At 50.0% G+C, this 54,921-nt stretch carries 47 protein-coding genes, 1 tRNA gene and 2 rRNA genes; 36 read left to right on the top strand and 14 right to left on the bottom strand.

Annotated features, from left to right (window positions below; genetic code table 11):
- From L4C36_RS15890 to mepA, 8 genes are all read left to right on the top strand, one after another.
- Window positions 1-154 (top strand): 23S ribosomal RNA (locus L4C36_RS15890); the annotation flags it as partial.
- A 200-nt stretch (window positions 155-354) separates the two neighbouring features.
- Window positions 355-470, top strand: a 5S ribosomal RNA gene (gene rrf / locus L4C36_RS15885).
- Between the two features lie 34 nt (window positions 471-504).
- Window positions 505-581: transfer RNA gene (locus L4C36_RS15880), tRNA-Asp, on the top strand.
- 584 nt (window positions 582-1,165) lie between these two features.
- Window positions 1,166-1,525 (top strand): DUF2799 domain-containing protein, encoded by a 360-nt coding sequence (locus L4C36_RS15875; protein ID WP_428478781.1) that lies wholly within the window; start codon window positions 1,166-1,168, stop codon window positions 1,523-1,525.
- Between the two features lie 127 nt (window positions 1,526-1,652).
- Window positions 1,653-2,633, top strand: coding sequence for a sugar-binding transcriptional regulator (locus tag L4C36_RS15870; RefSeq protein WP_428478780.1), 981 nt, complete (start codon window positions 1,653-1,655; stop codon window positions 2,631-2,633).
- 133 nt (window positions 2,634-2,766) lie between these two features.
- Window positions 2,767-3,501, top strand: coding sequence for a winged helix-turn-helix domain-containing protein (locus L4C36_RS15865; protein WP_428478779.1), 735 nt, complete (start codon window positions 2,767-2,769; stop codon window positions 3,499-3,501).
- Between the two features lie 130 nt (window positions 3,502-3,631).
- Entirely contained in the window at window positions 3,632-5,560 is a 1,929-nt protein-coding gene (locus tag L4C36_RS15860) for a TonB-dependent receptor domain-containing protein (protein WP_428478778.1), read from the top strand.
- 131 nt (window positions 5,561-5,691) lie between these two features.
- On the top strand, window positions 5,692-6,510 hold the full coding sequence (gene mepA / locus L4C36_RS15855; RefSeq protein ID WP_428478784.1) for a penicillin-insensitive murein endopeptidase: 819 nt from the start codon (window positions 5,692-5,694) through the stop codon (window positions 6,508-6,510).
- Window positions 6,511-6,662: 152 nt separating this feature from the next.
- Here the strand turns inward: mepA and L4C36_RS15850 are convergent, their stop codons facing one another.
- From L4C36_RS15850 to rdgC, 3 genes are all read right to left on the bottom strand, one after another.
- A complete protein-coding gene (locus tag L4C36_RS15850) occupies window positions 6,663-6,917 on the bottom strand; it encodes a YfhL family 4Fe-4S dicluster ferredoxin (RefSeq protein WP_428478777.1) in 255 nt (84 codons plus the stop codon).
- A 5-nt stretch (window positions 6,918-6,922) separates the two neighbouring features.
- A complete protein-coding gene (gene trhP, locus L4C36_RS15845) occupies window positions 6,923-8,311 on the bottom strand; it encodes a prephenate-dependent tRNA uridine(34) hydroxylase TrhP (RefSeq protein WP_428478776.1) in 1,389 nt (462 codons plus the stop codon).
- Between the two features lie 289 nt (window positions 8,312-8,600).
- Window positions 8,601-9,512: a recombination-associated protein RdgC gene (gene rdgC, locus L4C36_RS15840; protein ID WP_428478783.1), complete on the bottom strand. Its 912-nt coding sequence runs from the start codon at window positions 9,510-9,512 to the stop codon at window positions 8,601-8,603.
- A gap of 173 nt (window positions 9,513-9,685) precedes the next feature.
- Here rdgC and L4C36_RS15835 point away from each other — a divergent pair, with 173 nt between their 5' ends.
- The 5 genes from L4C36_RS15835 (at window position 9,686) to L4C36_RS15815 (ending at window position 18,137) form a co-directional block, all read left to right on the top strand.
- Window positions 9,686-10,918: an exonuclease SbcCD subunit D gene (locus tag L4C36_RS15835; RefSeq protein WP_428478775.1), complete on the top strand. Its 1,233-nt coding sequence runs from the start codon at window positions 9,686-9,688 to the stop codon at window positions 10,916-10,918.
- Between the two features lie 14 nt (window positions 10,919-10,932).
- The gene (locus tag L4C36_RS15830) at window positions 10,933-14,730 is read left to right on the top strand and encodes an AAA family ATPase (protein ID WP_428478774.1); all 3,798 of its coding nucleotides are present in this window, start codon (window positions 10,933-10,935) and stop codon (window positions 14,728-14,730) included.
- Between the two features lie 208 nt (window positions 14,731-14,938).
- Entirely contained in the window at window positions 14,939-15,628 is a 690-nt protein-coding gene (gene phoB / locus L4C36_RS15825; protein ID WP_428478773.1) for a phosphate regulon transcriptional regulator PhoB, read from the top strand.
- A 60-nt stretch (window positions 15,629-15,688) separates the two neighbouring features.
- Window positions 15,689-16,993, top strand: coding sequence for a phosphate regulon sensor histidine kinase PhoR (gene phoR / locus L4C36_RS15820; RefSeq protein WP_428478772.1), 1,305 nt, complete (start codon window positions 15,689-15,691; stop codon window positions 16,991-16,993).
- A gap of 73 nt (window positions 16,994-17,066) precedes the next feature.
- Window positions 17,067-18,137 carry a PstS family phosphate ABC transporter substrate-binding protein gene (locus tag L4C36_RS15815; protein WP_428478771.1) on the top strand — a complete coding sequence of 357 codons (1,071 nt, stop codon included), beginning with the start codon at window positions 17,067-17,069 and terminating at the stop codon, window positions 18,135-18,137.
- Window positions 18,138-18,289: 152 nt separating this feature from the next.
- Here the strand turns inward: L4C36_RS15815 and ppx are convergent, their stop codons facing one another.
- From ppx to L4C36_RS15800, 3 genes are read right to left on the bottom strand one after another with little or no spacing between them, the layout of a single operon-like run.
- Window positions 18,290-19,801, bottom strand: a complete 1,512-nt coding sequence (ppx, locus tag L4C36_RS15810; protein ID WP_428478770.1) for an exopolyphosphatase — start codon at window positions 19,799-19,801, stop codon at window positions 18,290-18,292.
- Between the two features lie 9 nt (window positions 19,802-19,810).
- On the bottom strand, window positions 19,811-21,895 hold the full coding sequence (ppk1, locus tag L4C36_RS15805) for a polyphosphate kinase 1 (RefSeq protein WP_428478769.1): 2,085 nt from the start codon (window positions 21,893-21,895) through the stop codon (window positions 19,811-19,813).
- Window positions 21,896-21,922: 27 nt separating this feature from the next.
- Window positions 21,923-22,429 (bottom strand): glycine cleavage system transcriptional repressor, encoded by a 507-nt coding sequence (locus L4C36_RS15800; RefSeq protein ID WP_428478768.1) that lies wholly within the window; start codon window positions 22,427-22,429, stop codon window positions 21,923-21,925.
- Between the two features lie 274 nt (window positions 22,430-22,703).
- Here L4C36_RS15800 and L4C36_RS15795 point away from each other — a divergent pair, with 274 nt between their 5' ends.
- Genes L4C36_RS15795 through phoU form a run of 4 tightly spaced genes read left to right on the top strand, consistent with a single transcriptional unit; the run spans window position 22,704 to window position 28,191 of the window.
- Window positions 22,704-24,953, top strand: a complete 2,250-nt coding sequence (locus L4C36_RS15795) for an ABC transporter permease subunit (protein WP_428478767.1) — start codon at window positions 22,704-22,706, stop codon at window positions 24,951-24,953.
- A gap of 60 nt (window positions 24,954-25,013) precedes the next feature.
- Window positions 25,014-26,627: a phosphate ABC transporter permease PstA gene (gene pstA / locus L4C36_RS15790; protein ID WP_428478766.1), complete on the top strand. Its 1,614-nt coding sequence runs from the start codon at window positions 25,014-25,016 to the stop codon at window positions 26,625-26,627.
- Window positions 26,628-26,645: 18 nt separating this feature from the next.
- A complete protein-coding gene (pstB, locus tag L4C36_RS15785) occupies window positions 26,646-27,464 on the top strand; it encodes a phosphate ABC transporter ATP-binding protein PstB (protein WP_428478765.1) in 819 nt (272 codons plus the stop codon).
- A gap of 10 nt (window positions 27,465-27,474) precedes the next feature.
- Window positions 27,475-28,191, top strand: coding sequence for a phosphate signaling complex protein PhoU (phoU, locus tag L4C36_RS15780; RefSeq protein WP_428478764.1), 717 nt, complete (start codon window positions 27,475-27,477; stop codon window positions 28,189-28,191).
- 42 nt (window positions 28,192-28,233) lie between these two features.
- On the opposite strand, the gene L4C36_RS15775 is transcribed toward phoU, so the two are convergent.
- The 5 genes from L4C36_RS15775 to L4C36_RS15755 form a co-directional block, all read right to left on the bottom strand.
- A complete protein-coding gene (locus tag L4C36_RS15775; RefSeq protein WP_428478763.1) occupies window positions 28,234-29,160 on the bottom strand; it encodes a LysR family transcriptional regulator in 927 nt (308 codons plus the stop codon).
- A gap of 299 nt (window positions 29,161-29,459) precedes the next feature.
- Window positions 29,460-30,224: a YadA C-terminal domain-containing protein gene (locus L4C36_RS15770; RefSeq protein WP_428478762.1), complete on the bottom strand. Its 765-nt coding sequence runs from the start codon at window positions 30,222-30,224 to the stop codon at window positions 29,460-29,462.
- 325 nt (window positions 30,225-30,549) lie between these two features.
- A complete protein-coding gene (gene ppk2, locus L4C36_RS15765; RefSeq protein ID WP_428478761.1) occupies window positions 30,550-31,347 on the bottom strand; it encodes a polyphosphate kinase 2 in 798 nt (265 codons plus the stop codon).
- A gap of 158 nt (window positions 31,348-31,505) precedes the next feature.
- A complete protein-coding gene (locus tag L4C36_RS15760) occupies window positions 31,506-32,246 on the bottom strand; it encodes a copper homeostasis protein CutC (RefSeq protein ID WP_428478760.1) in 741 nt (246 codons plus the stop codon).
- Between the two features lie 231 nt (window positions 32,247-32,477).
- Window positions 32,478-33,086: a peroxiredoxin C gene (locus tag L4C36_RS15755; RefSeq protein ID WP_428478759.1), complete on the bottom strand. Its 609-nt coding sequence runs from the start codon at window positions 33,084-33,086 to the stop codon at window positions 32,478-32,480.
- Between the two features lie 131 nt (window positions 33,087-33,217).
- Between L4C36_RS15755 and L4C36_RS15750 the strand changes: the two genes are divergently transcribed.
- The 4 genes from L4C36_RS15750 to L4C36_RS15735 all read left to right on the top strand — a co-directional run bounded on the left by L4C36_RS15750 (window position 33,218) and on the right by L4C36_RS15735 (window position 38,641).
- On the top strand, window positions 33,218-34,117 hold the full coding sequence (locus L4C36_RS15750; protein WP_428478758.1) for a hydrogen peroxide-inducible genes activator: 900 nt from the start codon (window positions 33,218-33,220) through the stop codon (window positions 34,115-34,117).
- A gap of 625 nt (window positions 34,118-34,742) precedes the next feature.
- Window positions 34,743-36,350, top strand: coding sequence for a malate synthase A (gene aceB / locus L4C36_RS15745; RefSeq protein ID WP_428478757.1), 1,608 nt, complete (start codon window positions 34,743-34,745; stop codon window positions 36,348-36,350).
- A 209-nt stretch (window positions 36,351-36,559) separates the two neighbouring features.
- Window positions 36,560-37,864, top strand: a complete 1,305-nt coding sequence (gene aceA, locus L4C36_RS15740; RefSeq protein WP_428478756.1) for an isocitrate lyase — start codon at window positions 36,560-36,562, stop codon at window positions 37,862-37,864.
- 306 nt (window positions 37,865-38,170) lie between these two features.
- Window positions 38,171-38,641, top strand: a complete 471-nt coding sequence (locus L4C36_RS15735; RefSeq protein ID WP_428478755.1) for a hypothetical protein — start codon at window positions 38,171-38,173, stop codon at window positions 38,639-38,641.
- Here L4C36_RS15735 and L4C36_RS15730 read toward each other — a convergent pair.
- A complete protein-coding gene (locus L4C36_RS15730) occupies window positions 38,633-39,232 on the bottom strand; it encodes an acyl carrier protein phosphodiesterase (RefSeq protein WP_428478754.1) in 600 nt (199 codons plus the stop codon). The two genes, L4C36_RS15735 and L4C36_RS15730, sit on opposite strands and share 9 nt — an antisense overlap.
- 45 nt (window positions 39,233-39,277) lie before the next feature.
- Window positions 39,278-39,733: a CBS domain-containing protein gene (locus tag L4C36_RS15725; protein ID WP_428478753.1), complete on the bottom strand. Its 456-nt coding sequence runs from the start codon at window positions 39,731-39,733 to the stop codon at window positions 39,278-39,280.
- A gap of 212 nt (window positions 39,734-39,945) precedes the next feature.
- Here L4C36_RS15725 and L4C36_RS15720 point away from each other — a divergent pair, with 212 nt between their 5' ends.
- The 6 genes from L4C36_RS15720 to secF all read left to right on the top strand — a co-directional run bounded on the left by L4C36_RS15720 (window position 39,946) and on the right by secF (window position 46,782).
- The gene (locus tag L4C36_RS15720; RefSeq protein ID WP_428478752.1) at window positions 39,946-41,022 is read left to right on the top strand and encodes a trypsin-like serine protease; all 1,077 of its coding nucleotides are present in this window, start codon (window positions 39,946-39,948) and stop codon (window positions 41,020-41,022) included.
- A gap of 110 nt (window positions 41,023-41,132) precedes the next feature.
- Complete coding sequence (gene queA / locus L4C36_RS15715) at window positions 41,133-42,185, top strand: tRNA preQ1(34) S-adenosylmethionine ribosyltransferase-isomerase QueA (RefSeq protein ID WP_428478751.1); 1,053 nt, start codon at window positions 41,133-41,135, stop codon at window positions 42,183-42,185.
- 278 nt (window positions 42,186-42,463) lie between these two features.
- Entirely contained in the window at window positions 42,464-43,594 is a 1,131-nt protein-coding gene (gene tgt, locus L4C36_RS15710; protein WP_428478750.1) for a tRNA guanosine(34) transglycosylase Tgt, read from the top strand.
- 16 nt (window positions 43,595-43,610) lie between these two features.
- On the top strand, window positions 43,611-43,943 hold the full coding sequence (gene yajC, locus L4C36_RS15705) for a preprotein translocase subunit YajC (protein ID WP_428478749.1): 333 nt from the start codon (window positions 43,611-43,613) through the stop codon (window positions 43,941-43,943).
- A gap of 25 nt (window positions 43,944-43,968) precedes the next feature.
- Complete coding sequence (gene secD / locus L4C36_RS15700) at window positions 43,969-45,822, top strand: protein translocase subunit SecD (RefSeq protein ID WP_428478748.1); 1,854 nt, start codon at window positions 43,969-43,971, stop codon at window positions 45,820-45,822.
- 12 nt (window positions 45,823-45,834) lie between these two features.
- The gene (gene secF / locus L4C36_RS15695; RefSeq protein ID WP_428478747.1) at window positions 45,835-46,782 is read left to right on the top strand and encodes a protein translocase subunit SecF; all 948 of its coding nucleotides are present in this window, start codon (window positions 45,835-45,837) and stop codon (window positions 46,780-46,782) included.
- A 478-nt stretch (window positions 46,783-47,260) separates the two neighbouring features.
- Here the strand turns inward: secF and suhB are convergent, their stop codons facing one another.
- Window positions 47,261-48,061, bottom strand: a complete 801-nt coding sequence (gene suhB, locus L4C36_RS15690; protein ID WP_428478746.1) for an inositol-1-monophosphatase — start codon at window positions 48,059-48,061, stop codon at window positions 47,261-47,263.
- A 241-nt stretch (window positions 48,062-48,302) separates the two neighbouring features.
- Between suhB and trmJ the strand changes: the two genes are divergently transcribed.
- The 9 genes from trmJ to iscX all read left to right on the top strand — a co-directional run bounded on the left by trmJ (window position 48,303) and on the right by iscX (window position 54,788).
- Window positions 48,303-49,034, top strand: a complete 732-nt coding sequence (gene trmJ / locus L4C36_RS15685; RefSeq protein WP_428478782.1) for a tRNA (cytosine(32)/uridine(32)-2'-O)-methyltransferase TrmJ — start codon at window positions 48,303-48,305, stop codon at window positions 49,032-49,034.
- Window positions 49,035-49,147: 113 nt separating this feature from the next.
- Window positions 49,148-49,654, top strand: coding sequence for a Fe-S cluster assembly transcriptional regulator IscR (iscR, locus tag L4C36_RS15680; protein ID WP_428478745.1), 507 nt, complete (start codon window positions 49,148-49,150; stop codon window positions 49,652-49,654).
- A 31-nt stretch (window positions 49,655-49,685) separates the two neighbouring features.
- Window positions 49,686-50,900, top strand: coding sequence for an IscS subfamily cysteine desulfurase (locus L4C36_RS15675; protein ID WP_428478744.1), 1,215 nt, complete (start codon window positions 49,686-49,688; stop codon window positions 50,898-50,900).
- 33 nt (window positions 50,901-50,933) lie between these two features.
- A complete protein-coding gene (gene iscU, locus L4C36_RS15670) occupies window positions 50,934-51,323 on the top strand; it encodes a Fe-S cluster assembly scaffold IscU (protein ID WP_428478743.1) in 390 nt (129 codons plus the stop codon).
- A 17-nt stretch (window positions 51,324-51,340) separates the two neighbouring features.
- The gene (iscA, locus tag L4C36_RS15665; protein WP_428478742.1) at window positions 51,341-51,664 is read left to right on the top strand and encodes an iron-sulfur cluster assembly protein IscA; all 324 of its coding nucleotides are present in this window, start codon (window positions 51,341-51,343) and stop codon (window positions 51,662-51,664) included.
- Between the two features lie 90 nt (window positions 51,665-51,754).
- A complete protein-coding gene (gene hscB, locus L4C36_RS15660) occupies window positions 51,755-52,270 on the top strand; it encodes a co-chaperone HscB (protein WP_428478741.1) in 516 nt (171 codons plus the stop codon).
- Window positions 52,271-52,308: 38 nt separating this feature from the next.
- Entirely contained in the window at window positions 52,309-54,162 is a 1,854-nt protein-coding gene (gene hscA / locus L4C36_RS15655) for a Fe-S protein assembly chaperone HscA (RefSeq protein WP_428478740.1), read from the top strand.
- 2 nt (window positions 54,163-54,164) lie between these two features.
- Window positions 54,165-54,503, top strand: a complete 339-nt coding sequence (fdx, locus tag L4C36_RS15650; protein WP_428478739.1) for an ISC system 2Fe-2S type ferredoxin — start codon at window positions 54,165-54,167, stop codon at window positions 54,501-54,503.
- Between the two features lie 84 nt (window positions 54,504-54,587).
- Window positions 54,588-54,788: a Fe-S cluster assembly protein IscX gene (iscX, locus tag L4C36_RS15645; RefSeq protein WP_428478738.1), complete on the top strand. Its 201-nt coding sequence runs from the start codon at window positions 54,588-54,590 to the stop codon at window positions 54,786-54,788.
- Window positions 54,789-54,921 lie beyond the last annotated feature (133 nt).

The raw sequence follows: 54,921 nt of genomic DNA, 5'->3' as shown, positions 1-54,921 counted from the left end.
GCATCTAAGCGTGAAGCGAGCCTCAAGATGAGTCATCCCTAGACCTTTAAGGTCTCTAAAGGGTTGTTGAAGACTACGACGTTGATAGGCAGGGTGTGTAAGTGCTGCGAGGCATTGAGCTAACCTGTACTAATTGCCCGTGAGGCTTAACCATACAACACCCAAGGGGTTTTATCTCGCAAGAGACGACGGACTCCGCAAACACTTGAATCGTGTATGAGAACACAACTAGTTAACTTTTCCAGATTGTGAAGATATTCCGCCTACCAAAGGTAGCGCCGGAATAAAGTACGAGAGCAAATTAACACCGCTAGCGGGCTTTATAACCAGCGGAATGTTTTCAAACAGAATTTGCTTGGCGACCATAGCGTTATGGACCCACCTGATCCCATGCCGAACTCAGTAGTGAAACGTAACAGCGCCGATGGTAGTGTGGGGTCTCCCCATGTGAGAGTAGGACATCGCCAGGCTTCAAATTGCTTAAGTGCTGAATAGACACGCTGCGGAGCGGTAGTTCAGTTGGTTAGAATACCGGCCTGTCACGCCGGGGGTCGCGGGTTCGAGTCCCGTCCGCTCCGCCACTTATAAGAAAGCCCTGTCAGAAATGACGGGGCTTTTTTACATCCGTAGTTTGTTTGAATCCTGAGTAGAGCGGTAGTTCAGTTGGTTAGCCTCTTTACCTTGAGGGCAGCGGCCAGTCACGCCGGGGGACGCGTTGTTCTCAAGGTTGATAGAAAGTCCCGTCCGCTCCGCCACTTATAAGAAAGCCCTGTCAGAAATGACGGGGCTTTTTTACATCYGTAGTTTGTTTGAATCCTGAGTAGAGCGGTAGTTCAGTTGGTTAGCCTCTTTACCTTGAGGGCAGCGGCCAGTCCGCCGGGGGACGCGTTGTTCTCAAGGTTGATAGAAAGTCCCGTCCGCTCCGCCACTTATAAGAAAGCCCTGTCAGAAATGACGGGGCTTTTTACGTCTGTATGTTTTGTTAGATCTTCGGCATGTAAGATTCTCCAATATGATCATCTCCTAAAATCCCCCCATACTCCCGACTACATGATCGCGAGCAAAGAGAAAGGGATGACAGTGTCATATGCTTTTCTGCTGTGCCATTGTTCAGCGATGGCACGGAGAGTTTCTATACTGAAGGGACGTGTTGTAGGAGGTCTATATGAAAAAAATAGCGATTGTTGCTTGTGTATTGTTGGGGCTGCTAGGGTGCAGTAATTCTCAGGTATCACAGTATGCTGAGATAGGTGATTGGTCTGGTTTAGCGCAGTATGATGTGGAAGTGGGCCATCATGAGCGTAGTGAGACCGATTTGAGTCAGCTTGGCGCGATAGACAGTGCACAGCAAAAAGTGTATCGAGAAGCCTATGCGACGCATGTGGAAACCTATTGCGACCCGAAAAATGCCTTCCGCCTTGGGTTGCTCGGTAAACCGAAAAATTACGTTTGCATCGATGGCAGCCCAGAGGGCCGAACCTTTGAGAAGAATTGGGAGACGGGACGAGAAGGTAACAGCTTGTGAGTGTGTGATTTTTGGTGTTCTTCTTGTCAAAAAGAGCCCGCATATCACGGTGGTGAGGCTCGCACCAGTATAGCCTTCAAGGTAAGATAGTCCCTCGTGTTTATGCCATGTATTACTTGGGAAATGAATGAGCCTGCCTGTGAATGATATACCTCAAGTCGACAGTGATATGTTGACGGAAATTGCGATTGCCTATTATCAAGATGGTGCGACGCAAGAAGAAATTTCCCAAAAGTTTGGCATGTCGCGAGCGAAAGTCGGCCGTTTATTGCGTCGTGCGCGTGATGAAGGCGTCGTTGAAATTACCGTAAAGTATCATCCAGTCTTCAGTGAAAAACTGGAGCAGCAATTGATTGAGCGTTTTGGCTTGAAACGCGCGTTGATTGCCTTGGATCAGCCGGATGATGAAAGCCAACGCCAGCAAGTGGCCAGTTTGGTCTCAACCTATTTAGCGGCGACCCTGACTGATGACATGGTCGTGACGGTTGGGCAAGGGCGTAATATTGCCACGATTGCCAGCCATGTGGGTGTCGTGCCGCACCGTAAATGCCGCTTTGTGTGCGGGATTGGGGGCACTCACCGTTCGGGTAATGCCATCAACGCCGATCATATCTGCCGTTTGTTAGCGAAAAAATACGGTGGGATCAGTGAAACCTTGTATGCACCCGCCTATGTTGAAGACATCAAAGTAAAAGAAGCCATCATGAAAAATGGCACAGTAAAAGAGACCTTAGATCGCGCCCGTCGTGCTGATGTCGCGTTGGTCGGTGTCGGAGACATGAATGAAAACAGTCATATGGTGAAACTCGGTTGGTTCACACCGCAAGAGATCGTGGAAGCGAGGATCCGCAAAGGGGTTGTCGGCGATCTGGCGGGTTATGACTTCTTTGACAGTAAAGGTCTGCGTGCAGATACCATGATGAGTGATCGTGTGATTGGCTTGAGTATGGAAGAATTACGGCACATTCCTACAGTGGTGGTGACTGCCGCAGAAAACAGCAAAGCGTTGGCCTTGCTCGGCGTGCTGCGATCCGGTGTCGTTGATGTGCTGGCGACGAGTGTGAGTAATGCATTGACGATCCTCAATCTGGATCAGCAAATGAAATAGCATTTTTCTCTGCAGAAAGGGCCCATTAGGGCCTTTTTATTTATTGTGTGATCTGTTTTCCTCTCCCGCTTGTGTTGCTATTTGATTTCATTAGTATTGTCCTTAAATGGGAATGAATATCATTTGAGGGTGCGTGAAATTCGAACAATCTAATACAGCAATAAGCACAACGATTGCGTCTAAGCCGGTTAGCGAAAAAGTGATCGTCGTGACAGCCTCTCCCCCTTATCCGTCTGATCACGAGTACATTGCACAAGCGTTAAGTGTGCAAGGGTATGATGCATTGTGCATCGAAGAGACGGCTGCCATTCAGTCTATTCGCCAACGCAAAGGGCGGTGTGTATTCATTCCCGCCAGCATGAATCCGCCGCTCCGTCAGTCTCTGCTCTCTGTGACGCGACAAACTGCGTTACCGACGATTATCTTTACTCGGGAATATTGCCAAGCGACGTGTATGGCTAGCTTTCTTGAAGGGGCTGATGATTACATTTGTCTTCCCCAACAGTTAGAGACATTACCGTACCGTGTGAATGCCATTTTACGGCGTCCGCATTATCACCCCAATCCCGCTCATACTTTAATTGTTGACCAACTACGGCTCGATAAAACGGTTATGCGTGCCCAGTATAGCGAGCATGATCTGAAATTAACCCCAATAGAATTTAAGTTGTTGTGGCAATTAGCCCAGCATCGCCAGTGTATCGTCAGTAAGTCGGATTTGTGCGATAGCGTGTTAGAACGTACTTATCGTTCGTATGATCGCAGTATCGACATGCACCTGAGCCGTGTCCGCAAAAAACTCCATTGTGCTGGTATGGCTGCAGACCGTATTAAAACCCTTCACGGTCGAGGTTACCGTTTTACATAAATGTGCACCCAAAATTGCGAGGGAACGATGCGTGATGTGTAACGGTTGTAAAAGTGTTTTACATTGCGTTTTCTGATTATCAAAATATGCGCCTTATTGAAAATGATTGTTATTTCTATTTGGTGGGTTTATGGAACAGGGCGGTTCATTCAACAAAACACGCGTCTCGTTAGCCGTCGCATTCGCGATGGTCGCGTATTCAGCACAGGCGCAGGATGCCATGCACGAAACGATGGTTGTCACGGGGAGTCAGCAGCAATTACCGGAAGTGGTGATTGATTCAGAGCAACTCGACAAACGTCAAGCGACGGATCTGAGTGATATTTTCCGCACTGATCCTGAGGTCTCTATTGGTGGTGGATCCAGTGTATCGCAGAAGATTTATGTCCGTGGTATTGAAGATACATTGCTCAATGTCACTATCGATGGGGCGACGCAATCGGGCTACGTATATCACCACCAAGGCCGTTTATCGATTGAGCCGGAATTGATCCGCCAAGTGGAAATGTCTGCGGGTGCCGGTCGGGCCACAGAAGGCCCTGGGGCATTGGGTGGCGCGATCCGTTTTGTGACCAAAGATCCGCAAGATCTACTACAAGGCGATGAGCGTTTCGGGGCTTTGGTGAAAGCGGGTTATTACGATAATACGGAAGGGTACAAAACCAGCCTGAGCGGCTATGGTTACCTTTCTAATCAGTTCAGTGTGTTAGCCACGTTATCGTACAGCGATCAAGGTGATTTCACTGATGGTAATGGCGATGAGCAACCGTATACCGCCGCTGAAAACAAAGTGGGCTTCGTGAAGTTGGTGGGGGATCTGAGTGATGAGCAGAAGCTGACACTCAGTTACGATCGCCGGGAAGACGAAGCCTACCGCTACCATCGCCCGCAATGGGTCGAGAGCGTGAAAAATGCGCCGATTAATCAAGAAATGGTGCGTGAAACGATCACGGGTAATTATCAGTTTGATCCGTTGAACAATGATTGGTTGGCGCTGGACATTACGGCTTATCACACTAAAACCTCTCTGGAGCATCTCGATGGCCCATGGGGGGATTACTTGGGCGAAGCGAAAAGCTACGGTTTGGATGTGCGTAATGTCAGCGCGCTTGGCCCGCACCTGATCACTTACGGTATCGAATACCGTGACGATGAAGGGTATTTAGGCAGCCCTATTTATGGGGCTGACACGGATGAAGGGCGTGTGCTGGGTGTGTACATGCAAGGGGATCTGCAACTGACGGATGCCGTCTTATTGAGCATGGGTCTCCGCTATGATGACTACCAGTTGCAAGAGTCTAACAGTGAAGAAATTAACCACGATGGCTTTAGCCCGAACATCAATCTGACCTATCAAGTGATGCCGGGATTAGATGTGTATGCGGGTTATGCGCAGGCGATCCGAGGTGCGCAGGTACGTGAAATCTTTAAGTTGGATGGCGCGAAAAGCCAAGTGGATCGTAAAGAAGAACGTGCAGAGAATACCGAGATTGGCTTCAACTGGTTAACGGGGAATTGGCAGGTCTCGGTCACCGGTTACTGGAGTGAAATTGAAGATGTCGTGGGCGAAACGGACGAGCGGCCTCGCGAGTTGGCTAACCTCGGTGATTTACAAACCAAAGGGTTTACCGCTCGCGTGGGGTATCAGTGGCAAGGTGTTGTGGCAGGGTTGAGCTACAATCAATCACGTCCGGAGCTGAATGGTGAGCCATTGAATGATGACACCAAAGGGATCGGCACAGCCATTGGTGATACCTGGGTCGCTGATGTCAGTTACCAAGTGATGGATGACGTGGAAATCGGGTATATCGGGCGCTATGTGGAACGCTTAACCGATGTAGCGGAAGGTTACGCGGAAAAGCCGGGCTATGCCTTGCATGACATTTATGCGCAATGGTACCCACTGAATAATGATGATTTGGCGTTGACGTTTACGGTTAAGAACCTGTTGGATAAGGCTTATCGCGATCATGCAAGTTACGGTAACAACGGTGAGATTGCCCAAGGAACCTTAGATGCCGGTCGGGATATTCGATTAAATGTCTCCTATGCCTTCTAAATAGTCGTAAAAGACTATAGTTATAGAGCGAAATAGATCAACGAAAGAGGAGCACAGCTCCTCTTTTGCGATCTGCGTCTTTGCGATTTGAGTTGGTGAGTAAAGGAGTACCCGTGAAATATGGCATTGTAATGTTACTGGGCATGATTTGGAGTGCGCAGGTATGGAGCACCCCCTGGGAGCAGGTTGAATCACCGAGTAATGGTCAGTCTGAATCTATCGGCACCTATAACAACGGCTGTTTGGCGGGGGGCGCCTCGTTACCGCTAGCGGGGGAAGGGTACCAAGTGATGCGTTCCTACCGTGGTCGTTATTATGGTCACCCCGATATGATTCAATTTCTTACGGACTTGTCGAAAAAAGCCAATAAACTGGAGTTGGGTCAGTTGTTAGTGGGTGATATCGCCATGCCGCGCGGTGGCCGTTTTGCCTCGGGTCATGCTAGTCATCAGACAGGATTAGATGCCGATATTTGGCTGAAAGTGGTGGATAAGCCACTCAGTGATGATGAGTTGATTGATGTACAGCCGCTGCCGATGGTGCATTTGAAGCAGTACAAGATCAATCAGAAGCACTGGGGGCAGTCGCAAGCCTTAATGGTCCAATTGGCCGCCGCTGATGCACGCGTCGCGCGTATTTTTGTCCATCCCGTGATCAAAGAGCAGCTGTGTGAACGTGAATGGAACAACCGTGATTGGTTACGTAAAGTGCGCCCATGGTGGGGGCATTATTACCATTTCCACGTCAGACTCAATTGCCCGGAAGGGGATAGCAGTTGTCAAGAGCAAGCAGCACCGCCACTGGGAGACGGTTGTGGCGCAGAACTCGCGTCTTGGAAGCCCAAACCAAAATCAGAGAAAAAGCCTAAGCCAAAGAAAGACGTCGTGAAAGCGAAGAAAAAAGTGCCGCCACCGCCCCCCGCGCAGTGCTTGGTTCTTTTGGAAACATAAGATAAAGACCTCGAGGATAAAAAGAAGGGCAGTAGAGAGCGGCTGTACGAAAAGACAGAGCGAAAAGACAGGTACAGTTTGAAATATACGGATAGAAAAAAAGCGCCCTTGGGCGCTTTTTTTGTTAAGAGTGGTTAGCCGTTTAGAAACGGTTACACCATCCCTTGCAGAGTGACGAACTTTTCAAGTAGCTCGTCATCGCTTTCGATATGATCAGGATCGGTAATGATACAGTTCGTGATGGGGCACACCGACTGGCACGTTGGCTTGTCGTAGTGGCCTTTACACTCTGTGCATTTGTCTGGGTCGATCTCATAGATATCGGCACCCATGGTGATCGCCTCGTTCGGGCATTCAGGATCACACATGTCACAGTTAATGCATTTACCGGTAATGAGCAGTGCCATAGCGATTATTGACCGTCTTTCGGAGCGTGTGGGTTGCGGGTGTTTTCCCCTGAGTTTAGATTGCGCATCAGCAAACCGAAATCGAGATCCATATCAGCTGGGACGGGAATGAACACAAAGTGGCCATTGCCTTTTGCATCATCAATCACTTCAGATTTACGATTTTCCATCGCTTCGAGCGTGAAGATCACGTTACCTTTTGGTGTCATCACTTCTAGGCTGTCACCGGTCATGAACTTGTTCTTCACTTCTACTTCAGCCAAGTCGCCACGGCGCTTACCGGTGAATTCACCCACAAACTGCTGTGAATCAGAGATAGAGTAACCGTAATCATAGTTCTGGTACGTATCGTGTGTGTGACGACGTAGGAAACCTTCGGTGTAGCCGCGGTGTGCAAGGCTCTCTAGGGTGCCTAGCAAGCTTTCATCAAAGGCTTTACCCGCAACAGCATCATCAATCGCTTTACGGTACACCTGTGCAGTACGTGCACAGTAGTAGAACGACTTGGTACGCCCTTCGATTTTCAGTGAGTGCACGCCCATCTTCGTCAAACGCTCAACGTGCTGAACGGCACGCAGATCTTTTGAGTTCATGATGTAAGTACCGTGCTCGTCTTCAAACGCTGCCATTTTTTCTTCAGGGCGGTGTGCTTCGCTTAGTAGCACCACTTCGTCAGTAGGCTTGCCAAGACCCAGCGTGTTGTCTGGACGTGGTTCGGCTTCTTGAACCTGAACGGCATCTTGTACTTCAACGATCTGGCCTGCATCGTTTTCAGTGGCTTTTTCTGTCTTGTATTCCCAACGGCATGCATTGGTGCAGGTGCCTTGGTTAGGGTCACGCTTGTTGATGTAGCCAGACAGTAAACAACGGCCTGAGTACGCCATGCACAGTGCGCCGTGAACAAAGATTTCCAACTCTGTCTCTGGGCAGTGCTCGCGGATTTCTTCGATTTCTTCTAGCGACAGTTCGCGTGACAAAATCACACGCTCAACGCCTTGGGTTGACCAGAATTTCACAGTCGCCCAGTTAACGGCATTCGCCTGTACAGATAGGTGAATCGGCATGTCTGGGAAGTTTTCGCGTACCATCATGATCAAGCCAGGATCGGACATGATCAGGGCGTCAGGGCCCATTTCAACGATAGGTTTCAAATCGCGAATGAAGGTTTTCAGTTTAGAGTTATGCGGCTGAATGTTACATACCACGTACAGCTTCTTGCCAAGGGAATGGGCTTCATCGATACCGATTTTCAGGTTGTCGAGGTTGAACTCGTTGTTACGAACACGCAGGCTGTAACGTGGCTGACCGGCGTATACAGCATCTGCCCCGTAAGCGAACGCGTAACGCATGTTTTTTAGGCTGCCCGCAGGCGATAACAATTCAGGTTTAAACATAGCTCTTATATTCCAGTGTCTGATTGCAAATCAGGCCGTATCGTAGGGATACGGAAGTGAGGCGAGATTTTACTGTGATCCACCACACAAAGGCAATGAAAACGGCATAATGAGTCGGGAAATGCGGGAGGAAGACGGCGTAAAGGTAAAGCAAAGACAAAGTAAAGGAGGGGAGATAGAAATACAGCAACAGGCAGGAAAAAAGGGGAGAGGGAGTAAATCGCGCTGAGAGGCAAGCGTCCCCTCAGCACGGAATAGAAGAATAAGCCTGTTGGCTTATGGTGATGGCTTAGGCTTTCGCTTCTAGCCCACCGAGTACTTCAAACAGATTCGGTAGGAAAGCTGAAAATTCACCGGCCATCAACGACAAGTCGGCATCCAAGCGATGCGCCATGTCTTCGCGGTCGATATCATCGTTTTGATCGCGCAGTTCATCGGCGAATTTCAAACGTTTCACGGACAAGTCATCACACAAGATAAAGTCGATACGCTCTTGCCAGTTAAGCGCCAATTTCGTGACCACTTTATCGGCTTCGATGTGTGCCAAAATTTCATCACAAGACAAATCTTGTTGCTTACAACGGATCACACCGCCGTCTTCCAATAAGGCCTTGAACTCGGCTTCTTCACCAATGGTGAAACCCGTTGGTGACGCGTTTGAGCGTACCCATTCGGTCAGCGTCAGTTCAGTCGGTTTTTCCGGTGTCACAGGCACAACTGGTAGGCTACCGATAGACTTACGCAGCAGGGCCAGCATGTCTTCAGCTTTTTTGAAGCTGCCCGCATCCACCAAGATAAAGCCTTCTTTTGGCATGATCAGGGCATACGTTTGTTGCTTACGGCTGAATGCGCGCGGTAGCAAATCCATCATGATTTCATCTTTGATGGTGTCTTTTTCGCTTTTCTTCAGCTTGCGGCCCTGTTCTGCTTCCAGTGTGTCAACCTTGGCGTTCAGCGATTCTTTGATCACCGATGCAGGAACGACTTTTTCTTCTTTGCGCGCGCAGATCAAAATGTTGTCGCCGATCACGTGCGTGAACATATCGCCGTGCTTGCCTAGCGCGTGTACCCAGCCAAACTTGTGCATGTCTTGGCTGCCGCATGGCGTAAAGCGGAACTCTTCCAGCTGCTTTTCAAGTTGATCGGCATTAAGGTCAATCTCGCGGCTGAAGCGATAAGTGAGTACGTTTTTAAACCACATCATGGCTGTTACAGATCCTAGGTTGTGCATTGGGTTGTCAATCTTATTGCATTGATTGGGCTTTGTCTTAGGTTTTCGCGCTTTTCGCCCAAAGCGCGAAGGCATGATGATTTCGGGGAGAAGAAAGTGCGGTACAATCAAGCCAGTTTCCCTTTGGCATAGAGTGAATTGTCATGAAAATTCTTCACACATCAGACTGGCATTTAGGCCATCAACTGCATGGCTACTCCCGGGATGTGGAGCATCAGGCCTTTTTGGACTGGCTGGCTGACACCTTAGAGGCCGAGCAGGTCGACGCCTTGCTGGTGGCCGGGGATATTTTTGATACCGCCAACCCCCCCGCCAGTGCGTGGCGCATGTTGTACCGCTTTCTGGCGCGGTTAGCGAAAAGCCTGCCACAGTTGGATGTGGTGATGATTGGCGGTAACCACGATTCACCCAGTAAATTGGATGCGCCGCATGAACTGTTGAAAGCGTTTGATTTGCACATGGTAGGCGGCATTCATCGCCTAGAGAACGGCGCGCTGGATACCGATCGTATGTTGGTGCCGCTGAGCAATAACACCGGTGAGACGACGGCATGGGTGTTGGCTGTGCCGTTTTTACGCAGTGCCGATTTGCGTACCGATAACCTTGATGAAAACGACGATCGCCTGATCAAAGGCGTCGAAGTGTTATACGGCGAAATAACCCAAGCTGCCCGAAAATTGCTTGCGCCAGAACAAGCGATGATCGGCATGGGACACGCTTACATGGCATCGGGGCAATTATCTGAAATGTCAGAGCGTCGCGTATTGGGCGGTAACCAGCATGCGCTGCCGGCCTCTATTTTTGCCGATGACATGAGTTATGTCGCTCTTGGGCATCTGCACTTAGCGCAAAAAGTGGCAAAGAAAGAGCATGTACGTTACAGCGGCTCACCCATTCCACTATCAATGTCAGAACGTAATTATTCGCATAAAATTCTGGTCGTAGAGTTAGAGGGCAGTGAGGTCACTGCCATTGAAGAAATCAGCATTCCTCGTCGTGTTGATATGCTCAAAGTGCCTGCGAAACCTGCGTCACTGGATGACGTCTTAGCCGCATTAAAAGCCTTGCCGGATGATGAATTGCCACGAGAGCAACAGCCATTTTTAGAAGTGCATGTGCTGCTTGATAAGCCTCAAGCCCTGTTGCGTGAAAAAGTGCTGCAAGCTTTAGAGGGGAAATCAGTACGTCTTGCCAAAATTACCCCGCATTACCCTCAGCGCGAGCAACAAGACAGCTTGCAACATCGCCGCTTATCGGATGTGTCACCGCAACAGGTGTTTGCCCTGAGTTGGAATAAAAAATTCGATGGTGAGCCGACTCAAGCCATGGTTGACGCTTTTGAAACCTTATTAACGCAAGTTGAAGAACAAGACTAAGAGAGAGAATAACAATGAAAATTCTTGCGCTTCGCGGTGAAAATTTAGCGAGTTTACAAAGCCTGTTTGAGATTGATTTTGCGGGTGGTCGTTTAGGTGACGCTGGCTTATTTGCGATAACGGGTAAAACGGGGGCGGGTAAATCTACCTTGCTCGATGCGATTTGTTTGGCGTTATTTGACCGTATTCCTCGTTTGCAATCCAACAAAAAGAACGATGCAGAGGTCGGCCGTGATGATGACGATAACCGCATCAAAGCCAATGACGTGCGCAGTATTTTGTCTCGTGGTAAAGGCGAAGGTTTTGCTGAAGTCGATTTTGTTGCCAACGACGGTTCTCATTGGCGTGCCCACTGGCATGTTCGTCGTGCTCGTGGTCGGGCTGAAGGCAAAATTCAAGCCGCTGAACAATGGTTAGAAAACATTGAAACCGGGCAACGTTTTGCGGGTAAAAAGCAAGAGTTACAAGCGGAAATCGAAAAGCTGATTGGATTGAGTTTTGATCAGTTCCGCCGTGCGGTGATGTTGCCCCAAGGGGAGTTTGCTGCATTTCTCAAGGCAGGGGCTGACGAGCGTGCTGCACTGCTAGAGCGTATGACAGGCGGTGAGATTTACGGTCGTTTATCCATTGCTGCCCATGAACGCGCTAAAGACGAAAAACTAAAACTGACGCAACTTCAAGGCAAGTTAGGTGATATTGCACTGCTGACTGATGAAGAGCGCGACGCATTAAATGCGCAATTAACGACGGCTCGTGAGCAAGTGAGTCGCCAGCAACAACAGCTTGAGCAACTCAAACAGCACCAAGATGTGTTAGTGAATGCAGAAAAACTGACTCACCGTATTGGTGACAGTGAGCAGCAGTTAGTACAAGCCAAGCAAGCGCAACAACTGGCTGAGCCGCGTTACCGTCAACTTAATCAGTACGAGCAGGCATTGCCTGCACGCGGTGATTTCACGCTATTATCGCAAGCTCAACAACACGTGATTAAATGGCAGCAGACACTGCAATCGGCCACCACTGAACTGACGGCAAAGCAGCAACAACAAGAACAATTGCACATTCAGGTCGTGCAAAGCCAGCAGCAATTAGCGCAAAAACAACAGGCATTCAGTGAACTTGAACCCAAGTTAAAACAAGCGGCCAGTATTGAACAAAAACGCGATGGTTTGCAGCAACAAAGTGCGGAGCTACAACAGCAATTAGCGGGCTTAAATAAAGCACTGACGGCACAACGTGATCAGCTAGTAAGTCAACAACAACAGCAACATGCCGCCCAATCACAACAGCAGCAAGTCACGGCAGCGCTGGCGCAAACGCAAGGCGTAAAAGCCTTGGCGGAGCAGCAGAATGCCATCAAAGATAACATCAGTCAGTTCCAACAAGCGCAAAATCAAATTGCCCAGTTGCAAGCCGATATTAAACGGCGTGAAACAACGTTAGCGACAGTGACTCAGCAGCAGATCCAATTGGATAAACAGCTTTCGGCATTGGATCAGCAAAAACAGCAATCAAGCGAGCAAACCGCTAAGCACGATCTTGCTGCATTAGAGCAATTGCAAGATCAAGAACGCCAACACTATGGCGCATATCAGCAATTAAGCAGCAAGCTAAGAGAGAGCTTATTTGGTCTCGATAAATGGCATGGCTTGTTGCAACAGCGTGATAAATCTCAGCATCAGCAGCAAGGTTTAATCAATAGCATTGCCACCAATGAGCAGCGTTTAGCGGCATTAGCCCCTGAATTATTACAGCTTGATGCGCAACATAAAGAAGTGGAATTGCAGCTAAACCAAAGCCGTGCGGTAATGCGCTTAACCGACTATCGTGAGCAGTTGGTTGAAGGGGATCCTTGCCCATTATGTGGCTCAGCAGATCACCCTTATCAGCAGCATAATCCACACGTTGAAAGCATTATTAGCCAGCAACAGCAGCGGTTACAGCACTTAGCGCAACAACGACAAGACGCGCATGCCGAGCAGCACCAGTTAACCCAATCTGCCGCGCAAGATAAGCAACGCCAAATCGAACTTGAGCAAGATATCGTAGGGTTAACTCACACCATTCAAGCGTTAGTCGATCAGCAGCAATGCCACTGGACAGATCTAATGGCTGTGGATTTGGATGCCATAACGTTAGCGGACATTGTGTTATCTGCTGACAGCGATTTAGCCCAGCTTTCTGATTATCAGGCAAATTGGTCGCAAGCTGTGGACGATGCCAAAGCGCAAATGCTGCAGATCAAAGAGAAAGGTGAACAGCGTAAAGTGCTGATTGAAGAGGTGAAGACACAACAGCTTCACTTACAGCAATTAACTCAGCAAGAAGCCGAGCAGAAAGAGCAGTGCTATCTGTTAACCCAGCAGCAAACCCAAGCGCAAGAGCAGTTGAATGCGTTTACGGCACAAGCGAATAACTTGCAAAACGTGGTAGCGGAAAGACAACAAGCGTTAATGGTTATCTATGGTCATGACACTTGGTTAAAGGCATTAGCGCAGCAAGGAAAAGCGGGCTTTATTGCCGATTTAGAAGGGCAAATTCAGCAGTATCAAGCCAATGTCGAGCAACAACAGCGACTGGATAAACAACTGACAGAGCGTGCGCCAGTGCTCGCGACGTTAACCAATAGCGTTCAACACGGTGAGCAACAGGTTAATGAGATCACAGCGAAAGTGACGCGTCTTGCTGAGGAGCAACAGGCTTGTTGGCAACAACGTATTGACCTGATTGGTGAACAACCATTAGAGACGATTGAATGCTCAGCCAAAGCCGATATTGATGCACAGCAGCAACACTGCCAACAGTTACAAACGCAATTAAGCCAATTAGCGGAAGTGATTGCCGCAGAGCTGACCAAGCAGCAGAACGCAACCCAACAGTTAGCGGAATCTGAAACTGAACAACACAAGCAGCAGCATGTGTGGCAAGCATGGTTAGACAAATTAGCGTTAACCGAGGTTGAATTAACGGCGCTGTTCAGTAAAGACGACGTCTGGTTACAGAAAGAGCGCAGTGAACTCAAACAGCTAGAGCAGGCCGTGTCGCAAGGCGAAATCATTGTTAAAGAAAGACAGCAAGCTCAGCGGGATTATCAGCCGACGATTGAACTTGCCAAACAGTGGTTGAGTGAACATAACATCAGTGATGACACTTCAGCCCAACAGCAACGATTTACCCAATGGCAGGCGGAAAAAGCACAGTTTGATGATCAAGTTTTCCAATTACGCCAGCGTTTGGATCTGGGCGAGCAAGCGGAAAAACAAGCCGGTGATCTTCGTGCCGCTTTAGCGACTCAACAGACGCAAACTGAACTGTGGATGGAAATGAGCGATTTAATTGGCTCAGCAACCGGCAATAAATTCCGTACGCTGGCGCAAGGCTTGACCTTGCAACAGCTGGTGGTGTTGGCTAATCAACATTTGCACGACTTGGCACCGCGTTATGCCTTGCAGCCCGTGCCGGGCAGTCCGCTTGCCTTGCAGGTGATTGACCATGACATGGGCGATGAAGTGCGCAGCGTGGAGTCCTTATCCGGCGGCGAAAGTTTCTTGGTGTCCTTGGCGCTGGCGCTGGCATTGGCCTCGCTCGCGGCCGATACGCGTCAATTGGGCTCATTGTTCATTGATGAAGGATTTGGCACGTTAGATCCAGAAAGTCTGGAAATGGCCTTGGCCTGTTTGGATGCGCTGCAAGCGGATGGCCGTCAAATTGGCGTGATCTCTCACGTCGGCACATTGGTAGAACGTATTGGGGTGCAAGTTGCTGTTGAGGCACAAGGGGGCGGTCGAAGTTGCATCGCGATCCGCGGCTAATACGGCATAAAAGTAATAAAAACAAAACGATCAAAAAAATGCCATCATCCACCGACAGACAAGGGCTGCCAGTGGATTTTGGTCATACATTTATGCGTGTTTGATTGCATAGTTGTCGTGAGTGGTCACAAAAGTGTCATACTTAACACACATAATGTCGCACGACAGAACAGTAATCAAAGATAGCAACCAATAGGAATAGAACATTATGGTAAGACGGATTCTTGTGGTAGAGGACGAAGCACCAATCCGCGAAATGCTATGTTTCGTTCTTGAGCAGAAAGGCTACCAGCCCATTGAAGCTGAAGATTATGATGATGCCTTAGAGAAAATTTGTGAGCCTTATCCTGAGCTGATCCTGATGGATTGGATGTTACCGGGCGGTTCAGGCATCAATCTGATCAAGCATTTAAAACGTGACGAAATGACCCGCCAAATTCCGGTGGTGATGTTAACGGCACGCGGTGAAGAAGAAGACAAAGTGCGTGGGTTAGAAGTGGGTGCAGATGATTACATCACCAAACCCTTTTCGCCGAAAGAATTGATGGCCCGTTTGAAGGCCGTGATGCGCCGCGTTTCTCCGACATCGTTGGATGATGTGATTGATGTACAGGGGCTGAAATTGGATCCGGTCTCACACCGTGTGACATCGAATGATGATCCGCTTGAAATGGGCCCGACTGAGTTTAAAATGCTGCACTTCTTCATGACCCACCAAGAGCGTGTGTACAGCCGCGAACAGCTGCTGAACAACGTGTGGGGCACCAATGTGTATGTAGAAGACCGCACGGTAGACGTTCATATTCGTCGCCTGCGTAAGGCACTGGAGACGGGTGGCCATGATAAGTTGGTACAAACTGTGCGTGGCGCAGGGTACCGATTCTCAACCCGCGTATAGTCGTAATTGTAGTAAATGTTACCGCGTCAGGCCGACGCGGTGATGATGACGGAGTCATTGATGGTAGAGCGGCTTTCGTGGAAAAAGTTGGTCTGGGAACTGATGTTTTTCTACTTGCCTTGGATTGTGCTCGGCATGGTATTTGGCTATATGCCATGGTTTTTATTAATTGCCACTTGGATCCAGTTGATTTGGCATTTCCATAATCAATTGAAAATGTCGAACTGGCTATGGAAAGAGCGCAGTTTAACCCCGCCATCAGGTTCGGGCAGTTGGGAGCCGTTATTTAACGGTATCTACCGTTTGCAGCAGCGCAACCGTCGCCGTCGCAAAGAGTTAGCGACCTTGATCCGCCGTTTCCGTAACGGTGCGGAATCCCTGCCCGATGCGGTGGTGGTATTTCGCAGCGAAGGCAACATTGTGTGGTGCAACAAACTGGCGCAACACCTACTCGGCTTTCGTTGGCCGGATGATGCCGGTCAGCCGATCAGTAACTTGCTGCGCAGCCCGGACTTTGTCCGTTACCTGACCAAGCAGACGTTCGATGAGCCGTTGGAGATCACGTCGCCGCTCAATTATGACCGTACGTTGGAATTGCGGATCATGCACTACACCGAAGGTGAATACCTGATGGTGGTGCGTGATGTGTCGCAAGTGAAGCAGCTTGAAGGCATGCGCCGCAACTTTTTTGCTAACGTATCGCATGAACTGCGTACCCCGATGACGGTTTTGCAAGGGTATTTGGAAATGTCCAAAGACCCAGAAATGCTGATTGGCCCAATGTGGGATAAAGCCCACGGTGTGATGACCGAACAGCTTTTGCGCATGAACTCGCTGGTAGAGCAGTTACTGACCTTGTCCAAGATTGAAGCGGCACCAAACATCGAATTGGAAGAAACCATTGATGTGCCTGCAATGTTGGACGTGTTAGAAAAAGAAGCCATCTCGTTGAGTGGTGGCGAAGAACACTTGTTCACGTTTGATGTGGATTCCTCGCTGAAAGTGCTGGGGGATGAAGATCAGCTGCGCAGTGCCATTTCTAACTTGGTGTACAACGCGGTGAAACATACCCCGACCCATGCAGAAGTCTCGGTTCGTTGGTTCCGTTCACCGACCGGTCCGCGCTTGGAAGTGACGGACCGTGGACAGGGGATTGAGCCACAACACATTCACCGTTTAACGGAGCGTTTTTATCGGGTAGATAAAGCGCGTTCCCGTGAAACCGGCGGCAGTGGCCTCGGTTTAGCGATTGTGAAGCATGCACTCAGCCATCACGATTCACACTTGGAAATTGAAAGTGTGGTTGGCGAAGGCAGTACGTTTGCCTTTACGTTGCCTAAGCGGTTGATCGCACACGCGGCGTAATGAACATCATGAAAAAATAGAGCGGCCTTTGTGGCCGCTTTTCTTGTTAGCAAAAGGGAGGCACGCTGCGGTAATGACATACCGAAATACTCAATCACGATGGCCGTTACGGAGCCTGACACAATGGGGTGACGCTTACCGTCGTGGCCAGCAAACCTTATTTATCGTCGTCGGACTGCTCTTATCGGCCTCGCCTGCCTATGCCGCCCACACCGCAGCCTTAGACAATGCGGCCGCGCAAGATGTGCTGCCTAACTACCAAAAAGTCAGTGGCATTGCCGGCAATTTATCCTCCGTCGGTTCCGATACCTTTGCGAACCTGATGACCTACTGGACGGAAGAATTTAAGCGGCATTATCCCAGTGTGAACATTCAGGTGCAGGCGGCCGGTTCATCAACCGCTCCCACCGCACTGGTCGAAGCGACAGCCCAGTTTGGCCCGATGAGCCGCCGTATGAAGGCCAAAGAAATCACTGCATTTGAGAAAGAATACGGCTACAAACCCACGGAAATACGTGTCGCGATTGATGCTTTGGCGGTGTTTGTGAATCAAGACAATCCCCTCAAAGGACTCAACTTTGCTCAGTTGGATGCGATTTACTCACAAACCTTACGCTGTGGTGGCACACGTGAAATCACGCGTTGGGGGCAATTAGGCTTAACCGGTAGCTGGGCAGTGCGGGATATTCAGCTGTTTGGCCGTAACTCGGTGTCGGGCACGTACGGGTACTTTAAACAAAAAGCCCTCTGTCTCGGAGACTTCCGTAATAATGTGAATGAGCAACCGGGGTCGGCCTCGGTGGTGCAATCGGTGGCCAGTTCACTGAACTCCATTGGCTATTCGGGCGTGGGGTATCAAACCACGGGGATCCGTGCGATCCCGATTGCCGAAGACGGTACTGATTACGTGGAAGCCACGCAAGAAAATGCCGCCAGCGGCCGTTATCCGTTGTCGCGTTACTTGTATATTTATATCAATAAGAAGCCGAACAAACCGTTACCCCCGTTAGAGGCAGAATTTATTCGCTTTATTCTGTCCAGTAACGGACAGGATTTAGTGGCCAAAGACGGTTACGTGCCGCTGCCGGTGGATGACGTGAATACCACGCTGGAAAAACTGGGTTTATCTGCCGTGACTGAATAAACCGTGGTGGATTCAGTGTGTTAATCGCCGAGTCAATTTACGCGATGATCCGCACGTTGCAGATGTCACGCATCAAGCCGCTTTAGCACAAGGCCCATCGTTATGATGGGCCTTGTTTTTTATGGCAGAAAAGCGATCAGATGAACCGGCTGTCAGGTGGCCTCATCTTCTAACAGCGTGAGTGTCCAGCCGGCTTTTTGCCAGTAGGCTTGCTCTTGCTGGAGATCGGCAGCCAACAGTCGGTTATTGTCTTCCCAGCCTGCCGGTAAGGTCAGTTGCCAATGTTCTTTATCGGCGTGCAATATGAACGGTGGCAGCGGATCGTCACTGCGTTGACCGTTAAGGACGACAGCCAAACGCAAGGTGCGGATCAACGGGTACAAGTGCTTGCGTTTGTAGATGCTCAGCTCAGGCATTTCTTCCAGTTTTAAGCTCTTGCGTTGATAGCGCACCAAAGAGGCCAACACGGTTTGCTGTTCAAGGTTAAAGCCCGGCATGGTGCTGTAACGGAGCAAATAAGCCGAATGGCGATGAAACCCTGAATAGCTGATGCTCAGTCCGACCTCATGCAACAAGGCGCCCCACTGCAATAATGTCGCCAGTTCGGCTTTGGCCAAGCCCGGTTGCGGCTCGATCTGGTTATACAAGCGTTCGGCGGTGTCTTTCACCCGCTGGGCTTGATCGTGATCTACGGTGTACTGCTTGGCCATGGCTTCGGCCGTGCGGGTGCGAATATCACTGTGGCGAAAGCGATCTTCCATTTCATACAGTAGGCCTTCACGCAGGGCGCCGTCAGAAAAAATCATTTCTTCAATCTGCAAGGATTGGAACACGGCGTGCAAAATCGCCACCCCCGCGGCAAACACCGGTTTGCGATCATCACTTAAGCCGTCCAGCGCTAAGTCATCAGCCTGTTTCACCTTGAGGATTTCATCGATCAATTGGGTGAGGCGTTTCGCGGTGATGATCCCATCGCTGTGGCCGAGGCCGATCAGTACCTCACGGATCGCTTTGATAGTGCCCGACGAGCCAATGGCGGTTTGCCAGCCGGCTTTTCGGTACTTGGTGGCTATGCTTTCGAGTTTCTGTTGCGCGGCCAATTGCGCGGCGTTGAAGTGTTTAGTGCTGATTTTGCCTTTGGGGAAATACTGCTGGTTATAGCTGACACAGCCCATGTGTTTGCTGTAAGCCAAGTGCGTTGAAAAGGCTTCGCCGATCACCATTTCGGTACTACCACCGCCAATGTCGACCACCAATTTTTGCCCGGTATCCGGTTGGGTGTGGGCGACGCCCAAATAAATGAGACGCGCCTCTTCCGTACCGGGAATAATTTCAATCGGGTAGGGCAACACGCGCGCCGCGCGTTGAAGAAAAACCTGAGCATTTTGCGCCTGACGCAGGGTATAGGTGGCGGCAATGCGAACATTGTCGGGGTCAAAGCCCTGCAAGCGTTCAGCAAACATCGCTAAGCAGTGCAGGCCGCGCTGCATGGCAGCTTGGTCAAGGTGGTGGTGTTCATTCAGCCCGGACGCCAAATGCACACGTTGCTTGTGGCGACTGATGATCTGCAGGCTTTGCCCGACTACGCGCGCCACGACCATGTGAAAACTGTTGGATCCAAGGTCAATGGCGGCGATTTCTCTCGGGCGTGCGGGTTCCGTCATAGGCTGTTATCACTCTTTGTCGGCTTTCTTTTTCTGCTGTTTCTCTGCGTGCTTGAGGTAATCGTAAATCGCCAGTTGAGAGCGGATTTTACGTTTGTTCCCCCGCGGCACGTAGTTGTTGGTCATGGCTTTGTCGATGATGCGCGCCTTGACCGTGTCAGAAAGCTGGATGTCGAGGATATCGATGATCTTTTTCTTCAGGGCTGGGTCGAAAATCGGACAACCGACTTCGATGCGGTTGTCGATGTTACGGGTCATCCAGTCAGCTGAAGAAATATAGACATCAGGATCCCCATTATTATCAAACACCACGACACGCGGGTGCTCAAGGAACCGGTCGACGATACTGATGGCATGGATATTGTCACTGATCCCTTTGATACCGGGAACCAAGGTACACATACCGCGCACAATCAGATGAATGATGACACCGGCGCTGCTGGCTTGGTAGAGCATGTTAATCAAGCCCTTATCCACCAAGTTGTTCACCTTTAGTGTAATACGTGCTGGCAAGTTTTGCTTGGCATGGGCAATTTCACGATCAATTAAGTCATACAGGCGTGAGCGCGAGTTCTGTGGCGAGACAATCAAGTGCTTGAATTTCACCTGGCGATACGGATTCTGGATGTAGTTAAATACCATCCGCACTTCGTCAGTCAGGACCTTATTGCAGGTCATTAACGAAAAATCGGTATAGATGCGGGCGGTTTTTTCGTGAAAGTTACCGGTCCCGATATGGGCATAGCGCACCAGTTCATCGCCTTCCCGACGGGTGATCAAACAGAGCTTGGAGTGAATTTTCAGCCCCGGTACCCCAAACACCACCTGCACCCCGGCTTCAGTCAGACGGCGTGCCCATTCAATATTGGCTTCTTCGTCAAAACGGGCCTGCAACTCAACGACCACGGTAACGCGCTTGCCGTTGTTGGCGGCATCAATCATGGATTCAATAATGCGGGAGTTTTTCGCCACCCGGTAAATGTTGATTTTGATGCTGCGTACTTTCGGATCATACGCCGCTTGGCGCACCAATTCGGTCATGTGATTGAAGGTGTGATACGGGTAATACAGCAAGATGTCTTGGGCTTTTAGCGCTTCAAACGCATTGCGGGCACTGACAAATGCGTAGCTTTCAATCGGCGGCAGCGGCTTGTTTTCCAAGTAACTGCGGCCGACATTAGGAAAGCCGATGAAGTCTTTGAAGTTATGGTAGCGCCCACCGGGAATAATACTGTCGTAGCTGGAAACCTGAAGCAATTCACAGAACACATCAATCATGTCGTTGGGCATGTTGCGTTGGTACACAAAGCGCACCGGCATGGCGGTTAACCGCTGATTGAGCCCTTCAGACATCTGCTCAAGCAAGCTGTGCTCGACTTCTTGACTGAGATCGTACTCTGCATCGCGCGTCATTTTCATGGAGTAGGCGGCAAGGCTGTCGTAGTCAAAAAAGCCGCTAAAAATATCATCCAAGCAAAAACGGATAATGTTATCGAGCAGGATCAGCGTTTTGTGGCGTTTGCCTTTGGCTTCCGGTAACTGAATAAAGCGCGGCAACTGATTGGTCGGGATCTCAATCAAGGCGTAGCGTTTATGCTCGCCTTGCTGCATTTCAATCGCGAGGTAAGTGTATTCATCTTTCAGAAATTGCAGCAGGTCGATGTCATCGGTGACGAGGATCGGCGTGATGTGCGGCAAGATGTGCGTGCGAAAATGCTTACGCAGCCAGATCTGTTGGTTGTCATTGAGTTGTTGCTCATTAACCAAGAAAATATGGCGACGGGCCATTTCCAGCAAGATTTCATTATACAGGGTATCGAAATCTTGGTTGAGCTTTAATACGCGGCTTTGAATACGGCTCAGCAATTGCTTTGGCCCTTCATCGCCCCCTTGCTCTTCATTGATCAGAATGCGCCGTTTGACATCCGCAAAGCGTACTTTGTAGAACTCATCGGTATTGCTGGAGTAAATACCTAAAAAACGGACACGCTCAATGATCGGTACGGATTTATCAGCGGCTTCTTGCAGCACCCGTTCGTTAAAAGAGAGCCAGCTTAATTCTTTGTCGATATAAAGCGATTCCGTGCTCATCATGCTTCCTGCTGTATTTCTGTGACGTGATTACGCGTTGTTGTCGATATCTATGGTGAGATCATCGGCAATGGCTTCCAGTGCGTCCTGCACCTGCTCAAGGGTGAGCGGAGCGGGGAGTTCCAGTTGGAACGCGGCGGTAAAAATGGGGTAACCCCAGTTCGGGGCGCTGTGGCTGTCGGTTTTCAGTTTGTTGATGTTGATGCCGAGTTCATGCAACTTGGCGGTGACGTCTTTCACAATGCCCGCTCGGTCATTGCCGGTCACCAGCAGCGAGTGCAAGGTGGTGGTCACGGGCGTGTGGCTGTCATCTTCAACGATTTGCACTTGCAGCCCGTTGAGGGCATTGAGTGCCTGACGCAAGGTGGCAATGTCGTTATTCGCCACCTCGACTTGTACGATCCCAGCAAAGTGGCCTGCTAACTTACTGAAGCTGCTTGATAGCCAGTTGCCGCGGTGTTGATAGACGGCGTCTGACAGGGTGTCGACTAAGCCAGGTTGATCCTTGCCAATCACGGTAATGATGAGATGTTTCATACCTATATCCTTATTCTCGTCGCAGTAGAGTGTTCATTATGTGACCAGAATAAATCACGTGTCTATACCTAATACGCCGCTTTGCGGGGTCGATGAAAAGCCAAATAGCTTATGCAGGAAGGGGGCGCAGATCTTGCTGAAATGTGGGGTTTGAGAGTGAGCGAACAGTTTCTACTGAGAGCGAGCGGGAAAATAGCTCCCGCCCTTGTGTTGTCATATAATTGTCATCTTAAAGAAATAGTATTAGTAAACGTGTTATTTTATTGAGGTAAGAATGGGAAAGGCCGGCGCATTTTTGATGGGAGAAAGTCCTGGCCGCAAGGTAAAAGATAAGCTAACCCGCATCGGTGTTACCGCGGGCGGGATCTTCGTTCTTATTACGCTCGTTCTTATCTTCTTCTATTTGCTTTATGTGATCTTACCGATCTTCTCATCGGTCAAAGTGACTCCGACGTCAACGTTCACCACCGCATTTCCAGATCAAACCGCCGCACTGACCGTCAGTGATCAAAATGATTATGCATTTCGTCTGTCAGACCAAGGCGTGCTTAGCGTGCTTCCTTTGGCCTCTGTGTCGGGCCAATCCGCCGCTGACTATCCTGAACCCGGCCACGTGGTGGGGCAACATACCTTACTGAACGATGTCACGAGTGTCGCCCGAACGCTACCGGCGGACGGGGTATTTGCCGTTGGCGGTACGCACGGTGAGGTGGCGGTGGCAAAACCCCGTTTTATCGCCCCGTTCTCTCCGTCTGAGCCGGTTTTTGTCGATAGCCCGTTAGGGGCGGATGTGATCATTCTTGACCCGCGCAGGTTGCCTATTGTGCAATTAGCCGTAACGGTGCGTCCGGAGCATGCGGTGATCATGGGCATGACGCAGGATGGCCGGACACGGGTGATGCAATTTAGCCGACGTGAAACTGGGCTGGATGTCTCTACGGAGCAATGGGAAACCCTGTCGTATGCCATTAAGGGGCTGCCGCAAAAAGCGCAAGATATGGCGGTTACGCCAGATGCACGCACGGCGTACGTGTTGGCGGGGCCATCACTCTACGTGGTGACACTGGGGAAGGCCTCAGGTTACGTACGTGAAGTGGTGGATGTGGCCAAAGAGGGTCAAGCCCCGTTGCAGTTGACCTTGTTGTCCGGCGCGAACTCGCTGCTACTGAGCCATGCGGACGGTACCGTTTCGCAATGGTTTGATGTGCTGCATGATGGCAAACGTACGCTAACGAATACCCGTACCTTTACGCTGTCCGCCAGTCACATCGATACCCTCGTGCCTGAATATGCGCGCAAAGGCTTTTTCGCCTTGCAGCAAGACGGTCAACTGTCCGCGTTTTACACCACGGTGGAGGGAGCGATTTTCAGTGAGCCGATGTTTGCCGGTGCCTTGCCGGATCATTTGGTGATCTCCCCGCGCGCGAACCGCTTACTGGCCGTGTCGGGCAATGGGTGGCAGCTATTTAAAGTCGATAACCGTCACCCGGAGATCGGGATTGCGTCGTTGTGGCAAAAAATCTGGTACGAAGGCTACCCTGAGCCCGCGTATGTGTGGCAGTCGACGTCCGCCAGTGATGAATTTGAACCCAAACTGAGCTTGGTGCCGATCGTGTTTGGCACGTTGAAAGCCGCCTTGTACGCCCTGTTTTTTGCCATTCCAATGGCATTGGCCGGGGCGATTTATACCGCCTATTTTATGTCGTCGCGTATGCGCCGAGTGGTGAAACCCACCATTGAATTGATGGAAGCCTTGCCAACCGTTATCTTGGGTTTCTTGGCGGGCATTTGGTTGGCCCCTATCGTTGAAATGCATCTGATTGGGGTCTTACTGCTGCTGGTGTTGTTGCCGTTGGGTATGATTCTGGCTGGTGCCGGTTGGATGGTCTTGCCGAGTCGATGGCGTCACCGTGTGCCGAACGGCTTCCATGTTTTGTTATTGATCCCAGTGTCGGTGTTGATCACTTACGGGGCATTTGCCCTGAGTGATGTGATTGAACACACCTTTTTTGCTGGCGATTTACGCGTATACCTGACGAATGAGTGGGGCATGGGATACGATCAGCGCAATACCTTGGTGGTAGGTATCGCCATGGGCTTTGCCGTGATCCCGACCATTTTCTCCATTGCCGAAGATGCCATTTTCTCTGTGCCGGGTCATTTAACCAGCGGCTCGTTAGCATTGGGGGCGACCCATTGGCAAACCTTGACCCGCGTGGTGTTACTGACCGCGAGTCCGGGCATTTTTTCTGCTGTGATGATGGGGTTAGGCCGTGCGGTTGGGGAAACCATGATCGTGCTGATGGCCACCGGTAACACACCCATCATGGAGTGGAACGTGTTAGAAGGCATGCGGACTTTGTCTGCCACCATAGCCATTGAAATGCCAGAAAGTGAAGTCGGCAGTTCACACTACCGCATCATGTTCCTGGCCGCCTTCGTCTTGTTTGTCTTTACGTTTTTCTTCAATACGATTGCTGAACTGGTTCGCCAGCGGTTACGCGAAAAATACAGCTCACTGTGATCGGGCATCACGTGACTCACCCTGATGGAAAGAGCCTGTTTACGATGAAAATGATACACCATGATTAAGTGGTTCAAAGCGGGAACACCGTGGATCTGGCTCACCGCAGGCGCGGTGAGTCTCAGTTTATTGGCCGTACTGGGCTTGTTGTTGTTGATTGGCTGGAAAGGGTTGAGCTTTTTCTGGCCGGCACCGGTGTATCAATTTGATCTGGTTCAGCAGGGCAAGACAAACACGGTGATTGGTGAGGTTTATCAGCGCCAAGCGGTGCCGTTGACCCAATTAACCGAAGCGGGCATTGATACCCGTGACTTTACTGGCCCCACAGTCGATCGCCTCGTGATCAAATCCGGTAACCGTGAATTACGTGGCAGTGATTTTGTCACCGTACTACAACCGTATATTGCTCACCAAGCGCCTGCAACGGGGGCGGTGGTGATTGAACGGCTGAAAAACGGCCGTTTCTACGGGTTTCCTGTTGCCTTGCTTGATGACAATCAACCGCTTGGGCTTGATAAGCTGCCAGAACAGCTGGCCCATGCCCAAGTGATCCGCAAACAAATTCGCCATTTAGAAAAAACAGAACTGACGGCGCTAAACCGTCAGTTTGAACGTCTGCGCCGTCAAGTCGACAAGCAAGGCCCTTCCGCGGCTCTCACCGCCCAGCGCGCAGATCTGGATGCACAATTCTTTGTCTTGGACGAGCAATTACGTCAACTGCGCCATCACTTGGAAAAAGACACCTTAGTGGTGCGTGAGATGAGTGGGCAAGAGGTCAAGATCCCCGTCGAAATGATCCTTGATTATTGGTACCCGAACGAAATGACCGTGTGGGGAAAATTGGGGCATTGGGTACACCAGCTAGGCAAGTTTGTCAGCGAAGCGCCGCGCGAAGCCAACACGGAGGGCGGGGTATTTCCTGCTATTTTCGGTACCGTGCTCATGGTGCTGCTGATGAGTGTAATTGTCACACCGTTGGGGGTTATGGCGGCCGTTTACCTGCATGAATACGCCGGGAAAAATGCGTTTACCAAGTTGATTCGTGTGGCCGTGATTAACCTCGCGGGTGTACCGTCGATTGTGTATGGCGTGTTTGGTCTGGGGTTCTTTGTGTATATGGTCGGGGCGCAAATTGATGATCTGTTTTTTGCCGAGCAGCTACCGTCTCCCACCTTTGGTACACCAGGGATTTTGTGGTCAGCGTTGACCTTGGCTATCCTGACGCTGCCGGTGGTGATTGTGTCGACCGAAGAAGGGCTGGCGCGGATCCCGCATTCTATCCGTCACGGGTCATTGGCGTTGGGCGCGACCCAATCGGAAACGTTGTGGAAGATTGTCCTGCCGATGGCGAGCCCGGCGATCATGACCGGTTTGATTCTGGCGGTGGCCCGAGCCGCCGGTGAAGTGGCACCACTGATGCTGGTGGGGGTGGTCAAAATGGCGCCGTCGCTGCCGATAGACAGTCACTTCCCTTATTTGCATTTAGATCGTAAGTTCATGCATCTTGGTTATCATATATATGATGTTGGCTTCCAGAGCCCGAACGTGGAAGCCGCAAGACCGTTGGTGTATGCCACCTCCTTTTTATTGGTGACGGTGATCATCGGCTTGAACTTAACCGCTATTGGTATCCGTAACCACTTGCGTGAGAAATTTCGCTCGTTAGAGCAATAATGAGATTCAGGAAAGAGTATGTTTTCAATCAATTCACCCATAGGCCTGTTTGAGCCGGTCGACTTATCCAAGCTGCCCGAAGAAAAAACGGCGCTGTCGATTGAGGGACTGGATCTGCATTATGGCCGTCACCAAGCGTTGTATAACATTAACATGCGGATCGCCAAAGGGCAGGTAACGGCGTTTATCGGCCCATCGGGCTGCGGTAAATCGACGTTGCTGCGCTGCATTAACCGGATGAATGAGCTGGTAGAAGGCTGTCAGGTCAACGGCAGGATCATGCTGCACGGCCAGAACATTTATGATGACCATGTGGATGTGGCGTCATTGCGCCGTCGTGTCGGCATGGTGTTTCAGCGTCCGAATCCGTTTCCAAAATCCATTTATGAGAACGTGATTTACGGCTTACGTTTGCAAGGGGTGAAGAACCGTCGCGTGCTCGATGATGCGGTAGAAAATTCACTGCGCGCCGCCGCCTTGTGGGACGAGGTGAAAAACCGTCTACATGAAAACGCCTTCGGCCTGTCGGGCGGTCAGCAACAACGTTTGGTGATTGCGCGAGCCATTGCGATTGAGCCGGAAGTGTTGTTGTTGGATGAACCGACCTCGGCGTTGGATCCGATCTCGACCCTGACCATTGAAGAGTTGATTAACGATCTCAAAAACAAATATACCGTGATTATTGTGACCCACAACATGCAACAAGCGGCGCGAGTATCCGATAATACGGCGTTCATGCACATGGGCGAGCTGGTGGAATACACCAGCACCAATGATATATTTACCACCCCGAAAGAGAAACGTACCGAAGATTACATTACGGGCCGGTACGGTTAAGGAGCCGCAGATGTTAGATAATTTTAGCCTTGGCCGTCATATTTCCGGTCAGTTTAATGCTGAGCTGGAGAGTATCCGAAGCCACGTGTTAGCGATGGGCGGACTGGTTGAGCAGCAATTGGCAGATGCCTTAAAAGCGATGCACAAACAAGATGCAGAGCTCGCACGTCGTGTGATCAAAGACGATCACAAAGTGAATGCGATGGAGGTGGCGATTGATGAAGCGTGCAGCCGTATTATTGCCAAACGTCAGCCGACCGCCAGCGATTTACGCTTGGTGATCGCCATCATCAAGACCATTACGGATTTGGAACGCATTGGTGATGTGGCAGAAAGCATTGCCAAAGTGGCGCTGGAAAACTTCACCAACAAGCAATATAACTTGCTAGTGTCTCTGGAAGCCTTGGGCCAGCACGCTGTGCGTATGCTGCATGAAGTGCTGGATGCGTTTGCGCGTATGGATGTGAAAGCGGCGATTCAGGTGTATCAGGAAGATGACCGCATTGACCGTGAATATGAAGCGATCATCCGTCAATTGATGACCTACATGATGGAAGATCCGCGTTCTATTCCAAATGTGTTGCAGGTGATGTGGTCTGCACGCTCCATTGAGCGCGTGGGTGACCGTTGTCAGAATATCTGCGAATACATCATCTATTTCGTCAAAGGCAAAGACGTACGTCATACCTCGCCAGAGGAAATCGAAGATATCCTAAAATTGGGGTGACGGCAGAGTCTGCGAAGAGGTAGCGCAGAGGGTATGCAGAGGTTACGTTGACCGCTGCGCTAGCAAATCATCGATCAATCCAGTGAGCCACAACGTGAGTGGATCCTTGTGGTTACTGTAGGGATAAAACGCGACGATGTCATAGTACTGCTCATTGGCTGCCAGCGTGACGGTGATTTTACGAAAGGCATCGTGTTCGTGATTGAGCAAATCATGAATGCAAGGGAACAGCATATCCGTTTCTTTTACCACCTCTAACACCGTGTGTGCGGAGGTGGAGCGAAAGCCTATCTTCGCCGTAAGCTGATGGTGGGCGAACAGGCGTTCGACATCAGAGACTTGTTCTGTGCGATCAGGAATGATCAAACAGGCAAAGGCATACTGTGCCGCATCTTCTAAACCGATGCTGGCGTGAGGGTAAGGGTGATCCTTACGCACATACACGCTGGCTTCACCATCCATTAATTTCCTGCGCACCAATGCTTTACTGGTGGCGGGAATGTCATAGTTCAATCCTAACAGTATCTCGCCCTGTACAATCTCCAGCATCGTGGTTTTTGACCAATTGACGATTTCCACCTGCAGGTTCGGTGCGGCTTGGTGTATGTGCAGATATAACTGGCTGCCGATAGACGCTAGAAATTGCGGCGATAACGCGATACGTATTTTGCCATCGAGTTCGGCCGGTGAGAACATCTCGCTGGTATTGAGGGTGCGGGCTAAGTGGTCCATCACGGGGCTGAGTTGCTGGTAAAGGCGTTCGGCATATGGGGTGGGCGTCAGACCATGGCGGGCTTTGGTGAACAGCTCGTCATCAAAATGGTGCCTGAGGCGTTGCAAAGCATGACTCATCGCGGGTTGAGTAACAAACAGCCGTGCAGAGGCTTTGCGCAGATTTTGCTCTTGGGCAATCACGATAAACGTGCGTAATAAATTCAAATCTAAATTAGTGAAGCGATCCTTGGCCATACCCACTCTTTCTTTCATGTACCTTCTCGGGTTACGTTAGCATATATTTTTTGTGAGGCCAGCATGCTTGTGCAAAACGAGAAGACGGGAATGAGAGGGTGGTAAGCCGGCAAGGTTGTCGAGATAAGCAAAAAAGCCCCAGCGCGAGCACGGCGTGGGGCGAGAGTAACCAACAGGGTTAATGATAGAAGTGGCATTATGTTGTTATGGGTAGCCGCTATGACTTAGCTGGTTATAACCTCGTTTGTCATGACCTTGTTTGTCATTAAGAGCGGCCACCCTGCATGCGGTGCTGAACGTTATTTAAAGCTGTACTGCAAGCCGACGCCACCGGCAACGTCTGATGATGAGTACTTACCGCTGTTTTCATAGTGGAACGTGCCAGAGACACTCAGTTGAGAGTTAATGCCGTAGGCCCCGCCAATTGCAAGCGCTTCTTTCGAGCCCGCAAACCCGATACCCGCCCCGACCGCAAATTCGCCGGATGTCACGAACGGCCTGGCATTGGTCACAGCATGAAGGCCCGCTCGGATCCCATCCATTTGCTCATCCACTTCGGCAAAACGGCGGTTGGTTTCATCGGCAAAGGCATTGAAGCTTTTCTCGAGTGAATCAATACGTACCGATTCATTCGATTTGGGTGCCACGCCAAACTCAGGATCGATCTCTGGCTCAATCGGATGCTCAGGCGACGGCTCGATAGGGTGGGTCGGCGCCTGTTCGATAGGATTGGTTGGCTGCATTGGCTCATCAGGATGCGCAGGTTGGCCTTCTATCGGATTAGTTGGTGTTTGCGGCACTTCGATTGGGTGCGTGGGTGTTTGATCAATCGGGTTGCTTGGCGTCATTGGTAGATCCGGATGTGCCGGTTGGCCTTCAATTGGATTGCTTGGCGTTTGTGGCACTTCAATCGGATGAGACGGCGTTGGCTCAATTGGGTTGACAGGCTGTTCAATTTCGATCGGCTGTGTTGGCGTGCTGGCCATCGGTGGGCTAATTTCAGCAGCGAACAGGCTAGCAGAAAACAGGCTGGTGATGGTTAACGCGATACATGTCTTTTTCATTTTGGATACTCTCTGGCTAAAAGTTAAGGGGCTTAATGCGCTCATTATTTTTGGTGAGAACTTTTTTAAAATTAAGCCGTTATAGGGAGCATCCTGCTCTTCGTTGTCGTGTTCCTTGGCGACGAAGAGATAATACGGTTTGACGAATTTTTACTCTAATGCGTGCTCATAATATCGCTGATAAGTGTCATTGATGAGCAACGAGATAATTCGAGAAAAAGGCAGAGCCATTCTTTTCATGAATGACTCAAAGGAGAGTGGAAGAGGTCGTTGATAGGATTAAAAAGAAGACGTGGAATCAGTGACACACAGGGGCATAACCGCGCTATTTAAAGCGATCGGGCACAAAGGTTTGCTGTTCCAGCGGTGCACGTACATAGCCCTCTTTATTGACGTCTGGCAGAGTGATCTCAGGATACTGAATGTCTTCATACGGAATGTGCGACAACAAATGGGAAATGCAGTTAATGCGGGCTTTTTTCTTGTTGTCCGCATCGACCACCCACCATGGGCACTGTTTGGTGTCGGTATAGGCAAACATACGATCTTTCGCGGCGGAGTAGGCTGCCCAGCGGTTGCGGGACTCTAAGTCCATCGGGCTGAACTTCCAACGCTTGATGGGGGTATGAATCCGCTCTAAAAAGCGCTTTTCTTGTTCTTCATCGGACACCGAGAACCAATATTTGAGCAAGATGATCCCCGCGCGTTGCAGCATGCGCTCAAACTCAGGACAAGAACGTAGAAACTCTTCGTACTCATCGTCGGTACAAAAGCCCATGACCTTTTCGACCCCGGCACGGTTATACCAACTGCGGTCAAAGAGTACCATTTCGCCCGCCGCGGGCAGGTGCGCGACATAGCGTTGAAAATACCATTGGCTCCGTTCTTTTTCGGTGGGTTGCGGCAAGGCAACGACACGGCATACGCGCGGGTTGAGCTTTTCGGTGATCCGTTTGATCACGCCGCCTTTACCTGCAGCATCGCGGCCTTCAAACAGCACGACCACTTTAAGCCCCCCTTGTTTGATCCATTCCTGTAGCTTAACGAGCTCGATTTGCAGGCGTTCAAGTTCGTGTTCGTAATCTTTCTTTTTGAGTTTGTTACTGTGGCATTGCGCGGTCATAACCCATCCCTCTTTGCTGCAGATAACAAAACAGTAACACAAGATGGCGAACTTGGGGGTGAGGGGAAAGAGTAGGGGAAAACAGAATGTGAGAGACTGTCGAGAGAAAGGGAAGATGCAGGGCTAACCAGTGTTAACCCTGAAGGCGACGAGAGGTGTTAGCGTAGCGCGTTAACGACAGCAGCAATCTTTGTACTGTCAGTAACGGGAATCGCAAAGTCATCCACATCGGCGCTGCCCATATAGGCAAGGCGAGAGTAATCGGTCATTAAGCTGGCACGGGTACTTTTTCCAGACAGGTGTACTTCCGTTACCCCGGTTTCCTGTACGATGCGCGCCACGTTCTGTGCTGTGACCCCCGCGCCCGCCATGATGCTTAGGCGTGAACCACAGTAGTCCACCATGGATTTCAACATGGGAATACCGGCGTCGGCGTTTGGCTGCAAGCCAGAGGTCAGTACGCGTTCACAGCCGTGCTGCATAATGATATCCAATGCCGCCATCGGATCTAAACATTGGTCAATCGCACGGTGGAAGGTGATGCCCATGCCTTTGGCGGCTAGGCACAGCTCGCGTAGTAAATCGTGGTCAACGGTACTGTCGGCATTGAGCACGCCCACAACGACACCCGCAAGACCGGCCTGTTTAGCCGCATGAATGTCAGCCAGCATGATTGCTTTGTCATCTTCAGAGAAGAAAAAATCCCCCTGACGCGGACGGATCATGGCGTAAACCGGAATGGTGGCATGTTTCGCTGCAAGTTGCATTAAGCCGACATTCGGCGTTAAGCCGCCCAGTGCTAATGCGCTACACAGTTCAATGCGGGTGGCGCCACCCAGCTGAGCATAATGGAGCGATTCAATATTATCGATACAGACTTCGAGGTGATTGATTTTCATGATTGTTATTGGGGGAATAAAGGGTGAAAGCAGTGTAGAGGAGATTATCTGGATGAGCGATGAGTCAGTGTGAAAAATTAGAAGTGAGTAGTGTTGAAATGATAAACGGCAGATACAAAAAGGGCCCGGTGTGTCCGGGCCTCATTTATTTTTTGCTTTGAGCTGACTTCTTGGCTTTACGTTTATACGTTTATTGCCCTAACACCGTGAGCATGGTGTCAGTGTCGGTCATTACTTGCCTAGGTCTGCAGTGTGCTCAGATAGGTAGTCAGCAACACCTTTTGGTGACGCGTCCATACCGGCTTTGCCTTCTTCCCACTGTGCAGGACATACTTCACCGTTTTTCTGGTGGAAGTTTAGGGCATCAACCATACGTAGCATTTCGTCGATGTTACGGCCTAGTGGTAGGTCGTTAACAACTTGGTGGCGAACTTGGCCATCTTCGTCGATAAGGAAAGAACCACGGAAAGCAACGCCTGCTTCTGGGTGCTCAACATCGTATGCTTTACAGATTTCGTGCTTAATATCAGCAACCAATGGGTATTTCACCTGGCCGATACCGCCGTTCTCTACTGCAGTGTTACGCCATGCGTTGTGAGAGAACTGAGAGTCGATAGAAACACCAATCACTTCTACGCCTTTCGCTTGGAAGTCTTCAAAACGCTTGTCGAAAGCGATTAGCTCTGAAGGACATACGAAAGTGAAGTCTAGTGGGTAGAAGAAAACTACCGCTTTTTTACCTTTAGTAAATTCTGCAAAGTTGAAGTTATCAACAATTTCACCGTTACCAAGAACAGCTGCAGCAGTAAAATCTGGTGCTTGACGACCTACTAGTACCATGATGGCGCTCCTAAAAATTCGTTAATGCTTATCATCTCCGATAAGCTCGATGCTTGGGACGAGACAAACTATAGCGAAACTGGTAGATTGAAAAAAGCGGAATAAACAGATTGATGTAATCGAAAAATACGATGAACAAATTTCCATCTTTAAAACAGCTCCATTACCTTGTGACATTGTTTGAAACCCGCCATTTTGGCGAGGCTGCCAAGAAATGTTTTGTTAGCCAATCCACGTTAAGTTCTGGAGTGCAAAACCTGGAAGAGCTGGTGGGGTGCCAGTTGATTGAACGCGACAACAAATCGCTCGTCTTTACCTCAACTGGGGAAGATGTCGTGATCCGCAGTCGTGAGTTGCTGGCACGCAGCCAAGATCTGATGGAATTGGCCAAATGCCACGGTGATGGCATGGAAGGGCAACTCCGGGTGGGCTGCATTCCGACGATTGCGCCGTTTTTGTTGTGTGACCTCGTGCAAGAGGTGAATCGCAGTTATCCTCAACTGAACTTGTTGTTGCGAGAAGACACCACCACTAATTTATTAGCGGCTCTGCGCAACGGCGAAATGGATGTGTTGATTCTGGCGTTGCCCGTTGAGATCAACGGCATGCACAGCCAAGTGGTGGGACGCGATGCCTTTAAAATGGTGATCAGCAAAAATCAGGTTGATCAGGTCAGTGTTCCGTTACGGTATGCGGATTTGCCTGACGAGTCGGTATTCTTGCTTGAAAAAGAGCATTGCCTGACCGATCACGCGGTGTCGGCGTGCCGTTTGACCACCAAAGAGAAGATAAACCCTTTTACGGCGACTAGCTTACATACGTTGGTACAAATGGTGGCCAATGGGTTGGGCACCACCTTTATCCCGCAAATGGCGATTGATCATGGTTTACTGCATAACCAAAACTTGGTGGTCGTAGAGCCGCCGGGTCAGGAAGAAGCATACCGTGAAATTGGCTTGGTATGGCGTCCGACATCCAGCCGAACGCGGACATTTCGTACGCTTGCTGATATCGTTGCCGGTTTACTCTAAGCCCCCTCTTTACCCTTCTTATTTCGGTGTGCCAATCACGTTTCAGTGTTTTTGGCACATTATGCTTTCCCCTATCTACTTCGTGATATTTCCTCATGTTGCATAGCGATCGCTGCGGGGGGATTTTGTGGGTTTATTCTATTTCTCTCTGCGAATAAACAGCGCGATTCACTTTTCTCTATATGCCTTTTCTGTATAAAAGTGCCATTTTGCTCACAATTAGTGTTTGTTTTTTAATCACTCTTATACCAGTCTTTATTTGCCCGTTGTTTGAAACACAATTTTATACGGTTGTTTTAAATGCGCTTGTGGTAATTAATTTACGTAACTCGCTACACTTTTTGCTGTTGAGCGTGTTATTTGCGTAAAACCGACTATTCACCTGAAAAGTTAACCAATACAGGGCATTGGGTTTTTAATGGGTTATTTCTAACTGTTTGAATTTATGGGTGTTGATTGGTTTTTTGTACGGCGACGCATTGAGGGCTAAGTTGCAATAGAGTCCGTGTTACGGCAGGGTAAAAAACCTGTTTTGGTTCGAAAGGCAGTGGGTTGGGTATCAAGACTGCCTGGTTACAAGTTGATATGTAGTGATTTAGTGACAGTCTTAAGGGAGTTAAGCAGAATGGACAGACACGCGTCAAACCATGAAGTGAAGTTATCATTACAAACCCCGCTCAATGCTGAGCAGTCGGAAATACTGACGGATGACGCGCTGTTGTTTGTCGAGCGATTAGTGCAGCGCTTTGCGGTCCGCATTCCTGAATTACTCGCGGCACGAGAGGCGCGTCAGCATGCCATTGATGCCGGTGTACTGCCTGATTTTCTGCCTGAGACACAAGCAATCCGCCAAGGTGATTGGCAGATCCAATCGATCCCTGCTGACTTACAAGATCGCCGCGTAGAGATCACCGGCCCCGTTGAGCGGAAAATGGTGATTAATGCGCTCAATGCCGATGTAAAAGTGTTCATGGCGGACTTTGAAGATTCCTTTGCGCCAGCGTGGTCAGCGGTGTTGGATGGACAGCGTAACTTACGCGATGCCGTGAACGGTACCATTGCTTATACCCAGCCAGAAACCGGTAAACATTATGCGTTGGATGACGATCCCGCGGTGCTGATTTGTCGCGTGCGCGGATTACACTTACCGGAAAAACACCTGTTGTGGGAAGGGGAGCCGATCCCCGGATGTTTGCTCGATTTTGGCCTGTATTTCTACCATAACCACAAGGCACTGCTGGAAAAAGGCAGCGGCCCGTATTTTTACCTGCCTAAACTGCAAGCCTACCAAGAGGCGGCGTGGTGGAGTGATGTCTTTAGTTTTGCCGAAGACGAGGTCGGCTTAGCGCGTGGCACCATCAAAGCCACAGTGTTAATTGAAACTCTGCCTGCCGTGTTTGAAATGGATGAGATCCTCTACAGCTTGAAAGAGCACATTGTCGGGCTGAACTGCGGCCGTTGGGATTACATTTTCAGCTATATAAAAACGCTGCGTAATCACCCTGATCGCATCTTGCCGGATCGCCAAGTGGTGACCATGGACAAGCCATTCCTGAATGCCTATTCCCGTTTACTGGTGAAAACCTGTCACCACCGCGGCGCCTTTGCCATGGGGGGGATGGCGGCCTTCATTCCATCAAAAGAGCCTGAGCGTAATGCTTGGGTGCTGAACAAAATTCAGACCGATAAAGCCTTGGAAGCCACCAATGGCCATGATGGCACATGGGTTGCCCATCCGGGACTGGCCAGCACGGCAAGGGCGGTTTTTGATGACGCATTGGGTACTCGTGCTAATCAGCTTGATGTTGATCGCCACGCCGATGCGCCCATTACGGCGGCAGAACTGCTGACGCCGTGTGACGGGGAACGGACCGAAGACGGCATGCGCCACAACATCCGCGTTGCCGTGCAATACATTGAAGCATGGATCAACGGCAATGGCTGTGTGCCGATTTATGGTTTGATGGAAGATGCAGCCACCGCCGAGATCTCCCGTGCGTCCATTTGGCAGTGGATCAAGCACGGCAAAACGCTAAGCAATGGCCAAGTGGTGACGGCAGTGCTGTTTGAGCAAATGCTATATGAAGAAATGAGTGTATTGGCACAGGAATTAGGGGAAGACGTCTTCCAGCAAGGGCGCTATGACGAAGCGGCCGCGATGATGCTACGGCTGACCACCAGCGAAGAATTAGTGAACTTCTTGACGCTACCGGGTTATGAGTATTTGTCTTAGCACAAGCATTGAATGCATCAGTGAAATGAATAATAAGAGCAAAAGTACATTGCCCGTCGTTTGACCGAACAGTGTGGTCGCGTGGGCAGGAAAGCAATGCAATGCGGTACTTCAATAATACGTTAAATCCAAAATACGTTTAATCCAATAGGTTTAATCCAACAGATAGACGGATCGGTTGATCGCCGAATGACACGAGGGACATCATCATGACATTGACTCGCCAGCAACAAATCGAAGCATTGGAAAATGACTGGGCTGAAAACCCAAGATGGAAACACGTTAAGCGGACTTACTCAGCAGAAGAAGTGATTAACTTGCGCGGCTCGTTTGCCCCTGCCAATACCATTGCCCAGCGCGGGGCGGATAAGCTGTGGGATTTAGTCAATGGTGGCGCGAAAAAAGGCTATGTGAATTGCCTTGGCGCGCTGACTGGGGGGCAGGCAGTGCAGCAAGCCAAAGCCGGTATTGAAGCTATTTACCTGTCAGGGTGGCAGGTGGCGGCTGATAACAATACCGCCTCAACCATGTACCCAGACCAATCCCTGTATCCGGTGGATTCTGTACCGGCGGTGGTCACCCGTATTAATAATTCGTTCCGTCGTGCCGATCAGATCCAATGGGCCAACGGTGGCTCACCAGAAAATGGCACCGATTACTTCTTGCCGATTGTGGCGGATGCGGAAGCCGGTTTTGGCGGGGTACTGAACGCCTATGAACTGATGCGTAACATGATCGACGCAGGGGCGGCTGGGGTGCACTTTGAAGATCAGCTCGCCTCGGTGAAAAAATGTGGTCACATGGGCGGTAAGGTGTTGGTGCCGACCCAAGAAGCGGTGCAAAAATTGGTGGCTGCGCGACTTGCGGCGGATGTGGCAGGCACGACGACACTGGTGATTGCCCGTACCGATGCGAACGCTGCCGATTTGCTGACATCAGATTGCGATCCGTATGATAAAGACTTCATTGCTGGGGAGCGTACGGCGGAAGGTTTCTACCGTGTGCGTGCCGGCATCGATCAGGCCATTGCCCGTGGTTTGGCGTATGCTCCGTACGCGGATTTGATTTGGTGTGAAACGGCGAAACCGTGTTTGGAAGAAGCGCGTAAGTTTGCTGAAGCCATTCATGCGCAATACCCCGATCAGCTACTGGCTTACAACTGCTCGCCATCGTTCAACTGGGAAAAGAACCTGGATGCCGAGACGATTGCCAAGTTCCAGCAAGAATTGTCAGACATGGGGTACAAATACCAGTTCATTACGCTCGCGGGTATCCACAACATGTGGTTCAACATGTTTGAATTGTCTCATGCGTATGCGCAGGGTGAAGGCATGCGCCACTACGTGGAAAAAGTGCAGCGTCCTGAATTTGAAGCGGCAGAAAAAGGCTATACCTTTGTTGCTCACCAGCAAGAAGTGGGGACCGGTTACTTCGACAAGATGACCAACACTATTCAGGGGGGGAATTCATCCGTCACGGCGTTAACAGGCTCAACGGAAGAAGATCAGTTCTAGTGTAGTCACCACTTATATTAACGGTATCAACGTTAAAGGAGCGTGTTATGCACGCTCCTTTTCTTTTTTATCAATAGCGTGTGCGGTAATCAGAGGATCGCTGTTGCAAGGCGGTGTGAAGTGACTCGCTAATGTGTCAGTTGTTGATGCCGATTTCAGTGTTGTTGCCAAAATCTCGATTAATTGTGGTTTAATTCAACGCGTTACAGTTTTTGTTTCTGGGTAAGTTCGTTCTGCACAGGCGATGCCGTTGCGTATTTGGCGGCATGGGTTTGTTATGGGCGGTATTTTTCGTCGTGGTGAGTGATGCAGAAAGTAGGTTATTTATTGCTGGCGATGATCAGCTTGCCAACCCTGGCGGAATCCCATTTTTGGCGAGGTCAAGTCGGGAATATCACCGAGGTGACGCCGTGGACCGTTACGCTACGCGTCATGAAAAAAGAGCCGACGATCAGTGATTATCGCACGCCTAAAGATACGGAACTGGTGTGTGAGAACATTACCTTCCGGTTCGATATTCAAAGTGATTCTCTGGTGGATGCGTTACGCCATAAAATGACGAAGTTGAACTATAAGCATGACACCCAGCGTGCGATGCATTTCTTGGAACAGAGCCTCAGTACCGATCATCCCTTTCATTTCAAAATATCCCCTAACCAGTCAACCAGCACCCGCCTTATTGGGTGTGAAATCAATTTCAGCCGACTGCATCTCGGCACCCCAGATAACAATGATAATAAGCCCGTTATCACGTTTTATAACAACGCCTCATTTTGATGCGAGAAATTGCTGCTCGGTAAATTGCTTCGCGGCGTGTTGCACTTGCGGATAAATCGTATGGAATTGCTGTTCTAAGGCGTCATAGTGCTGGTGGATCACCGCCGGACACTCCGCCAACTGGTGCAGGCGTGGCCGCCGTATCGCCATTCTTTCTAAGGCGAGCTCAATCGTGCCGATGTGTTGATATTGCACCAGCCATTGTTGCTGCCACATGCGTTGCATCATCGCGGTGAACGGGGGCGGCGGGTTTTCCTCAAACTGTTCAAATGCCCGTTGTGCGTCGCTCACAAAGGTGGACAGGGGGTGGGGGTCATACAGATTCCAATGCTTGGCCAGAAAATGATCCCATGCCAGATCCAACGCGATCCCACTGACCCGTCGCGTGTCGGGCGTAAAACGTTGGCGGCAGGCTAACACCGCAGGCAGCGCATCAATATAGCTGTCGACGAAACGGTGCAGCGCAATCCCTTGGGCGACCGGTTGGCTGTATTGGCGAAAGGGATCGCCGCGAACAAAGTCGCCCAGAATATTGCCCATTAGGTGACTGTTGCAGTGGTACGCGAGATGCAGGTGAGCCAGAAAGTTCATGCGTGAGGCTTTCTGGCTGGCGGTGCCGTGTGTAATAGGGCTTGCTTAAAACTCTTCAGCGTCATGCTCGACGGGTTCAACCTCTTCTTGGATTTCCAGTAGATTAATCGCGATAGAGACAAAGTCGGTATCGGTGATGATCCCTACCAGTTCATTGTGGCTGACAATGGGCAAACAGCCAATACGGTATTTTTGCATATACAAGGCGGCGTCTTTTAATCCGGCTAATGGGGAGACGCTGCGTAAATCGCGGTGCATGGCATTTTCCAGAGGAATATCCAGTGCGGTAATGAGCGGGCTGGTGGAGAGCCGCTCTAAGCTCGACTCTTGTGCGGCTAAAATATCGCGCTGACTGACCAAGCCAACCAATGCGTTATCTTTATCGGTAATGGGAATATGGTGGATGTGGTGCTCGTCCATCAAGCGTTTCGCATCTGCCAGCGTGTGGGATGCGCTTAGGGTATATGGGTGAGGGGTCATCATATCAGCAACGGTAAACATATCGCCTCCTTATTGCCCGCACCTGCAGGCTTATCATTTTTTCTAATATTGCACTGCTTACCTTTTGACTGTAGCGAATCCTATCGTTCTCACCTATGACCCCAGTCAAATAATCGACAAGTTATTTCTTTGTGTCTCATTGGTTTCTCAAACGTTAAATTTGAGAATCTGCAATATACTTAATACATGACATGCCACATAGGAATATTGATATGCCTAAGCTGTTGTTTATTTTGTTATGTTGGTCAGCCTTGCTGCCGTTGACCGTGAATGCTGAAGAACCCGTATTCCAGCCTCGGATCATCGGGGGGATTGAGTCGGAAGGGGGCGAGTTACCGTGGCAAGCGTATATCAATATGACCTTCCGTGATGACAGTGGCACTGAACGTACCTTTATCTGTGGGGGGGTGGTCGTGCGTCAAGATGTTGTGATCACGGCTGCCCATTGCATGCGAAATGGTGGCACAACCGTCTTGCCGGAAGATGTCATGGTGTGGGGCGGTATCACCAGTATCTTTAATGCCAGCCGCAGTACCTCTATCGCGGTTAGTCGTGTGATCCTGCATCCTGCTTATAACTCGTCACGTTTTGCCAATGATATTGCGATTTTGCATTTGCGTGATCCGCTGCCTGAAGGGGCGATACCCATTGCTATCGCTTCTGAAGCAGAACAAGATCGTGTCGATAACGAGTTTGCCAATGGTTGGGTGGATAATGCCGAACGCGTAGCCAATCTGTTGGTATCTGGCTGGGGCAGTACCTCTGTCAGTGAGTCCAATTCTGGTTCGACCCGTTTACGCCAAACCTTGCTATCGGGTGTGCCGGATAGCCGCTGTGATCAGCTGTGGGGATCCAATATCAATGTCTTGGATTACCCGATTTATCTCTGTGCTGGGTCGGTGTCACCGGAGCTCGCCCGAGACAGCTGTTTTGGGGATTCGGGGGGGCCACTGGTATGGCAAGATCCGCAAGCCCTTGCTGACAGCGATTTCGGCTTGCGTTTGGTGGGGCTGGTGAGCTTTGGTGAAGGGTGTGCCGGGCGTCTGCCAGGGGTGTATACCGAGACAGCGACGTACCGTGACTGGATTGAACAGAATGTAGGGGCGTTGCCACAACAAACGGCGACGTATACCGCAGATCCGTTTTTGTCAGACTACAGCGGCGCGGGTGAAGGAGAAGGCGTGATTGTTTTCCCGGATGGCTGGAACAATGATGACAGCGGTGGTCTGATGGGGTGGTTATCACTGCTGGTTTTAGGCGGATTAGCACGCTTACGCCGCCGCCATTAACCGTACATGTAATCGCACAATCTTGCATTGGGCCCGGTCAGGTGATCTTTGCTTGATCTTGCAGTGAGGCAGCCTATACTACCCGCTTGCTGTAATTTAGGGCCCTAACGATGCAAGTTTCTGATTTTCATTTTGACCTTCCTGATGAGCTGATTGCTCGTTATCCACACGCTGAGCGTACTGCGAGCCGCTTGCTGCAATTAACCGGTAATAGCGGCGAATTAGCGCATAAAAGCTTCAAAGATGTACTGGATTTAGTACAAGCTGGTGATTTGTTGGTTTTCAATAACACCCGCGTGATCCCTGCGCGCTTGTTTGGCCAAAAAGCGTCAGGCGGTAAATTAGAAGTGCTTGTTGAGCGTATGGTGGATGACAAAACCATCCTTGCGCACGTGCGTGCCTCTAAATCGCCAAAGCCGGGTAATGAACTGCTGTTGGGTGAAAAGGGTGAATATCAGGCTGAGATGGTCGCCCGTCACGATACGTTGTTTGAAATTCGCTTTAACAGCGATAAAACCGTGTTGGAAATTTTGGAAGACGTGGGCCACATGCCCCTGCCTCCGTACATTGACCGTCCTGATGAAGATGCAGATAAAGAGCGTTATCAGACGGTGTACAACGCGAAACCGGGTGCGGTTGCCGCACCTACCGCAGGTCTGCATTTCGATGATGCATTGATGGCGGCGCTGAAAGAAAAAGGCGTGAACTTTGCGTTCGTGACCTTGCACGTGGGCGCGGGTACGTTCCAGCCTGTGCGTGTTGACAGTATTCATGATCATCACATGCATGCTGAATACGTGGAAGTACCCGAAGAGGTTGTACAAGCGATTCAAGAGACGAAAGCCAATGGCGGTCGTGTGGTGGCAGTGGGTACCACATCAGTACGCTCACTGGAAAGTGCGGCGCAAGATGCACTGAAAAAGGGCACAGAATTGAAGCCGTTTTTTGGTGATACCGAGATCTTCATTTTTCCGGGTTACCAGTTCCAGCTGGTGGATGTATTGATCACCAACTTCCACTTACCTGAATCGACGTTGATCATGCTGGTCAGCGCGTTTGCGGGTTACGACCACACCATGAATGCCTACTTGCAAGCGGTTGAAAATCAATACCGTTTCTTCAGTTATGGCGATTCGATGTTTATCACACGACAAACGAATTAATCACGCTTTCTGTTATTAAATTCAGTGTGACTTAAGGCTGCATTTGCTAAAATGCAGCCTTTGTGTTTTTAGGTGGTGCGGAAAATAGCGTGCTGACTAAAATCTCACCATTGCATTCTTCCGCGAGGCTTTATGCCTAGTGGAAAAAGGCCGGTTGCTGTTGTGTGGCCGGCCATTAGTCTGTACATCTGGCTACATGCCAGAGTATGTAAAGTATCCTTGACCCCGTCGGGTCGGGGAGGATATGTCAGATTGTTTCTCTGGCTGTTGGAGGCTTTGTGAAATTTGAATTAGATAAAACGCAAGGGCGCGCCCGTCGTGGTCGTCTGCAGTTTGAACGCGGTACGGTAGAAACCCCTGCATTCATGCCTGTGGGTACGTACGGTACGGTTAAAGGCATGACGCCGGAAGAAGTAAAAGAAACCGGCGCACAAATCCTGCTGGGTAACACGTTCCACTTGTGGCTACGTCCGGGTCAGGAAGTGATGAAAATGCACGGTGACTTGCATGACTTCATGAACTGGCAGGGTCCTATCCTGACCGATTCAGGCGGCTTCCAGGTATTTAGCTTGGGTGCAATGCGTAAAATCACGGAAGAGGGTGTGCATTTCCGTAACCCTGTTAACGGTGACAAGATCTTCATGGATGCTGAGAAATCAATGCAAATCCAATACGATCTTGGCTCTGATGTTGTGATGATTTTTGATGAATGTACGCCGTATCCTGCGACGCATGATGAAGCGAAAACATCGATGGAAATGTCATTGCGTTGGGCACAGCGTAGCCGTAACGAATTTGATCGCCAAGAAAACAAAAATGCTTTGTTTGGTATTGTGCAGGGCGGTGTGTACGAAGATTTGCGTGATGTGTCTGTTGAAGGTCTGACGAAGATTGGCTTTGACGGCTATGCCGTGGGCGGTCTTGCCGTGGGTGAGCCAAAAGAAGACATGCACCGTATTCTTGAGCACACGTGTCCAAAACTGCCGGTAGACAAACCTCGTTACCTAATGGGTGTAGGCAAACCGGAAGATTTGGTGGAAGGTGTTCGTCGCGGTATCGACATGTTCGACTGCGTTATGCCGACCCGAAATGCCCGTAATGGTCACCTATTTGTGACTGGCGGTGTGATCAAGATCCGTAATGCGAAACATAAAACAGATACAACCCCTCTCGATCCGCAGTGTGACTGTTACACTTGTCGCAACTATACGAAGGCGTATCTGTACCACCTAGATAAGTGTAATGAAATTCTAGGTGCGCGATTGAATACAATCCACAACTTGCGTTACTACCAGCGTTTGATGGAAAGTATCCGCAAGGCGATTGACGAAGATCGTTTCGATGCATTTGTAGAAGAATTCTACGCGCGTCGTGATCGTGAAGTTCCACCATTAAATGATAACCAATAATCGAGGACGTTAGTAAATGAGTCTGATTTCTCAAGCACACGCAGCAGCAGAAGGTGCACCACAAGGTGGCAGCATGCAGCTTTTCATCATGCTTGGCCTATTCGCGGTCATTTTCTATTTCATGATTTACCGTCCACAGGCAAAACGTGTTAAAGATCATAAATCTCTGATGTCTTCTATGGGCAAAGGTGATGAAGTTCTGACTAACGGTGGCCTAGTGGGTAAAATCACGAAAGTATCGGAAGAAAACGACTACATCGTTATTGCGCTAAATGACTCAACTGAAGTTACTATCAAGAAAGACTTCATTTCAGCCGTTTTGCCAAAAGGCACGATGAAGTCTCTGTAACAATTTGCTTTGAAGGATCACAGCAGTGCTAAACCGTTATCCCTTGTGGAAGAATCTGATGGTAGTGTTTACACTGATCATCGGTTTGCTTTATGCACTTCCCAATGTTTACGGTGAAGATCCAGCGATACAAATCTCCGGGGCGCGTGGCGCCTCGGCAGATATGTCGACGTTGGATGCAGTCACCGAAGATTTAAAACAAAATCACATCTCTTACAAATCTGTCGCATTCGAAAACGGTACTGTACTGGTCCGCTTTAACGACACTGATACACAAATTAGTGCTCGCGATATTCTGAATGAAGAACTGGGCGACAAGTTTGTTGTTGCCTTGAACCTTGCGCCGTCTACGCCGACATGGCTACAGTCGATTGGCGCGTCTCCAATGAAACTGGGTCTTGACCTTCGTGGCGGGGTGCACTTCTTGATGGAAGTGGACATGGATGCGGCGATGGAAAAGCTATTGGGTCAGCAGGAAGAAACATTCCGAACTGAGCTGCGTGAAGCGAAAATTCGTTATAGCGCCATTAGCAAAACCAAGGACTCGGTAGAAGTACGCCTACGTGACAGTGAGCGACTCAGCGACGCAGAAAAAACGTTGGCGAAGTTGCACCCTGACATGGTGTTCACCGATAGCGAACGTAATAACCGCTTTGTACTTACTGCGACATTCACCGATGCCCGTTTGCAAGAAATTCGCAACTATGCGGTTGAGCAGAACATCACTATTTTACGTAATCGTGTGAATGAACTGGGTGTAGCAGAGCCATTGGTACAGCGTCAAGGCGCCAACCGTATCGTGGTTGAACTACCTGGCGTGCAAGATACCGCACGTGCGAAGGAAATTCTGGGCGCAACAGCGACACTGGAATTCCGTCAAGTTGACAGCAATGTCGATTTGGCTGCCGCTGCAGCGGGTCGTGTACCGGCGGGCAGTGAAGTGAAGTTCACGCGTGATGAAGCACCTGTCGTGTTGAAAAAGCGTGTGATCCTTGCGGGTTCGCACATTACTGATGCGAGCTCAAGTGCTGATGAATACGGTCGTCCTCAAGTGAACATCTCGCTAGACAGCGAAGGTGGTAGCAAGATGACAGCCTTCTCACGTAATAACGTGGGCAAGCTGATGGCGACGGTCTTTACCGAATACAAAGACAGCGGCAAGCGCGATCCAAGCGGCAAAGTGATTCTGGAAAAACACGAAGAAGTGATCAACCAAGCGACCATTCAAACGGCGCTGGGACGTAACTTCCGTATTACCGGGATTGACTCACAAGCGGAAGCACATAACCTGGCGCTACTGTTGCGTGCGGGTGCGTTGATTGCGCCTATCTCGATTGTAGAAGAACGTACGATTGGTCCATCTATGGGTCAGCAGAACATCGATATGGGTCTACAGGCGATGATGTGGGGCATGCTAGCCGTTATGTTGTTTACCCTGTTCTATTACCGTCGTTTTGGTCTGTTTGCGAACGCCGCACTGATGATGAACCTTGTGTTGATCATTGGCATCATGTCGATGATTCCAGGCGCGACTATGACGTTGCCTGGTATTGCCGGTATCGTACTGACCGTCGGTATGGCAGTCGATGCCAACGTATTGATCTTCGAACGTATTCGTGAAGAACTGCGCGATGGTCGCAGCCCACAGCATGCGATTCAGCAAGGTTATGCAAATGCCTTCAGTACGATTGCCGATGCCAACTTAACCACCCTGATCACCGCGATTATTTTGTTCGCAGTGGGTACAGGCGCGGTGAAAGGTTTCGCAGTTACACTGTCTATCGGTATCATTACGTCCATGTTCACGGCCATTGTCGGTACGCGAGCACTGGTTAACTTGGTTTACGGCGGTAAGCGCGTCGATAAGCTATCGATCTAAGGAGACGCTGACATGTTTCAATTAATGAAAGCGGATAAAACGATCGATTTTATGCGCTGGTCAAAAGGAGCTTTCTTCCTTTCTGCCTTTATGATCATTGCGGCAATTGCCACAGTGACCACCCAAAAACTGAACTGGGGTCTAGATTTCACCGGTGGTACGCTGATTGAAGTGGGCTTTGAAGAGCCGGCTAATCTGCCTAAAATCCGTGAATCCTTGGAAGGCGCAGGCTTTGGTGATGCCATTGTGCAGAACTTCGGTACCGCGCGTGACGTCATGGTGCGTTTGCAGCCTCGTGAAAATGTGAAAAGCGAAGATTTGGGTAACCAAATCATCGCGGCATTGAAAACAGGCACAGGCCAAACGGTTGAGATGCGTCGTATCGAATTCGTCGGTCCGAACGTGGGTGATGAGCTAGCGGAAGCGGGTGGCCTGGCTATTCTGGTTTCATTGCTGTGTATCCTGCTGTACGTATCGGTGCGTTTCGAATGGCGTTTGGCTGCAGGTGCGGTATTGGCATTGGCACACGACGTTATCATTACCATTGGTATCTTCTCGTTCACGCAGATCGAAATTGACCTGACCATTGTCGCAGCTTTGCTGACGGTCGTCGGTTACTCGCTCAACGATACCATCGTGGTCTTTGACCGTATTCGTGAGAACTTCCTCAAGATGCGTAAAGACGATGCGGTAGAGGTGCTAAACAGCTCAATCACACAAACATTGAGCCGTACCCTTATCACATCGGCGACGACCTTGTTCGTGGTTATCGCGCTGTTCTTGAAGGGTGGTAACATGATCCACGGCTTCGCGACAGCATTGCTGATCGGTATCACTGTCGGTACTTACTCTTCAATCTACGTGGCATCCGCCCTGTCGTTGAAGTTGGGTATCAAGCGTGAGCACTTGATGCCAACGCCAGTAGATAAAGAAGGCGAAGAATTCGACGCAATGCCATAAGGCACAGTGTTGAATTTAGCGAAATGACAAACGGAGCCGAAAGGCTCCGTTTTTGTATGGGTAGATCAGGGGCGAGTTGATAGGGACGAGTATCGAGTAAGAGCGGAAGAGAAAAAGCGGTGCTATGGCTCTGAGGTCCTATGGGGATAGAGCAGGAACGAGTCATGCTTCGCGTCGAGGAACGAGAGGCGAATCAGAGCGAAAAAGCAAAAACAAAATCGGACCTATGGCCCTGAGATCCTATGGAAATAAAGCTGTGGCGAGTGGCGAGTGGCGAGTGGCGAGATTCGAGTAGGGGAAGCTTGTATCTCGAATGTGCAATGGCATCCTGCCTGCAGGACCACAGGACCACAGGACCACAGCTATTAGGCTCTTTGCCCTTACTCGGCTCTCGCCCCTTTAAACTCGCACCTGCTTTCAAGCCAAAAAAAACGCCCCTGTGCGCAGGGGCGTTTTTTATATTCCGGTAATCCGAGGATTACTTGTTCAGTGCTTCGCTACCGTGTTCACGGATTTTGCTAAGCAGAGGCTTCACTACACGTGCTGGACCAGCAACGATGTTGCCAGAAGTCAGGTAGTTAGTGTTGCCAGTAAAGTCAGTACAGATAGCACCAGCTTCACGCGCGATTAGTTCACCTGCGGCGATTTCCCAAGGCTTAAGGCCTAGCTTGAATACACCGTCGATACGGCCAGCAGCTAGGTAGCATAGGTCTAGGGCAGAACAGCCAGATTGACGCATGTCATCACATTCAACAAACAGTGCACTCTGGATTTTTGCAAAGCTTTCAGCGTGCTGTTTAGCAGCAAACGGTAGGCCTGTTGCCAGTGTCGTACCTGTTAGGTCACGCGGCTGAGAAACACGAAGACGCTGGCTGTTTAGCTGTGCGCCTGAGCCACGAGTTGCCGTGAATAGTTCATTGCGAGTTGGATCGTAAACAGCGGCAACTTCAGTACGGCCACGCATGCGTAGCGCAACAGAAATTGCGAAGTGAGGGTAACCACGAACGAAGTTCTTGGTGCCATCCACTGGGTCAATGATCCACTGACAATCTTTGTCACGACCTTCTTTATTACTGCCTTCTGCGGCAATAATGCAGTGGTCAGGGTAAGATTTCAGAATTGTCTCGATAATTAGCGCTTCTGCTTCTTGATCGATATTGGTAACAACATCATTACCTTTGTTAGCAACTTCAATAGATTGAGGTTTTTCTAGAGATTTAATGACATGGTCACCAGCCTTTCGTGCGGCACGAATGGCGATATTAAGCATCGGATGCATAGGATCTTCCCAACGGATGTTAAAGAACTAAAAAGCGGCGGCGAGTATAGCAGAGCTACCACAAAAGGGAAGTGGTTATTTTTTGCCCTGCGCAGTTGTGTCGCAGTGGATGCTGACTTTTTACCCACTTACTGTGAGGCGACACTTGAATGGTATAATGTTTTTACATGTTTTCACCTTTTTTAAAATCTCTGTGCTAAAATCCGTCGGCTCTGTTGAACTGTTGGAATGCGTAGCGTCTATGTTAGAAAAAATCAGCGTGGTTCTTGTTGGTACCTCACACCCGGGTAATATCGGCTCAGCGGCACGTGCCATGAAAGTGATGGGATTAACCCGACTTATTCTGGTTTCACCTGCGTGTGAAATTGACGAAACAACCTATGCCTTAGCGGCAGGTGCTGCCGATATCGTGGCCAATGCGAAGGTGGTTTCAACCCTTGATGAAGCGATTGCTGACTGCGGTCTGGTGATCGGCTCCAGTGCGCGTTCTCGTACCCTTGAGTGGCCGCAACTTGACCCACGCGAATGCGGGGAAAAAGTCATTGCTGAAGCGCCATCTCACCCTATCGCTATTTTGTTTGGCCGTGAAAAAACCGGTCTGACGAATGAAGAATTGCAGCGCTGCCACTGTCACGTCTATATCCCTGCCAATCCTGACTATAGCTCACTGAACCTTGCGATGGCGGTACAAACCGTCAGCTATGAAGTGCGTATGGCGTTCCTTGCGCAGCAAAATCACGCCGCGCAAACACCGGTTGAAACCTATCCACTCGCGAAAGAGTTGGAGATGTTTTACGAGCACCTCGAAAAGGTGACACGCCAAACTCGCTTCATTAATAAAAATCATCCGGGCATGGTGATGGCGAAATTGCGCCGTTTATTTACCCGTGCACGCCCGGAAGAGCAAGAGCTACAAATTCTGCGCGGCATTCTTTCTTCAGTTGAAAAAACTATTGAGTATAAAGACAAATAGTCACATTATCCTTATGGTTAAAAGCCTGACTAAAACAGTCAGGTAAATACTTGACCGTTTTAGTCGGGTATGCGACACTGACTCCCATAAATAAACGTGGGTAGTGGTGTGTTATGAGATTGACATCAAAAGGAAGATACGCCGTCACAGCGATGTTAGATGTGGCGCTGCACTCTCAGAATGGCCCTGTACCATTGGCCGATATCTCTGAGCGCCAGGGGATTTCATTATCCTATCTGGAACAACTCTTTTCTCGCTTACGTAAAGCTGGTTTAGTGGCCAGTGTACGTGGTCCAGGTGGTGGTTACCGCCTCGGCGAGGATGCCAATGACATTGCCATTGGTATGGTGATTGCGGCAGTTGATGAATCGGTTGATGCAACGAAATGCCACGGCAAAGGAGATTGCCAGGGCGGAGTACGTTGCCTGACACACACGCTATGGCGTGATTTAAGTGCCCGGATCAGCGGCTTTTTGAACAACATCACTCTTGGTGAGTTGATGCAAGATAATGATGTACAAACTATTTCAGGTCGTCAGGATCAGAACTTACAAAAAACATCATTTGGACATAAAAATACACACGACAGCACCGCAATCGGTGTCGATGTTCGCTCCTAGAGACCAGACGTCCGTGTTTTCGGAGATGAAGATGAAACTGCCAATATATTTCGATTATTCCGCTACTTGCCCGGTTGATCCACGCGTTGCAGAGAAAATGATGCAATGTCTGACAATGGATGGCAACTTTGGTAACCCGGCTTCTCGTTCTCACCGTTACGGCTGGCAGGCTGAGGAAGCGGTAGACACTGCGCGTGAGCAAATTGCAGAGCTATTGAATGCCGATCCACGTGAAATCGTATTCACCTCTGGTGCAACAGAATCTGACAACTTAGCGATTAAAGGTGCTGCGCACTTTTACAATAAAAAAGGTAAGCACGTTATTACGTGTAAAACCGAGCACAAAGCGGTGCTTGACCCATGCCGTCAGCTAGAGCGTGAAGGGTATGAGGTGACTTACCTTGAGCCGGAATCAAACGGCGTTATTGATTTGGCTAAGTTGCGTGACGCGATGCGTGAAGACACCGTATTGGTTTCTATCATGCACGTGAATAACGAAATTGGCGTGATTCAAGATATCGCTGCGATTGGCGAACTATGCCGCGAGAAAAAAGTAATTTTCCACGTGGATGCCGCACAATCTGCGGGTAAACTGCCAATCGACGTACAAGCAATAAAAGTGGATTTAATTTCACTGTCTGCGCACAAAATTTATGGTCCAAAAGGTATCGGTGCACTGTACGTGCGTCGTAAACCTCGTATTCGTCTAGAAGCACAAATGCACGGTGGCGGTCATGAGCGTGGTTTCCGTTCTGGCACCTTGCCAACTCACCAGATTGTGGGTATGGGTGAAGCTTTCCGCGTAGCAAAAGACGATCTAGAGAAAGATTACCAACATGTGTTGACCCTGCGTAACCGTCTGCTTGCTGGCCTTGAAGGCATCGAAGCAATGTCGGTTAACGGTGACATGGAACAACGCGTGCCGCATAACCTCAACATCAGCTTTGCTTTCGTTGAAGGTGAATCGCTGTTGATGGCACTGAAAGACCTTGCCGTTTCATCGGGTTCTGCATGTACCTCTGCAAGCCTAGAGCCTTCTTACGTACTTCGTGCGTTGGGCTTGAATGATGAATTGGCACACAGTTCAATTCGTTTCTCTTTTGGTCGTTTCACGACAGAAGAAGAAATTGACCACGCTGTTTCTCAAATCCGCGGTGCGGTAGATAAACTGCGTGAAATGTCTCCACTGTGGGACATGTATAAAGAAGGGATTGACCTGGACACGGTCGAGTGGGCACACCACTAATCTTGCGGTCATCACATATTCGAGGAAACGGTCATGGCATATAGTGAAAAAGTTATCGATCATTATGAGAATCCGCGTAACGTGGGCTCATTTGATAAAAACGACAAAAATGTAGGTAGCGGCATGGTAGGGGCACCTGCCTGTGGCGACGTAATGAAACTTCAGATCAAAGTGACTGAAGAAGGCATTATTGAAGATGCGAAGTTCAAGACTTACGGCTGTGGCTCTGCCATCGCTTCTAGCTCACTGATCACTGAGTGGGTAAAAGGTAAGACACTGGACGAAGCAGCATCGATCAAGAACTCTGCTATCGCAGAAGAGCTTGAGCTACCACCTGTAAAAGTCCACTGCTCAATTCTTGCAGAAGATGCAATTAAAGCGGCAGTCAGTGATTACAAAAAGAAACACGCAGAACAAGATTAATTCCTAAGGGTTGTTGTATGGCCATAACGATTACTGAAGCGGCTGCAAGTCGCGTCGCTAGCTTCCTAGCATCCCGAGGAAAAGGTCTAGGCCTCAGACTGGGTGTCCGTACTTCGGGCTGTTCGGGCATGGCCTATGTACTGGAGTTCGTGGATGAGCTTGACGAAGGGGATCAGGTGTTTGAGGAAAAAGGGGTCAAAATTATTATTGATGCCAAAAGCCTTGTATACCTCGATGGGACTGAGTTGGACTTTGCCAAAGAAGGCCTGAACGAAGGCTTCCAGTTCAATAACCCTAACGTATCCAGTGAGTGCGGCTGTGGCGAAAGCTTCAACGTATAATCACTGAACACACTGAGCCTGATCACTGCTTCATCGCGGTCATCAGGTTCAGTCTTTTTCAGATTCCGTCTTTTTAGATGCGTGCGCGATATGAATCATTTTGAACTCTTTGGGCTACCTTTTCAGTTTCCGCTGGACGGTAGCCTTCTTGCTACCCACTTCCGAGAGCTGCAGCGTCGTTTTCACCCCGATAACTTTGCCACGGCGTCAGAACGTGACCGTTTGATGTCAGTGCAAAAAGCCGCTCACATCAATGATGCATTCCAAACGCTGAAAAATCCGATCTCACGTGCGGAATACATGCTGTCGGAAAAAGGCATGGACATTCGTGGTGAGCAGAAGACACTGCAAGATCCGGTTTTTTTGATGCAGCAGATGGAACTGCGCGAAGCGCTTGAAGAGATCGCCGATGCCGACGATCCTGAAGCGGCCTTGTTTGATTTCGACCAACAAGCGACTTCGCTGTATAAATCACAGTTAGCAGATCTTGAGCAACAACTGCTCGAGGAACACTGGGAAGCGGCCGCAGATGCCGTGCGTAAGCTTAAGTTTATTGTTAAGCTGCAAGTGGAAGTTGAGCGTCTCGAAGAGAGCCTGCTTGACTAACGGTTTCCGATCCCAGTATTAACTTCACAGGAAAGAAAATGGCACTGTTACAGATTGCTGAACCGGGTCAAAGTGCTGCGCCGCATCAACATAAGTTGGCGGTGGGTATCGACCTAGGGACTACAAATTCACTCGTGGCTGCTGTGCGTAGTGGCGTTCCGGAGACATTGAAGGACCTGCAAGGGCAGGCCATCTTACCTTCGGCGGTATACTACGGTGAAGCCGGGATTGTGGTGGGCCGCGAAGCGCGCGAAATTGCCCAGCAGGATCCGGCAAATAGCATCATTTCAGTGAAGCGGATGATGGGACGCTCGCTCAGCGATATTCAACAGCGTTACCCACAGTTGCCGTATGCACTGACGGCAAGCGATAACGGCTTACCGCTACTGGTCACCCGCCATGGCGAGATGAATCCGGTGCAAGTGTCGGCTGAAATTCTGAACACGTTGAATCAACGTGCGCAGGAGACATTGGGTGGCGAGCTAGAAGGTGTTGTGATCACGGTACCGGCGTACTTTGATGATGCGCAGCGTGCGGGCACCAAAGATGCCGCAAAACTGGCGAACCTGAATGTATTGCGTCTACTGAACGAACCCACAGCTGCGGCGATTGCTTATGGCCTGGATTCCGGTCAAGAAGGCGTGATTGCGGTTTACGACTTGGGTGGCGGTACGTTTGATATCTCTATCCTGCGTTTGTCGAAAGGCGTGTTTGAAGTGTTGGCGACCGGTGGTGACTCTGCGTTGGGCGGTGATGACTTTGACCACCTATTGGCCGAGTGGATTGCGGAACAAGCCGGTTTTGATGCAGTACGTACTGCCAATGCACAACGTGCGTTGCAAGATGCAGCACAAGCGGCGAAAGAAGCCCTGTCAGCACAAGATAGTGTCAGCATTGATGTATTAGGCTGGACCGGTTCAGTGAGCCGTGAACAGTTTGACGCACTGATTCAATCGTTGGTGAAAAAGACCTTGATGGCCTGTCGACGAGCATTGAAAGATGCTGACGTGACCACCGATGACGTGATCGAGACCGTGATGGTCGGCGGGTCGACCCGTGTGCCGTTGGTGCGTGATATGGTCGGCAACTTCTTTGGCAAACCGGCCTTGACGTCTATCGACCCGGATCAGGTTGTGGCGATTGGCGCGGCCATTCAAGCGGATATTTTGGTGGGCAATAAGCCTGATGCCGATATGTTGCTGCTGGACGTGATCCCGCTGTCGCTTGGCATTGAAACCATGGGTGGCATGATTGAAAAAATCATTCCACGCAACACCACGATCCCCGTGGCGCGAGCACAAGAATTCACAACGTTTAAAGACGGCCAAACCGCGATGTCTGTGCATATTGTGCAAGGCGAGCGCGAGATGGTGAGTGACTGTCGTTCGTTAGCCCGTTTCACCCTGCGTGGTATTCCTGCCATGGCAGCTGGCGCTGCACACATTCGTGTGACGTACCAAGTGGATGCGGACGGTCTGTTATCGGTCACGGCAATGGAAAAGAGCAGCGAAGTCCAGTCTACGATTCAGGTGAAGCCGTCTTACGGCCTGACCGATAATGAAATCGCGACCATGATCCGCGATTCAATGACCTATGCCCAAGATGATAAAGACGCCCGCGCCCTTGCAGAGCAACAAGTGGAAGCGGATCGCGTACTCGAAGGCCTGATTGCGGCACTGGCTCAAGACGGTGATACGTTATTGAGCAAAGAAGAGCGTGATCAACTGGAAGCCGTCATGATGGAATTGGTGACATTGCGTCAGGGTACAGACCCGTACGCCATTGAAGCCGGTATTAAGAAAACAGATAAAGCGAGTCAGGATTTTGCTTCTCGTCGAATGGATAAATCTATTCGTCAGGCACTGGCTGGTCAGTCGATTGATGAGGTTTAGGCATGCCTAAAATTGTTGTATTACCCCACGAAGATCTTTGTCCTGAAGGGGCCGTGTTAGACGCGCAAGAAGGCGAAACCATTCTTGACGTGGCATTGCGCAATGGCATTAGCATTGAGCATGCTTGTGAGAAATCTTGTGCGTGCACCACGTGCCACTGTATCGTGCGTGAAGGATTTGATTCACTGGAAGAAAGTGATGAGCTGGAAGACGATATGCTGGATAAGGCATGGGGTCTAGAGCCTGAGTCGCGTCTTGGTTGTCAGGCACGCGTTGCGGATGAAGACCTTGTGGTTGAGATCCCGAAATACACCCTGAACTTGGCCTCTGAAGGCCATTAATCAGGGATCTCTGTCTGTTGTAACAGGCAGAGAAGCCGTCGCCCGGCATCGCTATTCAACTTGTCACAGGAAAAGGAGAAGTGTATGCGCTTAACATGGATTGATTCCCGCGAGTTGGCTATCGCCCTCGTGGATGCGTATCCAGATGTGGATCCTCAAACCGTCCGTTTTACAGATTTGCGTGAGTGGATCTTAGCACTGGATGACTTTTATGATGATCCGGCTCATTGCAGCGAGCGAGTATTAGAAGCCGTGCAAATGTGCTGGATTGAAGAGGCCGATTAACGGGCTGATAATAAGAGAGGAAGGAAAACCGCTGTGTTTTTCTTCCTTTTTTCTTTTTAGCCTTTACGCTTACCCGCTTACCCGCTTACCCGCTTACCCGCTTACCCGCTTACCCGCTTACCCGCTTACCCGC

This window comes from Photobacterium japonica (genome assembly GCF_050337005.1).
In the GTDB taxonomy this organism is placed as follows: domain Bacteria; phylum Pseudomonadota; class Gammaproteobacteria; order Enterobacterales; family Vibrionaceae; genus Photobacterium; species Photobacterium japonica.
Note: the sequence above shows the minus strand (reverse complement) of the source record. Positions and strands in the feature narration are given on the sequence as shown.

Bases quoted from the DNA above. Each gene is read 5' to 3' on its own strand.
- L4C36_RS15875 (WP_428478781.1), top strand. From the start codon at position 1,166: ATGAAAAAAATAGCGATTGTTGCTTGTGTATTGTTGGGGCTGCTAGGG.
- L4C36_RS15870 (WP_428478780.1), top strand. From the start codon at position 1,653: ATGAGCCTGCCTGTGAATGATATACCTCAAGTCGACAGTGATATGTTG.
- L4C36_RS15860 (WP_428478778.1), top strand. From the start codon at position 3,632: ATGGAACAGGGCGGTTCATTCAACAAAACACGCGTCTCGTTAGCCGTC.
- mepA (WP_428478784.1), top strand. From the start codon at position 5,692: ATGTTACTGGGCATGATTTGGAGTGCGCAGGTATGGAGCACCCCCTGG.
- L4C36_RS15850 (WP_428478777.1), bottom strand. From the start codon at position 6,917: ATGGCACTGCTCATTACCGGTAAATGCATTAACTGTGACATGTGTGAT.
- trhP (WP_428478776.1), bottom strand. From the start codon at position 8,311: ATGTTTAAACCTGAATTGTTATCGCCTGCGGGCAGCCTAAAAAACATG.
- rdgC (WP_428478783.1), bottom strand. From the start codon at position 9,512: ATGTGGTTTAAAAACGTACTCACTTATCGCTTCAGCCGCGAGATTGAC.
- L4C36_RS15835 (WP_428478775.1), top strand. From the start codon at position 9,686: ATGAAAATTCTTCACACATCAGACTGGCATTTAGGCCATCAACTGCAT.
- L4C36_RS15830 (WP_428478774.1), top strand. From the start codon at position 10,933: ATGAAAATTCTTGCGCTTCGCGGTGAAAATTTAGCGAGTTTACAAAGC.
- phoB (WP_428478773.1), top strand. From the start codon at position 14,939: ATGGTAAGACGGATTCTTGTGGTAGAGGACGAAGCACCAATCCGCGAA.
- phoR (WP_428478772.1), top strand. From the start codon at position 15,689: ATGGTAGAGCGGCTTTCGTGGAAAAAGTTGGTCTGGGAACTGATGTTT.
- L4C36_RS15815 (WP_428478771.1), top strand. From the start codon at position 17,067: ATGACATACCGAAATACTCAATCACGATGGCCGTTACGGAGCCTGACA.
- ppx (WP_428478770.1), bottom strand. From the start codon at position 19,801: ATGACGGAACCCGCACGCCCGAGAGAAATCGCCGCCATTGACCTTGGA.
- ppk1 (WP_428478769.1), bottom strand. From the start codon at position 21,895: ATGATGAGCACGGAATCGCTTTATATCGACAAAGAATTAAGCTGGCTC.
- L4C36_RS15800 (WP_428478768.1), bottom strand. From the start codon at position 22,429: ATGAAACATCTCATCATTACCGTGATTGGCAAGGATCAACCTGGCTTA.
- L4C36_RS15795 (WP_428478767.1), top strand. From the start codon at position 22,704: ATGGGAAAGGCCGGCGCATTTTTGATGGGAGAAAGTCCTGGCCGCAAG.
- pstA (WP_428478766.1), top strand. From the start codon at position 25,014: ATGATTAAGTGGTTCAAAGCGGGAACACCGTGGATCTGGCTCACCGCA.
- pstB (WP_428478765.1), top strand. From the start codon at position 26,646: ATGTTTTCAATCAATTCACCCATAGGCCTGTTTGAGCCGGTCGACTTA.
- phoU (WP_428478764.1), top strand. From the start codon at position 27,475: ATGTTAGATAATTTTAGCCTTGGCCGTCATATTTCCGGTCAGTTTAAT.
- L4C36_RS15775 (WP_428478763.1), bottom strand. From the start codon at position 29,160: ATGGCCAAGGATCGCTTCACTAATTTAGATTTGAATTTATTACGCACG.
- L4C36_RS15770 (WP_428478762.1), bottom strand. From the start codon at position 30,224: ATGAAAAAGACATGTATCGCGTTAACCATCACCAGCCTGTTTTCTGCT.
- ppk2 (WP_428478761.1), bottom strand. From the start codon at position 31,347: ATGACCGCGCAATGCCACAGTAACAAACTCAAAAAGAAAGATTACGAA.
- L4C36_RS15760 (WP_428478760.1), bottom strand. From the start codon at position 32,246: ATGAAAATCAATCACCTCGAAGTCTGTATCGATAATATTGAATCGCTC.
- L4C36_RS15755 (WP_428478759.1), bottom strand. From the start codon at position 33,086: ATGGTACTAGTAGGTCGTCAAGCACCAGATTTTACTGCTGCAGCTGTT.
- L4C36_RS15750 (WP_428478758.1), top strand. From the start codon at position 33,218: ATGAACAAATTTCCATCTTTAAAACAGCTCCATTACCTTGTGACATTG.
- aceB (WP_428478757.1), top strand. From the start codon at position 34,743: ATGGACAGACACGCGTCAAACCATGAAGTGAAGTTATCATTACAAACC.
- aceA (WP_428478756.1), top strand. From the start codon at position 36,560: ATGACATTGACTCGCCAGCAACAAATCGAAGCATTGGAAAATGACTGG.
- L4C36_RS15735 (WP_428478755.1), top strand. From the start codon at position 38,171: ATGCAGAAAGTAGGTTATTTATTGCTGGCGATGATCAGCTTGCCAACC.
- L4C36_RS15730 (WP_428478754.1), bottom strand. From the start codon at position 39,232: ATGAACTTTCTGGCTCACCTGCATCTCGCGTACCACTGCAACAGTCAC.
- L4C36_RS15725 (WP_428478753.1), bottom strand. From the start codon at position 39,733: ATGTTTACCGTTGCTGATATGATGACCCCTCACCCATATACCCTAAGC.
- L4C36_RS15720 (WP_428478752.1), top strand. From the start codon at position 39,946: ATGCCTAAGCTGTTGTTTATTTTGTTATGTTGGTCAGCCTTGCTGCCG.
- queA (WP_428478751.1), top strand. From the start codon at position 41,133: ATGCAAGTTTCTGATTTTCATTTTGACCTTCCTGATGAGCTGATTGCT.
- yajC (WP_428478749.1), top strand. From the start codon at position 43,611: ATGAGTCTGATTTCTCAAGCACACGCAGCAGCAGAAGGTGCACCACAA.
- secF (WP_428478747.1), top strand. From the start codon at position 45,835: ATGTTTCAATTAATGAAAGCGGATAAAACGATCGATTTTATGCGCTGG.
- suhB (WP_428478746.1), bottom strand. From the start codon at position 48,061: ATGCATCCGATGCTTAATATCGCCATTCGTGCCGCACGAAAGGCTGGT.
- trmJ (WP_428478782.1), top strand. From the start codon at position 48,303: ATGTTAGAAAAAATCAGCGTGGTTCTTGTTGGTACCTCACACCCGGGT.
- iscR (WP_428478745.1), top strand. From the start codon at position 49,148: ATGAGATTGACATCAAAAGGAAGATACGCCGTCACAGCGATGTTAGAT.
- L4C36_RS15675 (WP_428478744.1), top strand. From the start codon at position 49,686: ATGAAACTGCCAATATATTTCGATTATTCCGCTACTTGCCCGGTTGAT.
- iscU (WP_428478743.1), top strand. From the start codon at position 50,934: ATGGCATATAGTGAAAAAGTTATCGATCATTATGAGAATCCGCGTAAC.
- iscA (WP_428478742.1), top strand. From the start codon at position 51,341: ATGGCCATAACGATTACTGAAGCGGCTGCAAGTCGCGTCGCTAGCTTC.
- hscB (WP_428478741.1), top strand. From the start codon at position 51,755: ATGAATCATTTTGAACTCTTTGGGCTACCTTTTCAGTTTCCGCTGGAC.
- hscA (WP_428478740.1), top strand. From the start codon at position 52,309: ATGGCACTGTTACAGATTGCTGAACCGGGTCAAAGTGCTGCGCCGCAT.
- fdx (WP_428478739.1), top strand. From the start codon at position 54,165: ATGCCTAAAATTGTTGTATTACCCCACGAAGATCTTTGTCCTGAAGGG.
- iscX (WP_428478738.1), top strand. From the start codon at position 54,588: ATGCGCTTAACATGGATTGATTCCCGCGAGTTGGCTATCGCCCTCGTG.